Origin of the sequence: Micromonospora yangpuensis (genome assembly GCF_900091615.1) — a bacterium.
Taxonomy (GTDB): Bacteria; Actinomycetota; Actinomycetes; order Mycobacteriales; family Micromonosporaceae; genus Micromonospora; species Micromonospora yangpuensis.
Window position 1 is genome coordinate 3,083,789 of the sequence record NZ_FMIA01000002.1, and the last position, 57,671, is coordinate 3,141,459.

Genomic DNA, 57,671 nt, shown 5'->3' on the forward strand with positions numbered 1-57,671 from the left:
CCGATCATCGACGTCAACGATCCGCAACAGATGAACGGGTACGCGTACGCGAACAACAACCCGGTGTCGTACTCGGATCCGGACGGGTTGCGGGCGTGTGCGGACGACGCGTGTGGCCCGGGTGCGGACTACGAGGACATGTACGGCAACTACCACAAGGTCAAGGGGCACAACGACGGTTGTGGTGGGTGTTCGGGTGCGTACGATCCGGACGAGCCGAAGATCAATGTGCACAACAATCCGCGGGCGTCGGCGCAGGAGCGGGCGGTTGCGGCGCGGGCGGCGGCGGAGAAGGAGCGGCAGCGGCGGATCGCCGCGGCGAAGGCGAAGATGCTGAACGCCGCGAAGGCGTTGGCGAAGATCCTGATGGACGAGTTGGGCATCACCGACGCCCTGGACTGTTTCCTCAAGGGTGACATGGGTGGTTGCCTGGCGACGGCGGCGAACGTGGCGGGTGCCGCGATCGGTGGGGCGTTGGGCAAGTTGGCGGCCAGATACGGTGCGCCGTGGAAGTGGAAGAAGTTCGCGAACCTGACGAGCAGGGTGAAGGGTCTGCTCGGTGACCTGATCGGCGGGGTGAAGAGTTATCTCAAGTGTGCCAAGCACAGTTTTGCTCCGGGCACGCTGGTGCTGCTGGCGGATGGCTCGGTGCGTCCGATCGAGGCGGTGCGCACGGGAGACCGGGTCGTCGCCGAGGATCCCGAGACGGGTGCGGCCGGTGTCCGGGAGGTGGTGGCCACCCATGTCAACCTGGATGTGGAGCTTGCTGATCTGACCTTGTCGACGGTTGCCGGGCCGGTGCTGGTCGAGACGACGGTGGATCATCCGTTCTGGAGTCGGGACCGGTCGGCCTGGGTCGGGGCGGGTGGGCTGCGTGCCGGTGAGCGGATGCTCTCGGCCGACGGGGCGCCGGTGACCGTGTCGCAGGTCAGGTCCCACCTCGGCCAGCGGGTAATGTACGACCTCACCATCGACAACATCCACACGTACTATGTTCTCGCCGGCAACACTCCCGTGCTGGTGCACAACTGCGGTAGTCAGACGCTTTACCGGAGCGACACTCGGGATCCGAGCGAAATATTCGCCAATGGCTTCGAATCTCGTGGGGATAACATGGATGTTCTGGAACATGCCTCTGGGTGGTCGCGAGATTCTGGTTATGTTTCCACAACGACAAGCGAGCGCGTGGCGATAAACAGGGGTGGCAACGTCTATGAAGTGCGCGCGGATGGTGTGGATGTCAACAAGGAATTTCCAGGAAATCCCTTCTCGCATGAGCGTGAAGTAGCAGTTCCTAGAAGCATTGCACCGGAATGTATCGTCTCCTGTCGCTTGCCTGACGGTGCGCGGGTCGTGAATCCTAATTATGGCGGTGGGAGGTAACGTGGCAGCGATGTTTTACAAATTGTTGGCCACTGGATCCGACGGTGGGAACGCCCAGGTGGAGCTCACCTTGCTATCCGAGGATCCAGCGGCCCTTCAAGCTCGTTGGGGCCATGGGGAGCCTCGGAAATATTCGGGTGTTGACCTGTTTGAGTGTCTTATCTCAGTCCGCGCGGATCTTGAATCGCAAAGTCTGCTCCTGTGTTGCCAAGGGGCTAGGAGGAATGTAAGTCCATCCGGGATGACGCGTCAGATGAGCAATGGTCGGTTGGCGTACCTGCTTCCAGTTGGACGACCGGTGTCTGACGAGGACCTGGTTGACGTTTTTGCGCCGGCGGACTGTTCAGAGGTCGTATCAATTGCCGACCAGAAGGCGGAGATCGCTCGGATATTTCGGGGGCACTGAGCGGTTGCGTCGTTGCACGGTCAAGCGGGTCAGGCGGCGCCCTGACGGTCGTCGCCTGCCCTTGCCGTCACGGCTACGTTTCGTAGTCGGGGGTTGCCCGAGGGTGCGGTGGTCTTTCCGGGCTGTCGTCACGGTCGCCGTCAGTCCGGGACGCGTATCGGCATGCGTCGATTCCCGGGTCCAGGCGTCTGGATGCCGTGCCGCGTAGCGCCGCGGCGTCAATCGTCGGGGTCCTTGACGCCCGGGGGTCGGTGAACGGGTTCATTTTGACCCCGGGTCGTCGCCGTGGCGGTGGGTCGGTCCGGTATTGATGGGCGTGCGTGCCGGCCGTAGGCCTTGAGCGCGTGCGCGCGGCCCGGCTTCTGTCGGACCGCATCTCTTGATCCTGTAGAGCAGTTGTGACCCAGTCGGATCTTGGTCGAGGGCCTTGGTCCGGCTGGCTTACTGCTTCGGCGTGCGCTGGCAGCTGGTGCGGGAGCGCTTGCCGGGCGGCGTGGCACGCTCGTTGCTGCTGAGACGCCGCAGGTGTTCAGACTGCTGGGCGAAGTTGCCGCGGTCGGCCTGGTACTTGATTACGGCATCGATGAGGCCGTGGGTCTTGCTCTCACCGACGACTGACACCCGACCAGCCGCGCCCCGACCGGACCCTCATGCCGCTGACCGGTGGTGGGCTGCTGCAGCAGTTGACCAAGCGGTCCTGGAGTGGGCGTTGGACGGGGAGATCACCGATCACGCTCTTCTGCGGAACCGTTTTCCGGCGTATCGTTGAAGTTTGTTAACGAGAGGATTCGCAAGTCTGATGTCCATGGTGAGACAACAAGATCCAGACTTTCGTATATGCCACATCACCTTTGAGTCATTACTGGAAGTCCAGCGGGACGCGGAGAGTAGCGGCTTCGCCAGCAGGTGGACGTCACTCGATGCTCTTCGTGCTCAGGTAAAAGAGGACAGTGTTCTGGTGTCACCTTTAATGAGGGAGACGAGAGGTGGCCCGATCCGTGCCTACCGGTGCGCTGTCCTTTTTTCTGTGACGAGTGGGGGTGGTCGGGGTGGAGTTGCAACTATCGACATTTCTCCAGCGAGATTCGATTCGTTGACGCGTATAGATAGGGATCCAGACGTGAGGGAGGTTCTAGTAAATGTGTTCGCACTCGCATTGAGCGGAATTTCTACGGTGTCCAAGAATTAGTTTCTCAAGTGTCAACTTTCTTGCCCGGAAAATACCGTACTGAGTTTGCCAGGGTGAAGATTGTTGGCTGCGCTTCCCGGTGAACTTCATCGGCGATGTGCGTGGTTGTGGTTATTGGTGCGCCGGCCCGACGGGGATATCTGCCCGGTGGGCCGGCGCCGTCTTGGTGGCACATAGTCGGCCTCGGGATACGGTATGGACGTTTCTATGAATCGGCAAAGTGGCTCCAATTCGCGGACTATGTCCGGTCCGTAGGGCAAAGTGAGGGGTAGGCGCAGCGGCTTGGTGGCCATCTTGTGTTCTCCACAGGGCTGCGGCGGCGGTGCTGTGGCCAAGTTGGAAGCGTCGGACTAAGTCTGGCGCCTCTAACCGGGTCATACTGAAAGGAGTAGATCGGATGGCCTTGAGGTCAGGGTGAGGAGGGGCGCAGTAGTCTGCGATTGACCAGGCGGAAAGTGTGTTTGAAGAAGATGACGTGAATAGTTTAAATATGTCGAGAAGTGACTGATGGCCGACGGCTTCGTCAAGTGGGTAAGAAATGCCTCTACTGGCGATTCTTTTCAACGTCAGGTCACCCTGCTGAAGGGGTGGGGAGTTAATCTGGTTCATCCCGCGAAGGGCGTCGCAGTTCTACTCGATATCGACGGCAATGGCGTTGATGTCGCTCCGGAGCGCGTTGCCGAGTTGATCGGCCAACGAGTGGGTCGTGAAATTTCCGTGGAATGGTGGCTTTCTGCAGATATCGATGTTACGTGCAGTCATGTTTTCTATCCGCGCAACCAGGAAGTCCAGACCTATCATACTGATGGTCTCGAAAGTGCTGAGTGTGACGTCGTGGTTAGCGCAGTGCGGAACCTTTTTGACGCTGATCCGGAGAATTCCAAAGCTCTAGTGGTGGATGTTCGTGGCGATACTGTCGACTTCGAATGGGAGGAGTTTCTGCTATACGGGAAGGAGTGTGATGGTGGTGTGCTCGATACGACGGCGAAGACGATCCTTATCTCGGGTAACGCGGCCGGGCTTACTTCGCTCGCCCGTCACCTGCTCACCCTCGCGCAGCCCAGCGCACCGGCTGGATCGCACTTGGATTTCGACGACTACTGCGGCTGGTTCGAGGAAGGCTCTTTTGGGGTTCGGATCGAGCTGGAGTAGCGGCCTGCGTGTTCTCCGGCACCGCCACCGTCAGGCTATTGCATAGTCACGTGCCGGGTCGTTGGCCAGGGGTTTTGAGGCGTGTTTGGTGTTGGTGGAAGCGTAGGAAGCGGGTGAGGGCCTGTCGGTCAGGCCCAGGTCCCCGCACGCGCGTGTCAAGGTCACGAGCAGGCAAGCTGTTCCGCCCCGCCGCAATCACCGGGAGGGTGCGGTCAGCCCTTCAGGCCGGTGTGGGCCAGCCCCTCGACGAACTGCCGCTGGGCGAGCACGAAGATGACCAGGACCGGCACGGCGGTCATCGAGGCGGCCGAGAGCTGCACGTCCCACATCGGTCCGCCGTAGATGTCGACGAACTGGGTGAGCGCCTGGGGGAGGGTGAACTTCTCCGGTGAGGAGAGGAAGACGATCGGCTCCAGGAACAGGTTCCAGCTGTGCAGGAAGGTGAAGATCGCCACCGCGCCGAGGGCCGGCCGGGCCAGCGGCAACGCGATGCGCCAGAAGGTGCCGAGCCGGCCCAGCCCGTCGACCCGGGCGGCTTCCTCCAGCTCGCCGGGCAGGGTGATGAAGAACTGCCGCATGATGAAGGTGGCCAGCACGCTCGGCGCGCCGAAGATCGGCACCAGGATCAGCGGCCAGTGGGTGTCCACCAGGCCCCACGAGTTGAACATCCGGAACAGCGGCACGATGGTCACCTCGCTCGGGATGAGCAGCCCGACCAGCACCACCACGAAGAGCACGTGCTGGCCCCGGAAGCGGATCCGGGCGAAGGCGTACCCGGCGAGTGAGGAGACGGCCAGGGTGCCGATGGTGACCACGGCCGCGATGTAGGCGCTGTTGAAGTACTGCTGCGCGAAGGGTTGCAGCTCGAAGACCCGCCGGTACGCCGCGAGGCTGGCGTCGGTGGGGAAGAGCGACGGTGGGAAGGCGAAGATGTCGCTGACCGGCTTGACCGACGAGGTGACCATCCACCAGGTGGGGAAGACGAACGGGACGGCCAGCAGGCAGAGTGCGCCGTAGAGCGCGACCCTGACCCGGGCGGGGAGCCTACTGTTCATGGTGGACCCACCTTCTGCGCATCCGCCACTGCACGACGGTGAGCACCAGCACGATCAGGAAGAGCAGCACCGACAGGGTCGCGCCGTAGCCGAACTGGTGGAACTGGAACGCCTGCTGGTAGAGGTAGTAGACGAGCACCGTGGTCGAGGTGCCGGGCCCGCCCTGGGTGAGCACGGCGATCTGGGCGAACACCTGCAACGAGCCGACCACGGTGATGATCGAGGTGAGCAGGATGGTCGGGCTGATCAGCGGCACGGTGATCCGCCGGAACCGGGTCCAGGCGCCGGCGCCCTCGACCCGGGCGGCCTCGTACAGCTCCGCCGGCACGCCCTGCAGGGCGGCCAGGAACAGCACCATGTTCAGACCGACGTTCTTCACCACCTGCACCACGACCACCGACAGCAGGGCGGTGGTGTCGCCGCGCAGCCAGTTCGGGCCGTCCACGCCGACCGCGCCGAGCGCCCCGTTGACCCCGCCGTTGTCCTGCAGCAGGAAACCCCAGACGATCGTCCAGGCCACCAGCGAGACCACCACCGGGGAGAAGAACAGCGTCCGGAACACCACGGTGCCGCGTAGCCGCTGGTTGAGCAGCACCGCCAGGAGCAGGGCCAGGCTGAGGTTGAGCGCCACCAGGCCGACCGAGAACAGCCCGGTGGCCCGCAGCACCGACGGCAGGTTCGCGTCCTCGGCCAGGCTCCGGTAGTTGTCCGGGCCGACGAACTCGAAGGTGCCGGCGAGCACGTTCCACTCGTGCAGGCTGTACCAGAACACCAGGCCGAGGGGGACCAGCACGAACAGCACCGTGCCGACCAGCTGGGGGGCGACGAAGAGCAGGCCGGCGAGGTGGTCGCGGCGGCGGTTGGTCCACCAGCCGCGCCGGGGCGCCGCGGCGGGCCGGTCTCCGGCCCGCCGCGGGGTGTCCCTGGTCAGGACCGACATCCGGGTTCGCCTACTTCGCCAGCAGCGGGTTGATCGCCGCGCAGGTGCCCTGGAGTACGCCCCGCACGTCGGCGTCGGGACGCCACAGCGGGTCCAGCGCGGCCCGTACCGCCTGGCTCAGCTCGGCCTGGCCGGTGTGGCTGGGCTTCACCACGCCCTCGGCGATCCCGTCGAGCACCACGTCCTGCAGCTGCTTCGGGCTCAGCAGCGGGTTGGTCTTGGCGAGCGTCTCGGCGGTCAGCAGCGAGGTGCGCGGCGGCGGGAAGAACTGGGCCAGCTTCGCCGAGTTGGTGGGGTTGGTCAGGTACGCCAGGAAGTCGGCGGCGGCCTCGGCGTTGCGGCCCTGCTTGAGCACGCCCATGCCGCCCTGGCCGATGACCGCGTACTCGCCCTTCGGGCCGGCCGGCAGCGGCACCAGGTCCCAGTCGAACTTCTGGTCGGCCAGCAGGGAGGCCCGGGAGATCTGGGTGATGGTCATGGCGGCCTCACCGGCGAAGAAGTCGGCGGTGGTGCCCGGTCCGGGCAGTGCCTTGTCGACGAAGATGCCCCGGTGCAGGGCGGTCATCGCCTCGACCATCTCCGGGGAGTCGAAGCCGCAGGTCTTGCCGTCCTCGCTCCACGCCTGGGCGCCCCAGCCGGTCCACACGGTGGAGAGGAAGTCCCAGTTCTTGTAGTCGAAGTCGCGGACCACCAGGCCGGCCTTGCCGGTCTTCGCCTGCACCGTCGAGGCGGCGGACAGCGCGTTCGGCCAGGTCCACTGGCCGCCGGCGATCAGCTCCGCCGGCTTCTTCGCCCCGGCGGTGGTCAGCAGGTCGGTGTTGACGAAGACCCCGAACGGCGAGGTGGAGAAGGGGTACGCGTACAGCTTGCCGTCGGTCTGCCACAGCTTCGTCGCGGCCGGGGTCAGCTCGTCGAAGGCGTACCCGTCGGTGGCCTTGAGGGTGTCGTCCAGCGGGACCAGCGCGCCGGAGTTGACGAAGTCGGGGGCCGAGTTCTCCAGCACCCAGGCCAGGTCGGGTGGGTTGCCGCCGGCGATCTGGGTGGTCAGCGTGGTGGTGTAGGTCTCGAACGGCAGCGGGTCGAAGGTGATCCCGGCGACGTTCGGGTTGGCCGCGGTGTACTCGGCGGCGATCTCGTTGAACAGTTTCAGGTGGGCCTCGTTCGCCGACCAGGTGGTCATCCGCAGGGTGACCGGGCCGTCGGACTCGGCGGAGTCGCCGCCACAGGCGGTCAGGCCGAGCAGCGCGCTGAGCGCGACGACGGCCGTCAACCGGATCCTCATCTGGGTGTGTCCTTCCTCAGTAGCCGGTGATGTCGGGCCAGCGCAGCTCGACACCCGCGTCGGCGAGGCGGTGCTGGAAGTCGGCCAGCAGGCCGGGGGTGTAGCGCACCGCACGGGGGGTGACCCGCCGGGCCAGGCAGAAGTCGGCGAGCAGGCCGGCGACCTCGCCGATGTTCCACTCCACCGGGTGCAGGCGGTACGAGCCGTTGGTGATGTGGGTGGTGCCGATGTTCTTGCCGGCGGGCAGCAGGTTCTCCACCCGCCGGGGGATCAGCGCGCCGAGCGGGATCTCGAACGGGCAGGAGGCCACGTCTACGTAGTTGTCGCCGCCGGTGGAGGGGTGCAGGTCGATGCGGTACATGCCGACGCCCACCGAGTCGGCGTAGCTGACCGCGCCCTTGTCGCCCCGGACCGCCAGGGAGAGGTCCTGCTCGACCACTGTGTACTCGGCGCGGATGCGCCGGGACTCGCGCACGTAGGGGGCCTGGGACAGGCCGCTGTGGGTGAGGTCGCCACCGGTGGCGGCGGTGCCGTTGCCGGTGACGTCGCCGCGCAGCCGCAGGCTCGGGAAGCCGGTGCCGCCGTCGGTGCGGGGGGCCTCGGTCTGCAGCCAGTACAGCACCGACAGGGACAGCTCCCGGGCCGCCGCGATGACCGCGTCGGGGTCGGCCACGTCGATCAGCGGCTGCTCGAAGTAGTCGATCATCGGCCAGTTGACCAGGCAGATGTCGCTGTCGTACGCCCCGGGCAGGAAGTTGCGCCGGGCGGCGATGCGCCGGAACGTCCACAGGTTGCCGTCGCCGGGGTTGACCCGCTGGTCGGCCTGGACCAGCCAGGGGTCGTCGTCGGGGTTCGGGGTGAAGCTGCGCTCGGAGATCTCCAGCGTGCGCGGGTTGGGGGAGCGGAACGACAGCATCCGGTCGCCCCAGTACGGCGGTTGGTAGTCCCGCCAGAAGTCGTACGCCGCGGGTTTGTCGATGGTGTGGTCGCCGTCGACGTGGTCGACCGCGAAGCAGACCGACACGGCCTGCATGTTGGTCGGCTGGGCCTGCTCGGGCGCGCTCGGCTCGCCGGTGTCGGCCCGGGACTCGAAGCCGGTGACGTACTCGGTGCCGGTCAGCGGCAGCAACTCGCCGGTCTCGGTGGCGTCCAGCACGTACGGCGCGTTCAGGTGCAGCCGCTCGCCGGTGTCCCGGTGCTGCACGGTGACCCCGGTGACCCGGTCGCCGTCGGTGTCGGCGGCCACCGGCCGGTACGGCTGCAGCACCCGCAACCGCCCGGACCCGCGGTACGGCGCCAGCATGTTCTCCAGCACCGCCACCGCCACCCGGGGTTCGTGGCAGAGCCGGCTGACGTGGCCGGCGCCCGGGTTCAGCGCGGTGCTGCGTCGGGCCCGGTCGGTCAGCGGGTACCAGTTGCGGTAGTGCTCCCGGATGCCCTCGCGCAGCGCCCGGTAGCTGGCGGTGACGCCGAAGTGCTCCACCCAGGAGTGTTCGTCCGGGGGCACCGCCTGGCTGGTGAGCTGCCCGCCGAGCCAGGCGTACTCCTCGGTCAGCAGTACGGTGCGGCCGGCGCGCAGCGCGGCCAGGGCGGCGGCGACGCCGCCGAGTCCACCGCCGACGATCAGTACCTCGGCCTGCATCTCGGGCACGGTCCGTCCTTTCCGGGGGGTGGGGGTGGCCGCCCGCGTGAAGGTGGCGGCCGCAGGGGTGTGGTCAGGGGCGGGGTGGGGCCAGGGTGGTGCCGTCGACCGGTTGGCAGGGCAGCAGCCGTTGGGTCACCGTGTCGGGCAGCGCGGCGAGCAGCCCGGTGAGCACCTCGACGGCCTGCCAGCCCATCTCGCGGCGGGGGATCCGGAAGCCGGTGAACTCCCGGTCGCTGCTGGTCGGCCGGGTCGGGTCGCCCAGGGTCAGGATGGACAGGTCGGTGGGGACGGCCAGGCCCCGGTCGTGGGCGACGGCGGCGAGGGCGACGCCGTCGGCGTACTCCTCGACCACCACGGCGGTGACCCCGTCGGCCAGCAGCGGGTCGAGCAGGTCGGCCGGGTCGCGGTCGGTCGACAGGTGCCGGGCCGGCAGCCCGGCCGCGTCCAGGGTCTCGCGGTAGCCGGCGAACCGGTCGGCGGGGGACTCCGGGCCGGTGGCGCCCTGACCCAGGTACGCCAGCTCGCGGTGGCCGGCGTCGAGGGCCCGACGGACCACGGCGGCGGTGGCGGCGCGGTAGTCGGCACCGACGTAGGGCACCGGTCCGCCGGCGTCGTCGCGCCGGCCCACCGACACGAAGGGGTGTCCCTCGGCGACCAGCCGGGCCAGCTCCTCGGGGTCGAGGGAGCGGCCGAGCAGTATGCAGCCGTCGGCCAGCCGGAGCCGGTTGTCGTGGTGGAAGATGCGGCGTCGGCCGTCGGTGACCGGGGCGCTGGTGAGCAGCAGCAGGTCGCAGCCGAGCCGTTCGGCGGACTCCTCGATGCCGACCAGGAACGGGTGGTAGAAGTCGCCGGTGCCGGCCGGGAAGACCGGCTCGTAGGTGAACACGCCGAGGATCCGGTTGTGCCGGGCGGCGAGCCGGCGGGCCACCGGGTCGGCGACGTACCCGGTGGTGCGGATGGCGGTCAGCACCCGGTCGCGGGTGTCCGGGGCGATCCGGACGGTGCCGTCGTCGCGGCCGTTGAGCACCAGGGAGACGGTGGCCTGGCTGACGCCGGTCATCCGGGCGATGTCCTGCTGGGTCACCCGCCTACGCGATCCGGTCACGCTCGGTGTCCAATCGTTTCAGTGCTAATACGCATTAGCGACGTTGGTGTGAAATCCTGCGACCCGGTCCCCGCCGCCGTCAACCCTCGGCGACCGAAAACTTCTCGGCCGCAAGCGCGTGATAATCCGTATTAGCGCCTTGACGCTGGCCCGCGGACCGCCGCAGACTCATCGATCACGAGGCCCGCTCCCTCGTCGAGCGGGATCTCACACACGGTCACTGACGGTGGGGAGATCCGATGGAGAACGAACCCCTGCGCAGCCCGTCCGCGTCACCCGGTCCGGCCGCGGTGAGCCGCCGCGGCCTGCTGCGCGGCGCGGCCCTGCTCGGCACCGCGACCGCCGCCGGCACCGCGCTCGGTGGCACCCTCGCCGCCGGTTCCGCCCTCGGCGGACCGGCCGGTTTCCCCAGCTACCGGTACGTCCGCGACGCGTTCGCCCGACCGCTGGCCTACGACCCGACCGGCGAGACGATCTTTCCGTGCGTGCGTGGGGTCTACGACAAGATCTCCGGCGCCCGGGGGCGGTACTACCTCTACTACGCCCCGCACGACGCCCCCGGCGGCATCTGCCTGGCCTACGCCGACCGGCTGGAGGGCCCCTACACCGAGCACCCGGGCAACCCGATCGTGGACCGGCGGCTGCCCACCACCACGGTCAGCCACGTCTCCTCGCCGCACGTGGTGTGGAACGACTCCAGCCGGGAGTTCTTCCTCTACTTCCACGGCGAGAACACCACCACCCGGGTGGCCCGCTCCCGCGACGGCATCACCTTCACCGACGAGACGCCGATCCTGAGCACCCGCCTGGTGCCGAACACCACCGAGACCTCGTACGCCCGGGTCTTCGCGCACCGGGTGGCCGGGCGGAACAACACGTACGTCATGCTCTTCATGGGCGCGCACACCGTCGGCCCCGGCACCCGCAAGATCTTCTGGGGGTGGTCGCCGAACGGGTGGGACCAGTGGCAGTTCGCCCCCAATCCGCTGGTCTCGCCGGCCGGCGACGGGCTGACCGACATCTCCGGCCCGCACCTGCTGACCCGCAACGGCACCACGTACGTGGCGTACCACGGCAACGACGGGCGGATCCGGATCACCGAGGTCGGCAACAACTTCGACCGGGAGGTGCACCTCGGGGTCTTCCACGCCCCGGTTGCCTCGGACAACGGCCGGGTCGCCGCGCCCAGCTTCGGCACCGACGGCGGCGTGTCGTACATGCTCTACGAGGCCGGCCCCCGCCTGGACGCCCGGATCTGCGTCGCCCGCGCCGGCTGACCCCGCCGGGGCTCAGGCCAGCAGGATCTCCCGCATCCGCGCGCCCGGGTTGAACCGGCCGACCACCCGGGCGACGGCCGGATCCAGCACGTCCAGGGTGTTGTTGCGGCGCATCAGTTCCCGGACCGCCGGGGGCAGCCGGGGTGGATCGTCCATCGTGGCGAGCACCTGGGCGGCGGTCGAGATGAGCGAGTCGGCCAGGGTGGCGGCATCGGTGTCCAACCGCACCCGGCCGTACTCCCAGCCGGCGGTGGTGAGGTCGAGCACCTCGAACACCCGGGTCACCACCGGGACCGGGTCGGTGACCCGGTCCAGCCGGTCGGCGTTCGCACCGACGACCGCGACGGCGGCGGTCACCTGCGCGTACGGGTGGAGGCCGGACGGCAGGGCGAACAGCGGCCAGCGCAGCGCGTGGCCGGCCTCCTTCCACAGCGGCCGGTAGTTACGGCGGTGCACCAGCAGTCGGCGCCCGGTGCGCCGGTGCACCTCGTGGGCCTGGGCCTGCAGGTCCGCGTGGGCCTCGTCGGCGGCGTCACCGACGATCCGCGCCGCCACCACCAGGCCGTCGTCGTCACCGAGCAGCTGGGCGACCGCGCCTACCTGGTCGGCGAACCGGACCCGCGCATGGTCGCCGTAGCGGCCCCGGACCTCGCGGAGCAGTTCCTGCTGTCGTACCGGATCCAGCTGGACCTGCCTGCCACCCAGTAACTGCCGGAGCCACCGCATCTCGCCTCGTTTCAGCAGCCGTCGCGGACCGCGGCAATGCTAGTGCGTCGCGGCCGCCCGGTGCGGCGGTGGGGGGTGACCGAGCGTTGAAAAATCGACATCAGTCGTTTGACGTGTGATGTCTGGGCCGCTAGTCAGCGGCGCAGCCGCACCGGGTCCGCGGAGCCGCCCCGACGGACCAGCCAGGCCTCGGTGATGTGGGTGAACATCGCCTGCGCGGCACCCTCCGGGTCGTGCGCGGCGATCCGCTCGTAGATGAGCCGGTGCCCACGGTTGGACGCCGCGCAGAGCGCGGGTTCGGTCCGGCCCATGTAGCGGACGGTGTTGACGACCTGGCTCTCCAGCGCCCGGACGACGCCCCGGGCGATGCGGTTGCCGGAGGCCTGCATGACCGTGTCGTGGAAGGCCCGGTCGTGCTCGTGGTAGGTGACGTGGTCGTCGAGCAGCTCGTCCATCCGCTCCACCATGGTCCCCAGCCGGTCGACGGTCTCGGCGTCGGCGAGGCGGGCCGCGACGTTGGCCATGTCGGACTCCAGCAGTCGCCGGGTCACCACGAGGTCGTCGAGGATCGCCAGGCTGTCGTCCTTGGCGATGGTGGCGGCCAGGACGAGCTCGTCGAGCATGTCCCACATCGCCGACGGGGTGACCATGGTGCCCGCACCCTGGCGGACCTGGACCAGGCCCTTCTCCTGGAGGATCTTGACCGCCTCCCGCACGACGGTCCGGCTCACCGAGAAGGTCCGGCAGAGCGCCGGCTCCGGCGGCAGCGGTGTACCGGACGGGTGCACCCCCGCGACGATGCGCTCCACCAGCTCGGCGGTGACGGCCCTGGCGAGGTTGGTCGGCCGGCGCGACCAGGTCGGAGCGGGCAGGGCGGTCTCCTGCGGTGGCGACATGTTCTTCCTCCGGGTGGCCCGCCGTGGGCCCGGCGTCCGTGGGTCAGTCTACGGCGGAGGATGGACGTGATACGTCATACGATCTACCTTTCGGTCTGTGATGGATGATCGGGCCGTCGTCCTGCCGTCGTCGCGCCACGAGGTGTCACCCGCCGGCCGGCACCGAGCCGACGGTCCGGCCGGGACTGACGTCCCGGCCGGACCGTCACCGGTCACTAACCGGCGGTGGGCGGTCAGGCCGCGCCGAACCGCCACTGCTGGTTGGTACCCCCGTGGCAGGTCCACTGCACCAGCCGGGCCCCGTCGGTGGTGGCGCCGCCGTTGACGTCCAGGCAGAGCCCGCTCGGCACGCTGCGCACCGTGTACACCCCGGAGGTCCCGGTGGCGGTGGCGGTGAACTTCTGCTGGTTGCCGTTGGTGCAGGCGGCCTGCTGGAGGAAGGCGCCGGCGGCGGTGGAGCCGCCGGTCACCTCGGCGCACTTGCCGCTGTGCACCGCCTTGAGGTACACCGCGCCGCCACCGGCGTCAACGGCCTGCCACTTCTGGTTGTTGCCGCCGGTGGCCGCCCACTGGTTGATCTGGGCGCCGTCGGCGGTGGAGACCCCGCTGACGTCCATCACCTTGCCGCTGTGCTGGGCGGTCAGCGTCCAGGTCCGGCCGGCCACGCCGGTGGGGCCGGGCGTGCCGACACCCGAGCCGCCGAAGGTGTGCGAGTCCAGGTCGAACCAGTTGTTCGCGCTGCCCTTGAACACCAGGTACAGCTGGTGGGTGCCGGCCAGCGCGGTGACGTTGACCGGCGGGGTGGACTGGTAGTTGTTCCAGCCGCCGGTGCTGGGCACCGGGGTGGTGGCCAGCAGCGTGCCGGTCGGTGAGCCGGCGCGCAACTCGATCGTGCCGCCGCCCGAGGGCGAGGACAACCGGTAGCTGACGGTGCTGATGCCCGACAGGCTCATCGGGGTGAACGCCACCCAGTCGTTGTTGGAGATGTCCCCGACGCGTTTGCCGCTCTCCGCCGCGGCCTGGTCGATCACCCGGGTGCCGGACTGGCTGCTGTAGTACTCGGCCTGCTTGTGCTTGGGTTGCAGGATCACCTGCGCGTACCCGGTCAGCGGCGCCGCCCCGCCCGCGCCGCCGTTGTCGGTGTAGCGGGCGTTGAGCACGTAGAACAGGTTGGCGCCGTCGGGGTGCCCGCCGAGCAGGTCGGTGGAGATGGTGCCCGAACAGCCCGGGTACTCGGTGGTCTCGTGCGCGTGGTCGTCATGGCCGAGCGCCGGGTTGAGGATCACCTTGGCGCAGTCGACCGTGCCGCCGTCCGGATCGGTGACGCTGATCTGGTACGACACCCGGTCACCGAAGGTGAGCATGCCACCGTTGGCGGGGGTGGTGATGGTGACCACCGGCGCGGTGTTGCCCACGGTGATCGTGACGTTGGCGAAACCGGTCTTGCCGGTGTTGTCGGTGACCTTCAGCTGGGCCGTGTAGTTGCCGTTGGCGGTGTAGACGTGCGACGGATTGGCCGCCGTCGAGGTGGTGCCGTCGCCGAAGGTCCACTGGTAGCTCAGCGTGTTTCCGGGGTCGGGGTCGGCGGTGCCGGCGCTGCTGAACTGCACGGTCAACGGCGCGTTGCCGCTGGTCGGAGTGCCGGTCGCCTTGGCCACCGGTGACCGGCCGCCCTGGACGTAGTCGATGCGGTACAGCCCGGAGTCGCTGTTGCCGCCACCGAAGTTGGTGCCCCACTCCAGCAGGTAGAGCGAGCCGTCCCGGCCGAACTCCAGGTCCATCGGCTTGTTGAACCGCCCGTTGGGCAGGAAGGAGTTGGTCCGGGTCACCGCGGTGGCCGAGTCGAAGTGCACCTCCTTGAGGTAGCTGCGGGACCACTCGTAGAAGAAGTGCACGCCGTCGTAGTAGGGCGGGAACTTCGTAGGCGACGGGTTCGCCGGATCGTACCGGTAGACCGGGCCGCCCATCGGCCCGGAGCCGCCGGAGCCGAGTTCCGGGAAGTTCGGCGAGGTGCCGTAGCCGTACCACAGGTTGGGCGCGACGACCGGCCGCAGGCTGGTCAGGCCGGTGTTGTTCGGCGAGTTGTTGACCGGCGCGGAGCAGTTGAACTTCGCCCCGACCACGCCGGTGTCCGGGTTGTACGGGGCGTAGGGCTGGTTGTCGCCGTGGCAGAACGGCCAGCCGTAGTTGCCCGGGGCCTTGATCACGTTGAGTTCGACCAGCCCCTCGGGGCCCCGGTTGGTCGTCGGCGGGTTGCGGTCCGGCCCGTAGTCGGCCAGGTAGACCCAGCCGTTGGCGGGGTCGATGGAGAAGCGGAACGGGTTGCGGAAGCCCATCGCGTAGATCTCCGGCCGGGTCTGCGCGGTGCCCTGCGGGTAGAGGTTGCCCGCCGGGATGGTGTAACCGCCGCTGGCCTGGGGCCGGATCCGCAGCAGCTTGCCACGCAGGTCGTTGGTGTTGCCGGCGGTCCGGGCGGCGTCCAGGTTCGCCTTGCCGGAGCGCCAGTCCAGCGGGGCGTAGCCCTGCCAGTTGGGGTCGAGGTTCGGCGGCACGTCGTCACCGGTGCCGATGTAGAGGTTGCCGTCCGGCCCGAACTCGATGTAACCGCCGGTGTGTCCGGGCTCGGGGAAGGTCCGGTCCCGGGTGGCCGGGATGTCGATGACGGTCACCCCGCTGGAGGTGTTCAGGGTGTCGCCGGTGAGGGTGTAGCGGGAGACCCGGTTGACGTCCGTGGCGCTGCCGGCGGGGGAGTGGTACAGGTACACGTAGCCGTTGGTGGCGAAGTTGGGGTCCAGGGCCAACCCGGTGAGTCCGTCCTCGCCACCGGTGTAGACGCTGAGCGTGCCGGCGGTGACGGTGCTGTTCGTACCGGGTTTGAATATCTTCACCTGCCCGCCGCGCTGGACGTAGAGCACCCGGCCGTCCGGTGCCACGGCCAGCGCCATCGGGTCGACGGTGTTGTCGTCCAGGGCGCGTTTCTCGAAGTTGCCCCAGACCGTGCCGCCGCAGTCGCCGGGCTCGTTGCCGGCGGCCCACTTGACCCCGCCCAGGATGTGGTTGCGGAAGTGGGTCTCACTGTAGGACTCGATGGCGTGTCCCATGCCGGTGCTCCACACCCGGCCGCCGGAGACGTTGCGGCACCAGGAGATCGGATGGTCGGGCCCCATCGCCCGGGCACCCGGGTTGTACGTCCGCTCGTCCGCGGTGACCAGGACGTGTACGTCGCCCCGGGGATTGCGGTCGAAGTTGTACCACTCCTCACTGCGGTTCCAGCGGTCCGGCAGGCCGGCCGTCGACGGGTGTTTCCTGTCGGCGACGATGGCGGTGCCGGGCAGCACACCGGGGGAGTGCTCGGTCATGTGCGCGCCGGCGTTGACCGTCTGGTCCCACCACGGGTACTCGCCCTCGATGCCCATGTCGGTGGCGTTGTGTACCGCGACGATGCCCTTGCCGCTGGCGAGGTAGCCCTCCACCGCCTGGCGTTGGGCCGCCGAGGTCCACACCATGCCCGAGGTCTGGAACATGATGAGCACGTCGAAGGTGGCGAGGTTGGCGGGGGTGAAGACGCTGGAGTCCTCGCTGTGCACCAGCTCGAAGTTGTTCGCCGCCGCCTGTTGCTGGAACATCGAGATCCCGGCGGGGATTGAGTCGTGACGGTAACCGACTGTCTTGGTGAACAGCAGGGCGCGGAAGGCGGGAGCCGCCGTTGCCGGATTGACCAGGGCGAACGCGAGCACCAGGCCCGTGATCACCCCGGTGATGAGGGTGTTGCGACGCATGCCGTCTCCTAGGTCGGGCGGAGCAACGGGGTGGTGACCACGGGCCACCCGCATCCCCACGGCGCGCCGGGTCGCAGCGCGCGTGAGGTGCGGGTGTCCGGTCGGTCGTCGTACCGTCCGCCGCGACGGCAGTCAGCGCCGCGATATGTCACGCAGCGTCATTCTTGACCGGGCTGGAGCCCGTGGTGGCGCAGAGTCAGGATGGGATCGACATCAATGACTGTCAATGTTTTTGCTAACATTTCTTCCCCTGACTGCTCCCCTTTGATCTGTCGATCTCGGTCGGGCTGGTGTCGTGTCCGGTCGATGGGTGACGGGAAAGTCTTGGCCCGCCGAGGATTGCGAACTCATACCCGAACATCTATCTTCATACGTGTGACGTTTCGGTCATGTCAAGAAGAAGTTGCGCACGAGGGCATCGCGGCTGTCCGCAGGGCATGGCGCCCAAATGTTGAGCCCCGTCAATGATTACTGAACGTAAGGGATCTGGATGTCGGATGCGCAGCCGTTGCTCGCCCTGCGCGGGGTCGGCAAGTCCTTCCTCGGGGTACGCGTACTCGACGCGGTCGACCTCGACGTCACCCCCGGTGAGGTGCACGCCGTCGTCGGCGAGAACGGTGCCGGCAAGTCCACCCTGATGAAGATCGTCTCGGGCGGGCACGCGCCGGACGGCGGCACCGTCGAGTTCGCCGGCCGGCCACGTTCCTTCCGTGGCCCGCGCGATGCGCAGCACGCCGGCATCGGCATCATCCACCAGGAGTTCAACCTGCTGCCCGAGCGCACCGTCGCGGAGAACGTCCACCTGGGACACGAGCCGGTCCGCCGGGGTCTGGTCGACCGGCGGGCGATGCTCACCCGTACCCGCGAGCTGCTCGACTCGATCGGGCAGCAGGCGGTGCCGGCGGACGTCCCGGTGCGCCGGCTCGGCGTCGCCCGGCAGCAGGTCGTCGAGATCGCCAAGGCACTCGCCCTGGACGCCCGGCTGCTCATCATGGACGAGCCGACCGCGGCGCTTGCCGACCACGAGGTCGAGCTGCTCTACGCGCTGGTACGACGGCTGCAGGAGCGCGGCATCGGCCTGCTCTACGTCTCCCACCGGCTCGCCGAGGTCTTCGACCTGGCCGACCGGATCACGGTGCTCAAGGACGGTCGCCGGGTGACCACCGTGCGCACCGCCGACACCACCGCCGACGAGTTGGTCCGTCACATGGTCGGCCGGGAGCTGTCCCACTACTACCCGGACCGGGCCCGCCCCGACGACCGTGGCCCGGTCCGGCTCACCGTGCGCCACGGGACCAACCGGCGGCTGCGCGGCGTCGACCTGGAGCTGCGCGCCGGGGAGGTGCTCGGCCTCGGCGGCCTGCAGGGTTCCGGCCGCTCGGCGGTGGCCCGGGCGATCTTCGGTGTCGAGCCGTTCACCGCCGGCGAGCTGACCCTGGACGACACCCCGGTCCGGCTGCGTTCACCACGCGCCGCGATGCGCGCCGGCATCGCCTACGTCACCGAGGACCGCAAGGGCGAGGGCATCGTCGCCCGGCAGTCGGTACTGGACAACGCCCTGCTGGCCAGCCGGGCGGTCGGCACCGGGCGCGCCCGCCGGGGCGTACGGGTGCGGGAGCTGCTCACCGCCGTCCAGGTCAGGGCGGCCGGTGTCGACCAGGAGATCCGATTCCTCTCCGGCGGCAACCAGCAGAAGGTGGTGCTGGCCCGGTGGCTCGCCCTCGACCCACGGATCCTGCTCTTCGACGAACCCACCCGGGGCATCGACGTGGGCGCCAAGTCGACAATCCACGACCTGGTCCGTCGCCTCGCCCGCGACGGCGCGGCGGTCCTGATGATCTCCTCGGACCTGCCGGAGCTGCTGGGCATGAGTGACCGGATCGTGGTCATGCGCGACGGCGCGGTCGCCGGTGAGCTGCCCGCCGGTGCGACCGAGGAGGAGGTCGTCGCCCTGGCCGTCGGCACCGCCCGATGAGTGCGCTGTCGCTGGCTGCCGTGCCCCGGCGGGTACCGGGGGTGTTCCTGGCCCTGGCCCTCACCCTCGCCGTCGGCTGGCTGGTCGTCGCGGTCAACGGTGGTCAGCTGTTCAACCAGGCGACCACGGTGAGCCTGCTGCACGTCGCCGCCGGGCTGGGCCTGGTCGCCGTCGGCCAGACCCTGGTCGTCCTCGGCGGGTCGCTCGACCTGTCGGTGGCGTACGTGATCAGCCTGAGCACCCTCGTCGCGGCCGAGACGATGAACGGCAGCGACGGCGCGGTGCTGCCGGCGGTCGGTCTGACCCTGGCCGTCTGCGCCGGCGTGGGGCTGCTCAACGGGGTGCTCGTCACCCGGCTGCGGGTGAACGCCTTCATCGCCACCCTCGGCGTCGGGCTGCTGCTCAAGGGCTACCTCGACAGCGGCTACGACGGTCCGGCCGGCAGCACCGCCCCCGCGCTCGTGCAGACGCTGGGCTATCAGCGGATCGGGCCGGTGCCACTGTCCTTCCTGCTGCTGGTCGCGGTGGCCGGCGTGGCCTGGTTCGCGCTCGCGCGCACCCGCTTCGGCCACCACCTGGTCGCCGTCGGCGGGGACCCCGAGGTCGCCCGACTCTCCGGGGTACGCACCACCCGGGTCCTGCTCACCGCCCACGTGCTCTGCTCGCTCTGCGCCGGGCTCGCCGGGATCTACCTGGCCAGCCGGCTCGGCTCCGGCGCGCCCCGGGTGGGCACCGAGGGCCTCTACGACCTGGAGTCGATCGCCGCGGTGGTGATCGGCGGGACCGCCCTGGCCGGCGGGCGCGGCGGTGTCCTCGGCACCGTCGCCGGGGTGCTGCTGCTGGCCAGCATCGACGCCACCTTCAACCAGCTGGAGGTGGACGCCTTCTTCAAGCAGGTGGTCCGGGGCGTCGTCATCATCGCCGCGGTCGCCGTCTACGCCCGCCGGAACCTGCGAAAGGCGGCGTGGCGACCGTGATGTCGACCCTGCGCTCCCGTCCCCTGCCGTTGCGGGTCCGGCCCGGTGGCCTGCTGCCCATCCTGGCCATGCTCGCGGTGCTGCTGCTCCTGGTCGCCGTCCGGCAGCCCGACTTCCTCGCCCCGCCGTCGCTGATGTCGTTCCTCGGCCGGTCGGCGCCGATCATCCTGCTCGCCGCCGGCCAGTACTTCGTGATCGTCTCCGGGGAGTTCGACCTCTCGGTGGGTTCCCTGGTCACCGCCCAGGTGGTCGTCGCCGCCCGGCTGATCGACAGCGATCCGGGTAGGACCTGGCCGGTGGTGGCGGTGCTGCTCGTCGGGGGCGCGCTGGTCGGCCTGGTCAACGGCCTGATCACCACCCGCCTGCGGGTGCCGTCGTTCGTCACCACCCTCGGCATGTACCTGATCCTCGTCGGCGCGGTGTACCTGTGGTCAAACGGCGCGCCCCGGGGCGGGCTGTCCGAGCCGTTCCGGCAGTTCGGCCGGCGCGGGTTCGAGGACGTACCGGTGCTCGGTCGGGTGCCGTACGCCCTGATCGTGTTGCTGGTCGTGGCGGCGGTGGCGATGCTGCTGATGCGCTCGGACTTCGGCCGGACCCTGGTCGCCGTGGGCGACAACCCGCGCACCGCCGAGCTGAGCGGGGTGCGCGTCTGGCGTACCCGGACGATCGCCTTCGTGCTCAGCGGCCTCGCGGCGACCGTGGCGGCGATCCTGCTCGGCGGCTACAGCGGCGTGTCGTTCCAGGCCGGCGCCGGCCTGGAGTTCGGCGCGATCACCGCGGTCGTGCTCGGTGGCGTCGCCCTGGGCGGCGGTCGCGGCGCGGTGCTCGGCGCGATGCTCGGGGCGCTGACCCTGGAGCTGCTCTTCGCCCTGATGAACTTCTACGGCGTCCCCGGCGCCCTCAGGTCGACCGTCCAGGGCGCGATCATCCTGCTCGCCGTGGCGGTCTCGGCAACGCGATCCGTTCCGAGATAAGGGGAAACCATAGTGCGACGTGGCCTGGCGGCGTTGACCGCCGTCACCCTGCTGGCCCTGACCGGCTGCGCCACCGACGAGCCGACGACCGGCCCGTCCGGCAGCGCCGCCGCCGGCCCGGGCACCGGGGAACAGTCGAAGTTCTTCGTCCGCGCCGACTACGACGCCGAGTTGGCGCTGCTCGACGCCGCCCCGACCGGGCCGGCGGACAAGCCGTGGGAGCAGGCGCTCAACCCGACGATGAAGGACACGGCCACGTTCAAGAAGGCCGGCCCGCACAAGCTGTGCTTCTCCAACGCCGCGCTGAACAACCCGTGGCGACAGGTCGGCTTCAAGACCATGCAGGCCGAGGTCGCGGCGCAGGGCAGCCGGATCAGCGAGTTCGTGCACGTCGACGCCGAGGGCAAGGACCAGAAGCAGATCGCCGACATCAACGACCTGCTCGGCAGGGACTGCGACGCGCTCATCGTCTCGCCGAACACCACCGCCACGCTGACCCCGGCCGTCGAGGCGGCCTGCCGGGCGGGTCTGCCGGTCGTCGTCTTCGACCGCGGCGTGGACACCACCTGCCCGGTGACGTTCATCAACCCGATCGGCGGCTACGGCTTCGGCCACGTCGGCGCCCAGTTCGTCAGCCAGCGGATGAAGCCCGGCGGCAAGGTGCTCGCCCTGCGTATCCTGCCCGGCGTCGACGTGCTGGAGACCCGCTGGTCGGCGGCGAAGGTGGCCTTCGACAAGGCCAAGGTCGACGTGGTCGGGGTCGAGTTCACCGACGGCGACCCGGCCAAGACCAAGAAGATCGTCGACGACTACCTCCAGCGCCACGGCACCATCGACGGCGTCTGGATGGACGCCGGCGCGGTCGCGGTCGCCGCCGTCGAGGCCTTCCAGGACGCCGGCAAACCCGTCCCGCCGATCAACGGCGAGGACCAGCTCGACTTCCTCAAGGTCTGGAAGGACGCCGGGCTCACCGCCATCGCCCCGACCTACCCCACCTACCAGTGGCGTACGCCGATCATCGCCGCGCTGCGGATCCTCGACGGCCAGCAGGTCGCCAGCCCGTGGAAGCTGCCCCAGCCGACGATCACCCAGGACAACCTGGACAGCTACCTCGACGCGGACATGCCGCCGCTGCACTACGCGATGTGCGGCTGCACCGACCTGCCCGGCTACCCACAGCGCTGGAAGTAGGGCAGCCGGTGTACGCCATCGGCGTCAACCCCTGGGTGTGGGCCTCACCGGTCGACGACGCGGCCCTGGCCGAGTTGGTGCCCCGCATCGCCGGGATGGGCTTCGACGCCGTCGAGCTGCCGATCGAGCAACCCGGCGACTGGGATCCGGGGCGTACCCGGGATCTGCTGGACGCGCACGGGCTGGTCGCGGCCGGGGTCTGCGCGGTCACCCCGCCGGGGCGGGACCTGGTGGCCGCCGCCCCGGCGGTGGTCGAGGCCAGCGCGGCGTACCTGCGGGGTTGCGTGGACAGCGCGGCGGCGCTCGGCGCGCCGTGTGTCGGCGGACCGGTGTACGCCTCGGTGGGCCGGACCTGGCGGATGTCGGCGGCCGAGCGCGCGGCCTGCTACGCCGACTTCCGTCGGGCGCTCGCCCCGGTCGCCGAGTACGCCGGCGAGCGGGGCGTGGGCCTGGGCGTGGAGGCGCTCAACCGGTACGAGACAAGCGTGGTCAACACCGTCGCGCAGACCGTCGAGCTGATCGACGGGCTGCCATCGAACGTTGGCATCATGATCGACACGTACCACCTGAACATCGAGGAGGCCGACCCGTACGCGGCGCTCGCCGCCGCCGGGCCGTACCTCACCCACGTCCAGGTCAGCGGCACCGACCGGGGCGCGGTCGGCGCCGACCACCTGGACTGGCCCCGGTTCTTCGCCACCCTGGCCACCACCGGCTACCGGGGCGCGGTCTGCGTCGAGTCGTTCACCGCCGACAACGACACCATCGCCACCGCCGCGTCGATCTGGCGACCGCTGGCCGCCAGCCAGGACCAGCTCGCCACGGACAGCCTGACCTACCTGCGCCAGCTGCTCCGCTGACACCCGATCGGCACCACCACCACCGGCACCGCCATCCGAGTAAGGAGATCCCGCCGTGTCCGTACCGTCCCCGGGGCCACCCGCAGGCGGGTGCTGGCCGCGGCCGCGACCGTCGTGGTCACCGCCGTGGCCACCGTGACCGTCGTCGCCGCCTCGACCGCACCCGCCCTCGCCGCCACCACCACCCTCTACGCCGCGCCGTCGGGCAGCGGTACCGACTGCACCGCCGCCGCGCCGTGCTCGCTGACCGGCGCGCAGACCGCGGTCCGCGCCCGCACCGGCGCGATGTCCGGTGACATCGTCGTCGAGCTCGCCGACGGGGTGTACCGGCTCACCTCCCCGCTGCGGATGACCGCCGCCGACTCCGGGACCAACGGGTACCGGGTGGTGTGGCAGGCCGCCGCGTCGGCCCGTCCGGTGCTCAGCGGCGCGCGGGCGACGCAGGTGCCGGTGACTCAGAACACAATGGACGGTGCAGCGCGCAGCGCCATAGCATCCGCGCCATGTTCCCCCGCTTACCCGTCCGTGGTGCGCTCAGTGCGTTTCTCGCCGTGGTGCTGGCCCTGTCCGCCACGGCCGTTGCGGCCCGTGCCGCCGACGACTCCCGTGTGACCTTCGGGGTCGGGTACTCGGCCTGGCAGGAGTCGTACATCGAGACCGCCCTCAACCAGACCTATCCGGCCCGCTACTACGACCGCGACGACGATATGCCGCTCGACCCGGGTGAACTGCGGAAACGGGACGAGGTGTGTGTGGGCGACATCCGCGACATGTCCGCGGAGCAGTTGGCCCGCTGCGCGGTACGGAAGAAGTACGACGTGCCCTCGGGCGACGCCCTGCCGGGGGCGGTCCTCATCCGGGTCGATCCGGCCGCGGACGATGTCGTCTTCGAGGTGCCGGGCCCGGCGTCGGAGGAGAACGAGAAGGAATGGACGGCGTTCGTGATCTCGACCATGGGCAGTGTCGGCAAACCGATCGTGCAGGGGCTCTGCATGGCCTGGCGTGCCCAACGCGGTGCCAACGTGGCCGACCCGCCGCAGGTCGCGGGCTGCGCGGGGGTCTCCGAGCTGGTGGCCAACTTCGTCTCCCGCGGCGCGGAGAACCTGCGGGACGGCGAGTTCAGGGATCCGCACGCCTGGGGCGCTGATCTGCTGGCCGCGGTCGTCGCCGGCGGACTCGCCTGGCTGTGGGAGTACAAACTCGTCGGCGTGGTCCAGAACGACGGCAGGGCGTTCTTCCAGGCGGTCATCGCGGCCCCCATCCAGCAGATGGCCCAGGGCGTCGGCCGCGCCTGTCCAGGCTGCAAGAAGTACTTCGGCTCCGTGTACCACGTCTTCTACGACGCGATCTTCCAGCAGCTTCCGCTGACCGGTTCGCCGACCGGTTCGCCGACCCCCACCCCCCGTGGCCTGTCGGCGTTGCGCGTGATGCCTCTCGGTGACTCGATCACCTACGGCGTCGGCGTGCAGGACCCGGAGGGCACGGGATACCGTGCCCGGCTCTGGAACGGCCTGGCGGACGAGGCGGTGCTGGACTTCGTCGGCTCGCAGAGCAGCGGAACGCTGCCGGACAAGAACCACGAGGGCCACCCGTACTGGCGGATCGATCAGATCGGCCAGCTTGTCGAGTGTGCGATTCCGAGACACCGGCCCAACGTGGTGCTGCTGCACATCGGCACCAACGACATGTCGTACAACGTCGACGTGGCGGGTGCTCCGGCGCGCCTGGACGCGTTGATCTCCAAGATCGTCAGGTTGGCGCCGGAGACCACGGTCCTGGTGGCGCAGCTGGTCCCGGCGTACAACCAGGGCACCAACAACCAGGTGCAGGCGTACAACGCCGCGATTCCCGGCATCGTCGCCCGGCACCGGGCGGCGGGCGAGCGCGTCCGGGTCGTCGACATGAGCGCGGTGACCAGGGCCGACCTGACCGACTCGGTCCACCCCAACGCCGAGGGGTACCGCAAGATGGCCGACGCGTTCCTCGGTGCCGTCAAGGCGGCCCGTACCGAGGGCATCATCGTCGACCCGGTCGCCGGTGACGCCGGGGCGTGCACGCCGACCACCGGCAAGGCGCCCGACTCCCTCTCGGACGACAGCACCGCCTCCGGTACGGGCTGGCGCTGGCAGGGACTCGTCGCCCCGGGGGTCGGCGCGACCCGCGACCGCGTCCACTTCGCCGACGTCGACGGTGACGGACTCGACGACTACCTGGTCCTCGACGACCAGGCAAAGGTCAAGGCGTGGACCAACGCGCACACGCTCGGTGACGGGTACGGCTGGCGCTACCGCGGCGTCGTCGCGACCGGCGTGGGGGCCGTCCCGGAGAACGTGCGGTTCGCCGACGTCGACGGTGACACCCTGGACGACTACCTCGTGCTGGACGGCACGGGCCGGGTGTCGGCCTGGATCAACGAGTACACCCCGGCCGGCAACTTCGGCTGGTCGTACGCCGGGGTGATCGCCACCGGTGTCGGGGCGACCCGGGAGCAGGTCCGCTTCGCGGACCTGAGCGGTGACGGCAAGGACGACTACCTGGTCGTCGACGACCAGGGCCGGGTCACCGCCTACGCCAACGAGTACCACGGTGGCGGCACGTACGGATGGTCGTGGATGGGTCAGGTGGCCAGCGGGGTCGGGGCGACCCGGGACCGGGTCCGGTTCGCCGATGTCAACGGCGACGCCCGCGACGACTATCTCGTGGTGCACGACGAGGCGCACGTGAACGTCTGGCTGAACACGGTTCCCCGGGTCGTCGTGCAGGCGCCCGGCGGCAGGCCACCGACGATCGAGTGGCAGAACCACGGCCGTACCCTGACGGCGAGGGGGGCGAACCGGGACCAGGTCCGGTTCGCGGACGTCAACGGTGACGGCAAGGAGGACTACCTGCTGGTCGACTCCGCCGGTCGGGCCGCCGCCGCGCTCAACGACCAGTACGGCCGCCCGCAGGCGTGGGACTGGCAGGGCGTCGTCGGCCAGAACCCGGACACCTCCACCAGCAACGGCATGGTCGACCTGACCGGTGACGGCAGGGCGGACTGGATCGCGGTCCGGTCGGACGGGACCGTCGCGGCGTGGATCAACCGGCAGAGCCAGGGCGGCGGCTACGGCTGGGACTACGCCGGACGGATCACCACCGGCGTGACTCCGGGCCGGGAGCGGGTCCGCTTCGCCGATGTCGACGGCGACGGCAAGGACGACTACCTCGTGCTCGACGACAACGGCGCGACCAGGGCCTGGATCAACAAGTACGCCCCGTCCAGCGGCTTCGGCTGGGACTACGCGGGGGTGATCGCCCCGGGGGCCGGAGCACCGAAGGAACAGGTGCGGTTCGCCGATCTCGACGGCGACCGCAAGGACGACTACGTGGTGCTCGACGGCGACGGTGCGCTCAAGGTGTGGCTGAACCGGCGGACGACCGGGTACGGCTGGGACTACGCCGGGCGGATCGGACCCGGCCTGCACACCGCGCGCGACGAGATCCACCTCGCCGACCTCAACGGTGACTTCCGCGCCGACTATCTGCTGGTGGACTCCGCCGGCCGGGTCTGGGCCTGGCTCAACCACTACCGGGACGGCCGTTTCGGGTGGTGGTTCGACGGTCTGGTCGCCTCCGGGGTCGGCGCGAGCGGCTCGCAGGTCCGGTTCGCCGACCTCAACGGTGACCGTCGGGCCGACTACCTGGTGGAAAGCCCGAACGGCCAGATCAGGGCCTGGACCTTCCACGGGTACGTGGTCGCCCAGGACGCGCCGATGCCCGAGGCGCCGACGACCCCGGACGTCGATGTCGACCTGGATCCCTGCGCACTGGTGGTGGCGAACCGGTTGCCCTGCTGAGCCGGGCAACCAGCGCGGGCGTCACCTTCTCCCCGGTGGCGCCCGCGGCCGTTCGGCGACCCGAGCGACCGGCGGCGGGGGCGCTAGCGCGGCGGTGCGGAGTTTGACGGGCTCGGCGTCGGCGCCGGGGTGGCGACCGGCCGGTCGGCGGTGGCGAGCAGGAAGAGCACCGCGCCCAGGGCGACCACGGCCATCGCCGCGAGCGTGGCGATCCGGGACCGCCGCAGCGCCTGCCGGACCTGCCAGACGTGCACGAACTCCAGCAGCCGTCGCTGCAACTGCCGGGCGAGGCGTTCGTTGGCCTGGGCGTCCCGCAGGGCCTGGTCGAGCACCGTCCGGGTCGTCGGATCCCGCTCCTGGCTGAGCAGGATGGCGAGCTGAGCCGCCGCGGCGGCGTGGGTGGTGACGCCGGCCCGCAGGTCGGTCACGCTGTCGCCGAATGGTCCATAGAAGGCACCGGGATCGGTGCCGATCCGGGCCCGCAGCCCGGCCAGGGCCGGGGTGTCCAGGGTGGCCAGCGTGGTGACCGGCGGGGTCAGCGCCTCGGCGGCGAACCAGATGCCGACGCCGACCCCGGCCAGCGCGACGACCAGCCCGACGAAGGCCCACAGGGCGTCACCGGCGGTGCCGACCCGGCCGACCGCCGTCAGCGGCCCGACGCCGAGCAGGAGCGAGCCGACCGCGGCCGCGGCGGCGACCAGCCACTTCGCGGTCGCCCGCATGTCCGGCACCGCGTCCAACGGCGACGGCCCCGACGGTACGTCCGGGGGCTCGCCGTCGCCGGTCGCGGCGCTCACGACGGGCTGTCGTCGGGTTGGTCCGGTGCCGCCCCGTCGTCCGGGTCGGCCTGGCCCGGTGTCGCCCCGTCGTCGGGCTCGGCGCGCACCAACGGGCCGGGGTCGGCCTCGACCAACCGGCGGTAGGGCACCCAGCGCTGGCCGTCGTAGGTCTGCACCACGCCGTTCTGTACCCGGATCTCACCCCGCTCGGGTGGGCTGGCTGTCATGGTCGTCCTCTCGCGTCCACGGTAGACCCTAGCCTTCCGCGTGGTCGGGGGAGCAGGTGCGGGCAGCGTCGTTGATCCGACTGCTGCGGTGCCGGGGTCGGATCGACGGTGAGATCACCTATTCAGGGGCGGCGTCAACAGACGTTCCGTCCTTGACGGGCGTGCGAAACTGGCCGCGTGCAGGAGAACCCGACCATCACGGCGGCGGAGATCGCCCGGCTCGCCGGGGTCGGTCGGGCCGCGGTCAGCAACTGGCGCAAACGGCACCCCGATTTCCCCGCTCCGGTGGGCGGCACCGTGGCCAGCCCCGAGTTCGACCTGGTCGAGGTCGAGCAGTGGTTGCGGGTGCAGGGCAAGCTTCCCGAACTGGCCACCGCCGACCGGCTCTGGCGGCACCTCGCCGCCGTCAGCGGCTCCCCGACGGCCGGCCTCGCCGCCGTGGGCGCGCGGCTGCTCGACCGGCACCGTGGTGTGCCGACCGGCCCGGTCGACGCGCAACTGGCCCCGCTGCTGCCCGACCTCGACGCCCTCGCCGACGAGTGGGGTCCGCAGGGCGCCTTCGACCAGCTCTGGCACCGGTTCGGCGCACCGGGGCCGGGGCGGTCCCTCGCCACCCCGGACGACCTGGCGGACCTGATGGTCGGGCTGGCCGACGTGGCGGGTGGCGTCGTGCTCGACCCGACCGCCGGCTCCGGTGCCCTCCTGCGGGCCGCCGTGCGCGCCGGCTGCACCCACGCCTACGGGCAGGAGCTGGATCCGGACCTGGCCGCGGTCGCCGGGCTGTGGTTGGCCCTGCGGGACGTGCCGGGGGAGGTGGTCGCCGGGGATTCGCTGCGCGCCGACGCCTTCGCCGGCCGGGCCGTCGACGCCGTCGTCTGCCATCCGCCATTCGGGGCCACCAACTGGGGTGACGACGAGTTGGGCCACGATCCACGCTGGATCGTCGGCACCACCCCCCGGACCGAGCCGGAGTTGGCCTGGGTCCAGCACACCCTGGCCCATCTGCGGGTCGGCGGACACGCCGTGCTGTTGATGCCGCCCACGGTGGCCAGCCGACGAGCCGGCAAACGGATCCGGGGTGAGCTGCTGCGTCGTGGCCACCTGCGGGCCGTCGTCGCCCTCCCGGCCGGGGCGGCCGCGCCGCACGCCGTACCCCTGCACCTGTGGGTGTTGCGACGGGCCGCGCCCGACGCGCCGCCGCCGCCCCGGGTGCTCCTGGTCGACGCCGCCGCCGGTGGCTCGGTCGGGACCGCCGCCGCCGGTGGCTCGGTCGGGACCGCCGCCGGTGGCGGCCTGGCCGGGACCGCCGCACGGGTGCGGGCCGTCTGGCGGGCCTTCGCCGCCGGGGACGCCGAGGTCGACCGGGACGGCTTCGCCCGCGCCGTTCCGGTCATCGAGCTGCTCGACGAGGATGTCGATCTGACCCCCGCGCGCCGACAGCCCACCATCGGGCGCGGTGCCACCGCGGAGCACCTGGTCCGCACCAGGGCGCGACTGACCGACGCCGTCGCCCGGCTCTCGGCGCTGATGCCGCAGGTAACAGCCGCCGCGTCGGGTGCGCCGGCACCGGAGACCCTGTCGGTGGCCGAGCTGGTCCGCACCGGCGCCCTGCACCTGATCGGCCCGGTCCGCGCCGCACCGGGCGCGGCGCCCGGTGGCCCGGGGGGCGCGGGCCCGGGCGACGGTGACGTGACGCCGGCCCGGGTGCTCACCGGGCGGGACGTCGTGGCCGGCACGGATCCCTCCGGGTACGACGACGGCACCCTGTCCGAACGGGTCGAGCTGCTGGTCGGGGACGTCGTGGTGCCGGTGGCGGCCCCGCAGATCGTCCCCCGGGTGGTCAGCACGCCGGGGGCCCTGCTGGGCGGGCAGCTCTACCTGCTGCGCCCCCACCCGGGCGCGCTGGACCCGTGGTTCCTGGCCGGACAGCTGCGCAGCTCCGGCAACGACCGGCAGAGCGCGAGCCTCTCCGGTACCCGGATCGACGTGCGGCGGGCGCAGATCCGCCGGCTCTCCCTCGACGAGCAGCGCGGGCACGGGCAGGCGTACCAGCGGTTGGTGGCCTGGGAGGCGACCTTGGCGGAAGTCGGCGTGCTCGGTGCCGAGTTGGCCCGCCTCACCGGCGACGGTCTCGCCGACGGCGCCCTGCTGCCCGAGGGGCAGCCCGACTGAAGCCCTGGTCGTCGGGGCGGTGACCTGAGTCTTTGCTCAAAGTTCTGACCCGGTCGGGTGAACCGGACCACTCTTCGGCCCGTCATGCGGGTGGCGGCGGCGGCCGCCCGAGCGGAACGAGGAGTGTGAGATGAGACTGAGACTCGGTGGGCGCGTGACGGGGCCCGGCCCGACCGGCAACGCGTCGGAAGCATCGGCCCGACCGCTGGTCCGCCGGGGTGTCGCGGTCGCCACCGCGGTGCTGTTGGCCGGTGGCTCCGTCCTCGCCGGGGTGGTCGCCATGGGTGACGAGCCGGCGGCGGCGCACGGCTCGATGCAGTCCCCGGCGAGCCGGATCTACCTCTGTTACCAGGAGGGGCCGGAGACGCCGCGCTCGCCGGCCTGTCAGGCCCTGCGCGAGGCCGGCGGCAGTCAGCCCGTCTACGACTGGAACGGTGTCCTGGTGTCCGACGTGGCCGGGCGGCACCGGCAGGTCATTCCGGACGGCAAGCTGTGCAGCGCGGGCAACGAGGCGTTCCGGGGCCTGGACCTGCCCCGGGCGGACTGGCCGGCGACCAGCCTGCCCTCCGGCGGTGACCACCGGTTCCTCTGGCACGGCACCGCGCCCCACGTGGGCACCTTCGAGTTCTACGTCACCCGGGACGGCTACCAGCCCGACAAGCCGTTGACCTGGGCCGACCTGGAGTCCGAGCCGTTCCTGCGGGCCGACCGTCCGCAGTTGCGCGACGGGGTGTTCCGGATCGACGGGAAGCTGCCGGCCAAGCGGGGCCGGCACCTGATCTACACGATCTACCAGCGCACGGACAGCCCGGAGGCGTTCTACGCCTGCTCCGACGTGACGTTCGGCGGCGGTGACGCACCGGCCCCGCCGCAGCAGCCGGAGGTCCAGCCGCCCGGCGGTGTCTTCCTCGAGCGTGAGTCGCCCGCCCCGGAGCAGCCCGCGCACACCGAGCACGAGCACGCCCCCGAGCAGCACGACGAGCACGACGAGCACGACGAGCGACCCGGACAGCCCGGCGGGGGCGAGCCGGAACGGGCGCCGCACACCCCGGAAACTCCTCCGTCGGGCGAGGTCGCCGGGTGGGCGGCCGGCACCGCCTATCCCGCCGGAGCACAGGTGACGTACCAGGAGCGGACCTACGTGGCGGTGCAGGCGCACACGGCACAGCCCGGCTGGGACCCGCCGCTGGTGCCGGCCCTCTGGCACGCGGTCGCGCCGACCGAGGCCGCCGGCGGGGTCGCGGCCTGGCAACCGCAGACGCCCTACGAGACCGGCTCGCACGTGACGTTCGAGGGAGTGGTCTACATGTGTCGCCAGGGCCACATCGCACTGCCCGGTTGGGAGCCGACCCGGACGCCGGCGCTGTGGGAGCCGATGGGGTGACCGCCGGCACCGCCCCGCCCCGCCCCGTCTGTCGGGACCGGGGCGGTGCGGTGCTGCCCCGACGGTGAGCGCGGTGCCGAGTCCGTGCCGTTTCCGCCGCCGGGGGTGCGACCGGCGGTGCCAAACTTTCGCGAAACATGGCGGACACATCTTGACGTCCGCAGCGCCATCGACGAGAGTCCATGTAGACGCGATGGCTGGCCGCCGGGGGCCGGGTGCGTCGGGTTCTCCCACGCACACATCGGTGTCAGGGCGCCAGGGCAGCGCTTGTTAACGCTAACACGGACGGCTGGTCGCCGACCCCCACGTGGGCCGGCCGACCCCTGCCGGACGCGCCGCCTTCCCGCATCACGTCCTGCGCAAGGAGAGCATCGTGACCCGAACCTTCCCGCGACGTGCCGTCGCCCTGCTCGCGAGCGTGCTCTGCGTGGTCATGCTCGGTCCGGCGGCGGTACGGGCGGACAACCCCATCGTCCAGACCATCTACACCGCCGATCCGGCGGCGCTGGTGCACGACGGCCGGGTGTACCTCTACACCGGACACGACGAGGACGGCTCCACGTACTTCACCATGAAGGAGTGGCGGGTCTACTCGTCGGCGGACATGGTGAACTGGACCGACCACGGCGTACCGATGAACCTGGCCACCTTCAGCTGGGCCAGCGCCGACGCGTGGGCCGGCCAGACCATCTACCGCAACGGGCGCTTCTACTGGTACGTGCCGGTCAAGAACCGGGCGACCGGGCGGATGGCCATCGGCGTCGGGGTGTCCGACAGCCCCACCGGCCCGTTCCGCGACGCCATCGGCCGGCCCCTGGTGGAGAACGGGGAGATCGACCCGCACGCGTTCATCGACGACACCGGACAGGCCTATCTGTACTGGGGCAACCCGAACCTGTGGTACGTGCGGCTGAACGCCGACATGATCTCGTTCTCCGGCAGCCCGACGCAGATCCCGCTGACCGCGGCCGGCTTCGGCGCCCGCAGCGGCAACCCCAGCCGGCCCACCCTGTACGAGGAGGGGCCCTGGGTCTACAAGCGCAACGGCACCTACTACAACGTCTTCGCCGCCGAGTGCTGCTCGGAGTTCATCGCCTACTCCACCGCCCCCGGCCCGACCGGCCCGTGGACCTACCGCGGCACGATCATGCCCCGGCAGGGTGGCTCGTTCACCAACCACGCCGCCGTCATCGACTTCAACGGCGGCTCGTACTTCTTCTACCACAACGGGGCGCTGCCCGGCGGCGGCGGCTTCACCCGATCGGTGGCGGTGGAGAAGTTCAGCTACCGGGCCGACGGCACCATCCCGACGATCAACATGACCACCACCGGCGCACCCCAGGTCGGCACCCTCAACCCGTACGTGCGCCAGGAGGCCGAGACGATCGCCTGGGCGTCCGGGGTGGAGACCGAGCCGGCCAGCGAGGGCGGGATGAACGTCGGTTGGATCGAGAACGGCGACTACGTCAAGGTCAAGGGGGTCGCCTTCGGTGCCGGCGCCACCTCGTTCACCGCCCGGGTGGCCTCGGCAGGCAGTGGCGGCCGGATAGAGGTGCGCCTGGGCAGCGTCAACGGCACCACCGTGGGCACCTGCACCGTCGGCGGTACCGGCGGCTGGCAGACCTGGACCACCATCACCTGCCCGGTCAGCGGCGCCACCGGCACCCAGGACGTCTTCCTGCGCTTCGCCGGCGGCAGCGGCAACCTGTTCAACGTCAACTGGTGGCAGTTCAACCAGGGGTCGGGCCCGCCGCCGACCACCCCACCGACCACCCCGCCGCCCACCACCGCACCGCCCACCACCGCACCCCCGACCACCCCGCCGCCGGGCGGCAGCGGCTGCACCGCCACCTACCGCACCGTCAACAGTTGGGGCGGCGGGTTCCAGGGTGAGGTCACCGTCACCGCCGGTACCGCGGCGATCACCGGCTGGCAGACGCGCTGGAGTCTGGCCAACGGCCAGAGCATCAGCCAGGTCTGGAACGGCACGCTGAGCACCAGCGGCTCGACCGTCTCGGTCGCCAACGCCAGCCACAACGGCGCCCTCGCCGCCGCCGGTTCCACCACGTTCGGCTTCATCGGCGGCGGCACGCCGTCCACCCCGACCGTCACCTGCACCGCGAACTGAGGACACCGTGATGACAACACCGCACAGATCCCACCTGGCCGCCGTGGCGTTGGCCATCCTGATGGTGCTCGGCGTGGGGGCCGTGACGCTCCCCGCAAGCTTCGGCGGGACCGCCCGCGCCGCGGACGTCACGCCGATGGCGGCGACGGCCGGCTGCGGAAAGGCACCGACGCTGGCCAGCGGAACGCACACCATCCAGAGCAACGGTAAGAACCGTACGTTCATCCTGCGGGTCCCCGACGGCTACGACGTCAACCGGCAGTACCGGCTGGTCTTCGGGTTCCACTGGCGTGGCGGGACCGCCACCGACGTCGCCACCGGGCAGACCGTGCAGCGCGACGTCTGGTCGTACTACGGGCTGCAGCGGCTGGCGAACAACAGCACCATCTTCGTGGCCCCGCAGGGCCTCAACAACGGCTGGGGCAACGCCGGGGGAGAGGACATCACCTTCGTCGACGACATGATCCGCCGGATCGACGCGGGCCTCTGCGTCGACACCACCCAGCGTTTCGCCCTCGGGTTCAGCTACGGCGGGGCGATGAGCTACGCGGTCGCCTGCGCCCGGGCCACCGTCTTCCGGGCGGTCGCGGTCTACGCCGGTGGCCAGCTCAGCGGGTGCAGCGGCGGTACGCAGCCGATCGCGTACTTCGGCGCGCACGGCATCCGCGACGGCGTGCTGAACATCTCCGGTGGCCGTACGCTGCGGGACCGGTTCGTCCGCAACAACGGCTGTGCCGCGCAGAACCCGCCCGAGCCGAGTCAGGGCAGCCTGACCCACCGCAGCACCACCTACTCGGGCTGCCGGGCCGGGTACCCGGTGGTGTGGGCGGCGTTCGACGAGGGACACATCGCCGCCCCCCAGGACGGCGCGACCGGTGACAGCGGCTCCCGGACCTGGCTGCCGGCCGAGACCTGGCGGTTCTTCACCCAGTTCGAGGGCACCAGCCCGACGACGCCGCCGACCACGCCGCCGACCACGCCCCCGACCACGCCGCCGCCGGGCACCGGCGCCTGCCGGGTCACCGCGACCGTCAACGCCTGGAACAACGGCCTGACCGAGGACCTGACCATCACCAACACCGGCAGCACCGCGGTCAACGGGTGGTCGCTGGTGTTCAACCTGCCCGGCGGACAGAGCATCACCTCCGGCTGGAACGCCACCTTCGCCCCGGCCAGCGGGCAGGTCACCGCCCGCAACGTCGCGTACAACGCCAGCATCGCGCCGGGAGCCTCGGTCGGCATCGGCTTCCAGGCGACCCACACCGGCAACACCGCCAGACCGACCTCGTTCACCCTCAACGGCGCCACCTGCACCACCGGCTGATCCGCCGGCCCGTCGCGGGCGGACCCGAGCCGGTCCGCCCGCGACCACCACCGGCACCACCGGCACCGCCGTCCACCGGGACACCCCCGCCCGGTGCACCCGTCGACAGGAGTGACGTCTGATGACAAGGCGTAGTACCAGCACCGGAGCCCTGGCGGTCGCCGTGGCGCTCGTCGTGGCCCTGGCCGGCATCGTGTTCACCGGCACCCCCGGTCCGGTGTCCGCCGCCGGCGCCCTGGCCGCCCCCGCCGACGTCGGCGCCCAGGCGGCGACCGCAGGCTGCGGCCGGGCCCCCACTTTGGCCAACGGCACCTACACCATCCAGAGCGGGGGCAAGAACCGCAGTTTCATCCTGCGGCTGCCCGACGGTTACGACCGCAACCGCCCGTACCGGTTGGTCTTCGGCTTCCACTGGTGGGGCGGCACCGCCGTCGACGTGGCCACCGGCCAGACCGTGCAGCGCGACGTCTGGGCGTACTACGGGCTGCTGCGGTTGTCCGGCGACAGCACGATCTTCGTGGCCCCGCAGGGCATCAGCAACGGCTGGGCCAACGCCGGCGGCGAGGACGTCACCTTCGTCGACGACATGCTCCGCCGGATCGAGGGCGACCTCTGCGTGGACACCACCCAACGGTTCTCCGTCGGGTTCAGCTACGGCGGCGGGATGAGCTACGCGCTGGCCTGTGCCCGGCCGAACGTCTTCCGCGCGGTCGCGGTGCAGTCCTCGCCCGGCACCCTCAGCGGATGCAGCGGCGGTACCCAGCCGGTGGCGTACCTCGGGGTGCACGGTATCGGCGACAACATCGCCAGCGGACGGTCGCTGCGGGACCGCTTCGTCCGCAACAACGGCTGCACGGCCGCGAACCCGCCGGAGCCCCGGGCGGGCAGCCTGACCCACACCGTCTACAGCTACTCGGGCTGCCGGGCCGGTTACCCGGTGGTCTGGGCGGCGTTCGACGGTGGGCACATCGCCGCGCCGCAGGACGGCGCCGGTGGCGACAGCGGCTCGCGGACCTGGGTCCCCGGCGAGGTGTGGCGCTTCTTCACCCAGTTCGCCGGCACCACCCCGACGAACCCACCCACCACGCCGCCGACCACGCCGCCCACCACGCCGCCGACCAATCCGCCGGCCGGTGGCTGCACCGCCACCTACGCGACCGTCGGGCAGTGGCAGGGCGGCTTCCAGGCCGAGGTCACGGTGACCGCCGGCAGCACCGCCCTGACCGGATGGCGGGTCAGCTGGACACTGGCCAGCGGGCAGAGCATCACCCAGATCTGGGGTGGCCGTAACGCCCCCAGCGGCAGCACCCAGCACGTCTCCAACGAGACCTGGAACGGCAACCTGGCCGCTGGCGCGTCCACCACCTTCGGCTTCGTCGGCGGCGGCCCGGCCACGACACCGTCGCTCACCTGCGTCCGCGCCTGACCGGAGCGGCTGGGAGAAACCGATGACGGACATGACCCGCAGGAACGTGCTCAAGGCCTCCGCGGCAGGCGCCGGGGCCGCGCTGGTGCCGACCGCCTGGACCGCCGTCGCCCGCGCCGGCTCCCAGGCACCGCCGCAGGCGCTGGCCGCCGGTGACCTGGCCCTGTGGTACGACGAGGCGGCCGGCACCGACTGGCTGCGGGCGCTGCCGATCGGCAACGGCCGCCTCGGTGCGATGGTGTTCGGCAACGTCGACACCGAACGGCTGCAGCTCAACGAGGACACCATCTGGGCCGGCGGCCCGTACGACTCGGCCAACAGCCGGGGGGCGGCCAACCTGGCCGAGATCCGGCGGCGGGTCTTCGCCGACCAGTGGAGCCAGGCGCAGGACCTGATCAACCAGACCATGATGGGCACCCCGGGCGGTCAGCTGGCCTACCAGCCGGTGGGCAACCTGAGGCTCGCCCTCGGCGCGGCCAGTGGCGTGTCGCAGTACACCCGGACCCTCGACCTGACCACCGCCACTGTCACCACGACCTACCTGCAGAACGGCGTCCGGTACACCCGGGAGGTCTTCGCCAGCGCGCCCGACCAGGTGATCGTGCTGCGGTTGACCGCCGACCGGGCCAATTCGATCACCTTCAACGCCACCTTCGACAGCCCGCAGCGCACCACCGGGTCGAGCCCGGACGCCGCCACCATCGCCCTCGACGGCATCTCCGGCAACATGGAGGGCGTCACCGGCTCGGTACGCTTCCTGGCCCTGGCCCACGCGGTGACCACCGGTGGCACGGTCAGCAGCTCCGGCGGCACCCTGCGGGTCTCCGGGGCCACCAGCGTGACCGTTCTGGTCTCGATCGGCTCCAGCTACGTCAACTACCGCACGGTCAACGGCGACTACCAGGGTGCCGCCCGTACCCGGCTCAACGCCGCCCGGACCGTCGGCATCGACCAGCTGCGCAGCCGGCACCTGGCCGACTACCAGGCGCTGTTCGACCGGGTACGCATCAACCTGGGGCGCACCGCCGCAGCCGACCAACCCACCGACGTACGGATCGCCCAACACGCGTCCGCCAACGACCCGCAGTTCTCCGCCCTGCTGTTCCAGTACGGGCGGTACCTGCTGATCTCCTCGTCCCGGCCGGGCACCCAGCCGGCGAACCTGCAGGGCATCTGGAACGACTCGATGACCCCGCCCTGGGACTCGAAGTACACGATCAACGCCAACCTGCCGATGAACTACTGGCCGGCCGACACGACGAACCTGTCGGAGTGCTTCCGGCCGGTCTTCGACATGGTCCGGGACCTGTCGGTGACCGGTGCCCGGGTAGCCCAGGCGCAGTACGGCGCCGGCGGTTGGGTCACCCACCACAACACCGACGGTTGGCGGGGCGCGTCGGTGGTCGACGGGCCGCTGTGGGGCATGTGGCAGACCGGCGGGGCCTGGCTGGCCAGCCTGATCTGGGAGCACTACCTGTTCACCGGCGACGTGGAGTTCCTGCGTACCAACTACCCGGCCCTCAAGGGGGCCGCCCAGTTCTTCCTGGACACCCTGGTCACCCATCCGACCCTCGGCTACCTGGTCACCAACCCGTCGAACTCGCCGGAGCTGGCCCACCACACCGACGTCAGCGTCTGTGCCGGGCCCACCATGGACAACCAGATCCTGCGGGACCTGCTCGACGCGGCGGCCCGCGCCAGCGAGGTAGTCGGTGTCGACGCCACCTTCCGCGCCCAGGCCCGTGCCACCCGGGACCGGCTGCCCCCGATGCGGGTCGGCTCCCGGGGAAACATCCAGGAGTGGCTGGCCGACTGGATCGAGCCGGAGCGGACCCACCGGCACGTCTCCCACCTGTACGGCCTGCACCCCAGCAACCAGATCACCCGGCGCGGCACCCCGCAGTTGTACGAGGCCGCGCGCCGGACGCTGGAGTTGCGCGGTGACGACGGCACCGGCTGGTCGCTGGCCTGGAAAATCAACTTCTGGGCCCGGTTGGAGGACGCCGCCCGCGCCCACAAGCTCGTTCGTGACCTGGTGCGCACCGACCGGTTGGCACCGAACATGTTCGACCTGCACCCGCCGTTCCAGATCGACGGCAACTTCGGGGCCACCTCGGGCATCGCCGAGATGCTGCTGCAGAGCCACAACGGTGAGCTGCACCTGTTGCCGGCGCTGCCGACCGCGTGGCCCACCGGGCAGGTGAGCGGGCTGCGCGGGCGGGGCGGGTACACCGTCGGGGTGGCCTGGAGCAGCGGCCAGGCCGACGAGATCGTGGTCCGGGCCGACCGGGACGGCACCCTGCGGCTGCGGGCCCGGCTGTTCACCGGCGCCTTCACCGTCACCGACGTCAGCGACGGCAGCACGCCGGCCACCACCCGTCCGGAGACCGACGTCGTGCAGCTCACCGTCCGGTCCGGCCGCACCTACCGGGCGGCCCGGCCCGGGGTGACGCCCACCCCGACGGTCACCCCCACCACTCCCGCGCCGCCGACGACACCCCCGACGACGCCGCCCACCACGCCGCCGACCACCAGCCCACCCGCGCCGTCGGGTGCCCGGGCCACGTACCGGGTGACGAACTCGTGGTCCGGTGGCTTCCAGGGTGAGGTCACGGTCACCGCCGGTACGACGGCGATCCGGGGTTGGACGGTCACCTGGACCTTCGCCAACGGGCAGGTCGTCAACCAGGTCTGGAGCGGGGTGCACAGCCAGAGCGGGGCGAACGTGACGGTGCGCAACGCCGACTACAACGGGGCGCTGCCCGCCGGTGGTGCCACCACCTTCGGGTTCATCGCCACGGTCAACGGCAGCACCAACAACCCGCCGACCAACCTGACCTGTACGACTACCTGACCGGCGGGGCGTGCCCCGGCTCGAGGAGGCAAGATCATGAGACACCGTGCTCGCCGGATGGTGACCGCGTTGACGGTCGGACTGCTGGTCGTGGTGGGAGCCACGACGGTGCTCCGTACGTCGCAGGCGCTGGCCCTGAACAACGGCGTCGCCCGTACTCCACCGATGGGCTGGAACAGCTGGAACACCTTCGGCTGCAACATCAACGAGACCCTCATCCGACAGATGACCGACGCCATGGTCAGCTCCGGCCTACGTGACGCCGGTTACCAGTACGTCGTCGTCGACGACTGCTGGATGAACCCGAACCGCGACTCGGCCGGGAACCTGCAGGGCGATCCGAGTCGTTTCCCCTCGGGGATGAAGGCGCTGGGCGACTACATCCACGCCCGGGGGCTCAAGTTCGGCATCTACCAGGCACCACTTGACCGGACCTGCGCGCAGTTCTTCGGGTCGTACCCCGGGGCCACCGGCTCCCAGGGGCGTGAGGCCCAGGACGCCCGCCAGTTCGCGGCCTGGGGTGTCGACTACCTCAAGTACGACTGGTGTTCGCCCAGCGGGACGATCGACGACCAGGTCCGCACCTTCGCCAGGATGCGCGACGCGCTGGCCGCGACCGGTCGGCCCATCGTGCTGAGCATCAACTCGAACAGCATCCACACCAAGACCGGGCCGCAACGTGACTGGGGTGACGTGTCCAACATGTGGCGCACCACCGAGGACATCACCAACGCCTGGAACACCGGCCAGACCAACGGTTATCCGATGGGCATCCAGAACATCGTCGACGTCACCGTGCCACTGGCCGCGCGGGCCCGACCCGGTGCGTTCAACGACATGGACATGATGGAGGTCGGGCGCGGAGGAATGTCCGACACCGAGATGCGCAGCCACTTCGCGCTCTGGTCGATCCTGGCCTCACCGCTGATCGCCGGCAACGACCTGCGCAACATGAACGCGGCCACCCGGACGATCCTGACGAACACCAATCTGATCGGCATCAGCCAGGATCCACTGGGCCTGCAGGCCACTCAGGTCTCCTTCGACGGCACCCGGCGGGTGCTGGCCAAGCGGCTGTCGAACGGGGACGTCGCGGTGGCCCTGTTCAACCAGGGCACGGCGACGACCACGATCAGCACGACCGCGTCGGCGATTGGACTCTCCGGTGGCTCCTTCACGCTGCGTGAGGCATGGACCAACGCGACCAGCACCACCTCCGGCGCCATCTCGGCGAGCGTGCCCGGCCACGGCACGGTCGTCTACCGGGTCAGCGGTGGGCCCGGCACCCCGACCAGCACCCCCACCGGTACGCCGACCGCGGTGCCGACCACCGTCACGCCGCCACCGTCGGCCGGCAACTGCCAGGTGACGTACGCGATCACCGGCCAGTGGCCGGCCGGGTTCCAGGGCGACGTGACGGTCCGCAACACCGGTACCACGCCCATCGACGGGTGGAGCCTGCGGTGGTCCTTCGCCAACGGCCAGCAGGTGAACCAGGCATGGGGGGCCACCTACACCCAGAGCGGCGCCCAGGTCACCGCCACGAACGTCGCCTACAACGCCTCGATCAGCCCCGGCGGTACCGCGACCTTCGGCTTCATCTCCAGCTGGTCGGGCAGCAACACCCGACCGAACGCGTTCACCCTCAACGGTCAGGCGTGCGGCGTCGCCTGATCGCGATCGGCCATCAGGCCGGACAAGGCGTCACCCCGCCGGGGACGGCGAGGCCCCGGCGGGGTGACCAACACGACGGCCCGGTGCGGGAGTAGCCGGGATTCTCAGGCCGATCCGGCCGGAACGGGATCCTCGTCGTCGCGGCCGGGCCCGGTCGGCACCACCACGTCGGGCAGGTGACCCAGGGCCCGCAGCGCGGTGACGGTGGCGTAGCCCTGCGCCAGCCAGGCCAGGTCCGTGCCGGGGACGTGCCGGGAACCCTGCTCCTGCACGGCGGTCCGGACGAAACCCTGACCGCTCTCGGCGACCGTCATCTGCACCTGGCCGAACGGGGCGAGGCTGGCCTGGCGCAACCCGGGGACCTCGGCGGCCGGCAGGTCCGGCACGTTGAGGTTGAGCACCGTCCCCGGCGCCGCGTCCAGCAACCACGGCAGCAGCGGTCCCGCCAGGTCGGCGGCGGTCGACCAGTGGCGGCGTTCGTCGTCGACGGCGTCCAGCACCGCGAACGCCGCCCCGCCGCTGCCCGCGCTCGCCGCCGCCGGGGAGAGCACGTCCAACGAGACGGCCAGCGCCCGGGTGCCGTTGTTGCCGGCGGTCAACGCCGCGCCGACCGTGCCCGAGTGCAGGACCGCGTGCCCGGCGTTCGCCCCCCGGTTGATGCCGGACAGCACCAGCGCCGGTGGCGGGCCGAAGACCCCGAGCCCGGCCAACACGGTGATGTAGGCGGGGGAGGCGGCCACCCCGTACGCCGGCACGTCGGGCAGCCCGGCCAGCTCCGTCTTGGTGAACACCACCCGCCCGTCGTCGGTGACCGCCGACAGGGCCGCGCTCATCCCGCTCGCCTCGGCCTGCGGGGCGGCGACCACCACGTCGAAGCCCTGCTCGTGGGCGGCCCGGGCCAACCACCGGATACCCGGGGCGTGCACACCGTCGTCGTTGGTCACCACCACCCGGGCCGGCCGGTCACCGGTCACTCCTTCTCCCCCTCGGCCTCGTCGTCCTTCTCGTCCTCGTCGACCGGGGTCAACCGGACCCGCTCGGCGAGCTCCCGGACCGCCTCGGCCCGACCGGTGCCCAGCCCGTGCCGGGTCACGTTGAGCGCGCCGGCCGCGGCACCGATGCGTACCGCCTCCTGGAGGTCGCCACCGCGGGCCAGCACCGAGGCGACCCCGGCGGTCATCGAGTCGCCGGCTCCCCGGTGCTCGGCCAGCTCCAACGGCGGGGCGTGCACCAGCAGCTCCTTGCCGCCGTCCAGCAGCGCCAGGGCGGGCTCACCGGCCCGACTGATCAGCACCGACGCGGCACCCTGCTGTTGCAGGCGGCGGCCGGCGGCCAGCAGCGCCTCGACGCTGTCGTCCTCGGCGAGACCGTCGTCGAGCAGCTCCTCGTGGCTGACCTTGAGCACCGCGACCCCGCCCTCGACGACCGCGCTGAGGTAGGCGCCGGAGAGGTCGGCCACCACGGTGCCGCCGTTGGCGCTCAGGTCGGTGGCGAGCCGCCGGTAGATGTCCGGATCGACCACGTCGGGGGCGGCGGGTCCGCTGAGGATGCTGACCGGGGCGCGCAGCCCCTCGGTCAACGTGACGGTGTACAGCTCGTCGATCTCGTGGCGGACCATCGGCGTACCCGGGTCGTCGGCGATCTCCGACCGGGAGCCGTCGCGTCGGTCGTGGACGTACCAGCCGGAGCCGGCCTGCCGCTCGACGGCGCGGACCGTGACGTCCTCGTCGGCGAGCAGCTTGCGCAGGGTGCCGCCGACCTCGCCGCCGAGCGCGACGCAGAGCGTCACCGGTGTGCCCAACGCGGTGATCATGCGGGCCTGCCAGACGCCCTGGCCCCCCGGGTGCAGGTGCAACTCGACGGCATCGGCCTGCTGCTCCAGGGTCACCGTCAACAGCGGTGCCGGAGCGAACACCATCACACGCTCATCCATGACCGCGTATTGCCCCGAACCCGGCCGGTCGAACCGCCGACCGGGCGTGTCGTCACCCCGGGGTTTCGCGCCCCCCGCCTGCCGCTACCCGCGGGTCACGGTTTGCGGCCGACCGCGCAGTACTGGTCGATCTGCTCGGCGGGAACCTCGCCGTCGGGCCGCCAGCTGACCACCGACACCACCCCCGGCGCGACCAGCTCCAGGCCGTCGAAGAGGCCGGCGATCCGCTGCGGACTGCGCAGGTGGTACCGGGGGTTGGCGGAGAGGTTCCAGATCCGCACCGCCTCGGTGACCGCCTCGCTGGTGTCGCTGCCGTCGTACATCGCCAGGTAACTGCCGGCGGGCAGCCGGTCCATCAGCCGCCCGATGATCGACGCGGCCTCGTCGTCGGACTCGACGTGGCCGAGGATGCCCATCAGCATCAACGCCACCGGCTGGTCCAGGTCCAGCGTGCGGGCGGCGGCCCGCAGGATGGTGTCGGGGTCGCGCAGGTCCGCGTCGACGTAGTCGGTGGCACCCTCGGGCGTGCCGACGAGCAGGGCGCGGGCGTGGGCCAGGACCAGCGGGTCGTTGTCGACGTAGACGATCCGGGCGTCCGGGGCCACCGACTGGGCCACCTCGTGGGTGTTGTCGGCGGTGGGCAGGCCGGTGCCGATGTCGAGGAACTGCCGGACCCCGGCCTCGGCGGCCAGGTAGCGCACCGCCCGGGCGAGGTAGGCCCGGGAGAGCCGGGCGTTCTGCGCCAGCTGCGGCAGGCTCGAGATGATCTGGTCGCCGACGGCCCGGTCGACCGCGAAGTTGTCCTTGCCGCCGAGCAGGTAGTTCCAGATCCGCGCCGTCTGGGGCACGTCAGCGTCGATCTTGGGCCGCTGCTGCCCGTCGTTCACGGCGGTACCGTCCATCATGGTCACACCTCGTGTCTACGGTGGACCAGGATCGGTCCACCCGCGCCAGCGTAGACCGTCTGCCTTCGGCGGTGCCGCCGTGGCGGCGGGTCAGCGTAGCGCGCTGCCCCGCAACCGGCGGGTGTCCCCTGCCGGGCGGTGGGCCACCGGGGTGACCCACCGCCCGGGTCCGGACCGCCGCCGGTCCGGTCGGGCTCAGCACCGGAGCGTGCTCAGAACTCGTCGTCGAAGGTGACGTTGCCGGTCACCCCTACCTGGTACGCCGACACCCGGCGCTCGAAGAAGTTCGACAGCTCCTGGACGTCCTGCAGCTCCATGAAGGCGAACGGGTTCGTCGAACCGTAGTACGGCGCGATGCCGAGCTGGGCCAGCCGCCGGTCGGCGACGTGCTGCAGGTACTGCCGCATGTCGGCCAGGCTGAGCCCGGAGACGCCCTGCTCCAGCAGGTCCTCGGCGAACTGCACCTCACACTCGACGGCCTCGGCCAGCATCTGGCGTACCTGCTCGACCAGGTCGTCGTCGAACAGGTCGGGCTCCTCGCGGCGGACCGTCTGCACCACCTCGAAGGCGAACTCCATGTGCATGGACTCGTCGCGGAACACCCAGTTGGTGCCGGAGGCGAGTCCGTTGAGCAGGCCCCGGGAGCGCAGGAAGTACACGTAGGCGAAGGCGCCGTAGAAGAACAGCCCCTCGATGCAGGCGGCGAAGCAGATCAGGTTGAGCAGGAAGGCCCGCCGGTCGGCCTTGGTCCGCAACTCGCGCAGCTCGAAGACGGAGTCGATCCAGCGAAAGCAGAACTCCGCCTTGCGTTTGATCGACGGGATGTTCTCGATCGCGGCGAAGGCCGCGAACCGCTCCTTCTCGTCGGGCACGTAGGTGTCGAGCAGGTTCAGGTAGAACTGGACGTGCACGGCCTCCTCGAACAGCTGCCGGGACAGGTACAGCCGGCCCTCGGGGGAGTTGACGTGCTGGTAGAGGTTGAGCACCAGGTTGTTGGCGACGATGGTGTCACCGGTGGCGAAGAAGGCGACCAGCCGGGACACCAGGTGCTGTTCGGCGGGGGAGAGCCGGGCCAGGTCGGCCAGGTCGGAGTGCAGGTCGACCTCTTCGACGGTCCAGGTGTTCTTGATGGCGTCCTTGAACCGGTCGAAGAAGTGCGGGTAGCGCATCGGCCGCAGGGTCAGGTCCATGCCCGGGTCGAGCAGCAGTTGACCGGTACGGGGGGTGACGTCGGTGTTCACTGGCAGGCCTCACAGCTCTCGGGGTTCTCCAGGGCACAGGCCAACGCCTCGTCGGCGTCGCCCACGGCGACGAGCGGCGTCGCGGCGTCGCCCACGGCGACGAGTGGCGTCGCGGTGGCGACCGGCGGCTGACTGTCGGCAGCCGTGACGGTGACGGTGGCCTGCTGGATGCGCGTCGCGGGCCGCGAGCGCAGGTAGTACGTGGTCTTCAGCCCGGCCTTCCAGGCGTACAGGTACATCGAGGAGAGCTTGCCGATGGTCGGCGCGCTCAGGAACAGGTTCAGCGACTGCGACTGGTCGATGTAGGGCGCCCGGGCGGCGGCCAGGTCGATCAACGCCCGCTGCGGCAACTCCCACGCCGTGCGGAACACCTCCCGCACGTCGGCCGGCAGCTCCCCGATGCCCTGCACCGACCCCTCGGCCCGCTTGATCCGGTCGCGGATCTCCGGCGTCCACAGTCCGCGGGCCTTCAACTCACCCACCAGGTACGCGTTGACCTGGAGGAACTCGCCGGACATCGTCTCGCGCTTGAACAGGTTGGACACCTGCGGCTCGATGCACTCGTAACAGCCGGCGATCGAGGCGATGGTGGCGGTCGGGGCGATCGCCACCAGCAGCGAGTTGCGCAGGCCGTGCCGGCCGATCGTCTCGCGCAGCGCCGCCCACCGGGAGGTCTGCGTGACCTCCGCACCCCAGAGGTCCGGGTGCAGCTCGCCCCGGGCGGCGCGGGTCTCGGCGTACGCGGGATGCGGGCCGAAGCGTTCGGCGAGCCCGGCGGAGGTCTCCAGGGCGGTCAGCAGGATCTCCTCCTGCACCCGGGTGGACAGCTGCCGCGCCTCGTCCGAGTCGAACGGCAGCCGCAGGGTGAAGAAGGCGTCCTGCAGGCCCATCAGCCCGAGCCCGACCGGCCGCCAACGCGGGTTCGACGCCGCCGCCTGCGCGGCCGGGTAGTAGTTGATGTCGATCACCCGGTCCAGGAACACCACCGCGGTACGCACCGTGGCGCGCAGCCGCTCCCAGTCGACGCCGTCGGGGCCGACATGCGCGCCCAGGTTGACCGAGCCCAGGTTGCACACCGCCGTCTCGGCGTCGTTGTTGACCTCCAGGATCTCGGTGCACAGGTTGGACAGGTGGATCGAGTTGCCGGCCACGCCGGTCTGGTTGGACAGCTGGTTCGAGCGGTCCTTGAACGTCATCCACCCGTTGCCGGTCTGCGCCAGGGTGCGCATCATCCGCCCGTACAGGTCCCGGGCCTTGACCGTGCGGACCGCCTTCTTCTCCGCGATCCGGTACGCGGCGTCGAACTGCTCGCCGTAGAGGTCGGGCAGCTCCGGGGCGTCGCTGGGGTCGATCAGCGACCAGTCGCCGTCGGCCTCGACCCGGCGCATGAACTCGTCCGGGATCCAGTTGGCCAGGTTCAGGTTGTGGGTCCGCCGGGCCTCCTCGCCGGTGTTGTCCCGCAGCTCCAGGAACTCCTCGATGTCGGGGTGCCACGGCTCCAGGTAGACGCAGGCCGCGCCCTTGCGCCGGCCGCCCTGGTTGACCGCCGCCACCCCGGCGTCGAGGGTCTTGAGGAACGGCACGATCCCGTTGGACCTGCCGTTGGTGCCCCGGATCAGGGCCCCCCGGCCACGTACCCGGGACCAGGCGATGCCGATGCCGCCGGAGAACTTCGACAGCTTCGCCACCTGGTGGTAGCGCTCGTAGATCGAGTCCAGCTCGTCGCGCGGCGAGTCGACCAGGAAGCACGAGGACATCTGGGTGTGCCGGGTGCCCGAGTTGAACAGCGTCGGGGAGCTGGGCAGGTAGGCGAGCGACGACATCAGCCGGTAGAACCCGATCGCCTCCACCGGGGTCTGGGACAGCCCGCAGGCCACCCGCAGCAGCCAGTACTGCGGCGTCTCGACCACCTGCCGGGTCTCCGGGTGGCGCAGCAGGTACCGGTCGGCGACGGTCCGCAGGCCGAAGTACTCGAAGCGCAGATCCCCGGCCGGGTCCACGGCGTCGTCCAGCTTGCGCGCGTTGGCGGCCACGAAGGCGGCCGTCTCGTCGCCGATCAGGCCCAGCCCGTGGGCGTACCGGATGGACTGGCTGAAACTGGCCACCTGCTGGCCCCGGACCTCCTTGTCCACGTACGCGCCGAGCAGCCGGGCGGCCAGCCTGGAGTACTGCGGCTCCTCGCCGATCAGCTCCGCCGCCGTCTGGATCGACAGCTTGTCCAGCTCGGCGGTGGTCGCCCCGTCGTAGAGACCACTGATGGTCTTGGTGGCCACCCGCAGCGGGTCCACCTCGTCCAGGCCGGCGACCCACCGCTCGACCGCCTTGACGATCTTGTTGACGTCCACCGGCTCGGTCTCACCGTTGCGCTTGCTGACCCGCATCACCTGCCGGCGCTGCTCCGGTGCGTCCGCACCGGGTGCGGGCCTGTCCTGCACGACCGTCATGGTCTCTCCCTCGCGCTGTCTCCGCTGGTCTCCGGAGGCGCGGGCGGACGCCACCGGACCGCGAACTCGCGCGAGGTCCGTTCCTGGCGTCGGTCGTCCCACGCGACCGTCGACCGCCGTCCGCGAGCCGCGGACGGCGTGCTGGCAGGTCTTCGGACTCGTGGGCGTCTCACGCGTGCCTACTGGCCGTCGCTTCCCAGGCCGGGTGGCCCAGTGCTCGTTGACGGCGGTCGTTCCCACTCACCGCTGCGGGGCAGTTCCGGTCTCGCACCGGATTCCCTCTTGCCTCGGCCGCCCTGGATGGGCAGCCGAACCAGCTCCGCGGGACACCATATATGGGCGCCGTCCCGAACTTCCACACCACATGCTGTGTCGGCGTGTCGTGTGCGGTGGGTGACCGGCGCGACGCGGAGTACTCGGGCGGCTCCGCGCCCCCCATTCCTTCCGACCGGACGGTAGCATTGTGGGGCTGCACCGCGGATGGGAGATCACCAATGGCCCGAGCGACGTCCACCCGGCCGGAGTCGAACCGGCGCCGACAGCGCTGGCCGGACGGCTACGACCCGGAGAACACCCGCAAGTCGCTGATCGCCAGCGCGCTGGAGCTCTTCGAACAGCGTGGCTTCGACCGTACCTCCGTGCAGGAGATCGCCGACCAGGCCCGGCTCACCAAGGGCGCGTTCTACCACCACTTCGCCAGCAAGGACGACCTGCTGCGGCACATCCAGGAGGAGTACCTCCAGGCGCAGCTCACCGCGATCCAGCAGATCGAGGCCGACAGCGACGACCCCAAGGTACGGGTGGCCCAGCTGATCCGGTTCAGCCTGACCAGCGTCGCCGAGTACCGCGCGCACGTGACGATCTTCTACCAGGAGCGGCGCTACCTCACCGGTGACCTCTTCGCCGAGGTGACCCGCAAGCGCGGGCTGGTGGAGTCCGCCTTCGCCGGGATGATCGCCGACGGCGTCGACCGGGGCGTGTTCCGGGCCGACGTCGATCCCCGGATCGCCACCTTCGGGCTGGTCGGCATGTGCGCCTGGGCGTACCAGTGGCTCAACGTCGGCGGCCCACTCAGCATCGACGAGGTGGCCCGCCAGTTCAGCGCGATGGTCCTGGAGGGCCTGTACGCCTGAGCGAGAGGGCGCTCGATCTTGAATCGGGTTGACCGGCGTCGGTTAACTCCGTCGCCATGTCGTGCCGGTCCCGGTGACAATGCTCGTCGGACGGCGGGGTGTCGGTGGGTCTGATGACGCTTGGCACGATCCGGCTTCACGGTCGAGTCATGTCTTGTAGGTGAGCGCTTTCTGTAGGTGGAAGTCCGCTACGTCGAGCATCCACTTCCGGTTCGGGAAGTCGCCCTCGGCGATGCGCAGCGGGCCGCCGACCAGGTCCAGATGCATGACGTACTGGTAGTACTTGATCCGCTGCGGGTCGAGGTCCGGGTTGTCGAGCGCCGCGTAGTGCGGGCCGAAGCGCATCCGCATCCAGCAGTGCTCTACTTCGATGTCGGTGTACATCAGGCCTTCGATGTCGATGATGACGGGCTCCCCGTCCGGTCCGACGAGTGTGTGTTCTGCGCAGAGTTCGCCGTGGACCACGCCGTATTCCGCCCGTGGGTCGAGTGCGGCGTGCAGAGTGCGGAGTTTCTCCTCCAGTATCGCCTCGGCTTCGGCCGCGCGGGCATCGCGGGGCACGGCGGTGGCGATGTTCACCAGCGCGCGTTCCAGGTAGGCCTGCTCGCAGGTCGTGTCCGGCGGTGCGCCTCCGCTGTCGATCCATGCGACGCGCCCGAACGCCGGTGCCTGGTAGGTGTGCATGCCTCGAAGCATGTCCGAGAGTTGCGCGAGTGTTTGCCGGCCGGCGTCCGGGTCTCGTTCCAGCAGCGATTCCAGCGTTCCGCCGCGCACGTCCTCAGTGACGGCGACGTCGGCCGGGTACCGGTCCTTGCTGCGGTCGGCGAGCAACAGCTGCGGCGAACGGGCTCCGACCGCTTCCAGTCGACGGGTGGCAGCCTCGAAGTAGTCGATGCCGGAGGCGTGGGCGAACGGGTTCGACGGGTCGTCGTGGCCGTCCGGGAGCAGCCCGTCCCAGTAGTCCTCGCCGGCGTTCCATACGTAGGCGATCGCGCTTGTGGCATCGTCGAGCGTGATGCGGTAGACGCCCTTCTTGGTGCCGTTGACCAGGCGGTCGACGGCGGTGATGAGACGGTCCGTGCCGAAGACCTCCCGTATCACCGGGGTCAGAGTCTCGGCGTCGGCGAATTTTCGTTCAGCGGCCATTCCCGGTTCCTGTCTGGAGCGCCTGCGTCGATCATCCGGTCAGAGGACCATCCGTTGCCGAGTCACCCGCCGGTCAGGGCCATGAGGGCCGTGCCAGAATCCCGCCCATGCCCGAGATCGTCACCGCAGCACTGGTTCGTACGCACGGCGTTTATGGAAGCGATGCGGGGCGCCCGCGCCTGAGCCTCGACGCACTGTCATCGGCATGACAGCGACTGCCGCAGTCACCCAAGCTTTGGCGGGTTCCCTTGACGAAGGTAGGTTGCGGCCCGTTGATCGAGCTGCTTGGCGAAGGCGGGGAGGCGGGGGCCAAAGTTGCTCAGGCGGGTTCGGATGTTCTTCACGGCGGCCGAGGCACGGCCGGACTTCACACCCTCCATCGTGTCCATCGCGTGGTTCCAGTTCTCGGCGGCCTCACGTAGGCGTCCTCGGCTGCACTGGACGTCGGCGAGGTTGGCCAGAGTCAAGGTGTGGATACGCCGGTACGCCCCGGTGTTGCGGGTGACGATCGATCGGCGGAGTTGCGATTCGGCCCCCGGAAGGTCGCCGAGATCACGGAGCGCCTGGCCAGCTTGGCTGGCGAGGGATGCTTCGGTGAATCCGCTGGTCCGAATCCAGGTCGGCTCGTCGTCGGCGGAAGCGTCCGCAAGTTGAGCCTCGGCCGCGAGAAGCGCAGCCGATGTACGGGTCGGGTCACTCGTCGCGGCATGGCCCCGAGCGGTGAGAACGGTGAAGAGCGCGGTCGCGGCCGGGGTCGCACGCCCCCTCGACCATTCCAGCGCCGACCTGGCGAGTTTCAGGGCTTCCTGTCCATGACCAAGGTCCACGGCCTGATGTGCCATCGCCCGCAGGGTGAAGCCGCCGAGCGGTCGGTCGTCGGCTTCGTTGGCCAGCCGCAGCGCCTGGACGTAGTAGCGCTGCGCCAACCCATGTAGGGATGAGTCGAAGGCTTTCCAGCCGGCAAGATAGGTCATTTCGGCTGCGACGCTGAACATGTCCCTGCGGTCGTTGAGCGAGGAGAAGCGTCCTTGCAGGTAGCCAGCCACGTCCGAGGTGAGGTACTGGACGACAGCGAGGCGGGCATGTCCTCCTCCGAACCGCTCGTCGGCCTTGCTGAACACATCCAGCATCTCCCGTACGGCGTCGATCTCACTGCGCCCGACGGCGGCACCTCCTCCGTGTACTCGGCGCCCTCGGTCCGCGATCTCCTGCCAGGAGTCGAGCGGGACAGCGAGCGCTGCCAACGAGTACAGGGCGTTGAATCCGAACTCCCGTCGCTCCAAGTCGGCCCTCCCGACTGTCAAGAGATCGATGGCCGGAGCATGCTCCCACCAGTTCAGGCCACGAAGGTCAGGCTCCAGACTATCGCCTTCGAGGAGTCCGAGATCGACCGGATTCATCGTCCAACCGAGCCGGCGGGAGATTGCTTCGGCCAGGTATCGGGACGTTCTGCCACTGGGCTTGACACCACCGACCCAGTGCCCGACATGTGACCGGTCACAGGATGGCAGAGCGTCGAGATTCTCGCGAGCGATCGCGCGGACCGCTGCGGCGCAGGCATCGTACGACCATCGGCACTCTTTGATGGCTGCCAGTAACTTTTCGTTGCGCTGCCTCGGCGTCCGCGCCATCCGCTGACCTTCCTGGGAGATGCGTTCAACGCGTTCAACGTGCTCGCCGGGTCGGCTGGCTACCCGTCACCACAGCGACCCTGTTCACTTTAGGTGAAGCCTGTGATACAGGGGGTGAAGGGGTTCGTGGTGTCCGTGGCCGTGTCCGTCGTGTTCGGTGGGTTGGTGCCGGGGTTCCTGCTCGGGCTGCTCGCGTTCCGGGTGAAGGCGCGGTGGTGTCCCCGCTGCGGGGAGTACACCCAGGTTGTGCCGACACCGCAGGAGCGGGATCGGTGACCGTGTTGGGCCTACGGGGCGGGGACGCTCAGGCTTCCTGGTGGATCAGCAGGGACGGGCAGGGCAGTCTTTATTCACTGTCATCCACCAGTAGGTGCGGACGCTTTTCGGCGATCCACCGTTCCACGTCTGCCTTCAGCCAGACGCTGCCCATCTTGAGGGTGGCGATGGGGGCAGGGAAGTCTCTCCTGTTGATCAGGATGTAGGTCCGCTGCCGAGAGATCCCGAGGCGCTCCTGGATCTCGGCCGCACCCATCAGCTCGAACACCACCCGGTCCACGCTACGGTCAGTTTGGGTTGACATGTCCTATCTATCAGATGACTACACACAGAGGGGATGTCGGGTATGGTTGTCGTCATGTCAACCCCTACGGTGCCGGTCGTGTGCGACATACCCGCCCTCGGGGAGCGGAACCGGTGACCCGGCCGGGCCTGTCCGACGCCTGTGACCTGCCGATCGGGCGGCAGCTGGCCCGCTGGCGGGTGCGTCGCGGGCTGACCCAGCAGATGCTGGCCGATCGTCTCGGCAAGTCCAAGAGCTGGGTCGACAAGGTCGAACGTGGTGTCCGCGCCCTCGACCGGTACTCCGTCATCCAGGAGATCGCCGAGGTCCTCCACCTCGACCCGGCGGTCCTCCTCGGCAACCGACGGCCGCCACCGACGACCGCACCGGGCCCCGACGGGGTCGACGGGGTCCGCGCCGCCCTGGTCCGCCACCACCACCAACCCCACAGCACCGTCCCACCGGAGCAGGTACGCCGGCACATCGGGCACGCCTGGCTGACCTACCAGCACGCCCACTACGCCCCACTCCTGCGCGCCCTGCCCGACCTGCTCGACGCCGCCCACGGCACCCCGAACCTGCTCGTACCCACCTACCGGATCACCGCCCACCTGCTGATCAAACTCGGCGAGGCCGACCTCGCCTGGCTCGCCGCCGACCGGGCCGCCGCCACCGCGACCGACCCCACCCTCACCGGCACCGCCACCGTCACCGTCGTCCAGGCCCTACGCGCCCTCGGCCGCGACCGCCTCGCCCTCACCGCCGCCCTCACCGCCGCCGACACCACCACCAACCCGCCGGTACGCGCAGCCCTCCTACTCCAGGCCGCCCTCGCCGCCGCCCGCACCGGCGACAACCACACCACCCACGACCTACTCGACCACGCCACCCACCTCGCCAACCAGCACCCCACCGACCACGACCCGCACCACACCACCGTCAACCCCATCGCCGTACGACTGGCCCGCTCCCTCGCCGCCCACCACCTCGGCCAGCCCACCCACGCCGTACACCTGCACCAGCAAGCCCTACGCCACGACGACTGGCCCCGGCTCCCCGCCGAACACCGCGCCGCCCACCTCCTCGACGCCGCCCACGCCTACCACCACACCGGCGACCACACCACCGCCGCACGAACCCTCACCGACGCCGACACCATCGCCCCCGCCGAGATCCGCCTCCGCCCCCACGCCCGCACCCTCATCACCGAAATCACCCGCAACGGCCCACCAACAGCCGCCGTGACCCGCCTCGCCACCCTCATCGGACTCACCCGATAACCCGCGCCCCCAGCGAACGCCGGACACCCCAACCCGAGAGGAACAGACCGCGACGTGGCCACCGACCTGGGCTCCAGCGTGCCCCGACGACACCTCGGAAACATCCTGCGGGAGCTACGCACCGAAGCCCGGATGACCCTCGACGGCGTCAGCCAGGCGATCGGCTGCAGCCGGCAGAAGATCTGGCAGCTCGAAGCCGGCCTCCGCCCCGTCCGCCCCCTCGACGTCCGCACCCTCACCACGCTGTACGCCGCCAACCCCGACCTGGCCACCAACCTGACCACCCTCGCCACCGAAACCACAGCCCGCGGCTGGTGGCACGCCTACGACAACCCCGTCCCCGCCACCTTCACCCCGTACCCCAGCCTGGAAGCCACCGCCGCCCGAATCCGCACCTACCACGAATCCCTCATCCCCGGGCTGCTCCAGACCGCGGCCTACACCCGGGCCGCCCACCCCCACCGGCCCGACGACCCCGACGTACGCCGCCAACGCACCGACCTGCTGACCCGACGGCTACCCCCACCACCACGACTGCACGCAGTGCTCTCCGAAGCGGTCCTGCTACGCCCTGCCGGCGGACCGGACGTCATGGCAGCACAGCTGGCCCACCTGCTCACCCTGGCCGAGACGCCCACCGTCACCATCCAGGTCCTACCCCTGACCGCCGGGGCAACCGCCGCCACCCTCGCCGGGCCGTTCACGATCCTCGACTTCGCCCCCGGCAACCGCACCACACCAGACCCCCCGGTGATCCACCGCGAACTCCTAACCGGTGCCCTCTACCTCGACCGCCCCGAGGAGATCGCCGCCTATGAGCGCGTGTGGACGAAACTCACCACACGCGCCCTCGACCCGGAAGCCTCGACACACCTCATCGACAAGCACCGCCACCATCTCGACGACGGTCGATAGTCGGCGCGCGACTCCTCAGACGAGTCCGCGACCATCTGCTGCCTCCACCAGATCCCCAACCTGGACTACGCGAAAGGGAACCAACACGCTTATCCACCTGCAAGAGGCGCCGTAACCTAGCAAGAACATCTACATGTATGGCTACTCGAAGCGGGTTCTGGTGGTGTCGGTGAACCGGCCCACCAGGCGTGCGGCGAGGAGAACGATCACCGTTGCTGTCGCCATGCCTATGGTTACGGGTAGTAGTAGGCCGAGCCAGGGTACGGGTGCCGGTTGGGTGCTGGAGGTGGCCAGCACGGTTCCGGAGACGCCGCCGGCGACCGCTGCCAGGAGTGACAGTGCGACCAGGGGGACCATCGCCTCCAGGAGGATCGCTCCGCGCAGGGACGTGACGGCAGCGCCGGTGGCTCGGAGGAGGGACAGGGGGAGTCTCCGCTCGATGAGACCCGTGACCATGGCGATCACCATGCCCAGGGACGAGATCACGAAAACGATCGTGGTGCCGACGGCCAGCAACCAGTAGAACCGTCGTACTCCTTCGTTGTAGCCGTCGAAGGAGTTCTGGCGGATGGTGACGGTGCTGGCTGGAACGGCCTGGTTGATGATCGTGCGAGCCTGCTCCAGTGCGGTCGGGTCCTGGTAGGAGAAGAGCAGTTTCGAGGGTCGGAGCTGGGAGGTCAGCGCCGTCAGGGTGCGGCTGTCGAGAAGGACTTGGGGCATGTCGACCCCGGCCTCGGCGGGCATCGACGCTGTGGTCGTCACGGACACTTTCTGCGCGGTGACGTCCTGAGGGTCGATGATGGCCTCTCTCGGTCTGACCTGCCGGGGGCTGAGGTTGTACAGGTCGAGGGTGCCTTCGGTGAGCACCGTCGTGGTGACGTTGTCCGCCAGCACTGCCGGTGCGTCGGCGCAGGAGACGGTCAGACGCGCCGCCGACTGCATCTCGCCGCAGTCACCGATCCACACGTTCGCCGGTTCGCCGATGGCAGACGAGGCCAGGCCTGTGTAGACCAGCGTCGCGGCCTCGATTCCCTCGATGCGGCGGACGTCGTCGAGCACGGTCCGGCTTCTGTCTGTGGAGGCGGAGGTGACGAGTGCCTGTGCGGTGTCGTCGCGTTGGCCGATCGTGGTGGTGCTCTGGAGGCTTGCGACCGCGGCGGGGGTCGAGGCCACGAACAAGGTGCAGACCAGCACGGCAAGGATGACGCCGCCGAGTGCCCGGAAGCCGGAGCGCGGATCCGCCGCGAGCCGGCGACCGGCCAGCAGGGCGACGGGGCCGCCACGGCGGGACAGGGTGACGCCGATCTGTTGAGTGATCCACGGGCCTGCCAGGATCAGACTGGCGAGCAGGACGGCGAACGAGAGCATGGCCCATCGCGTGCCGGTCGCGTCGGTTTCCCGCAGCGTCCAGAGCAGGGTGGGCGTGGCCAGTAGCAGTGGGACGATCCGCCACGGGTGGACGGGCCGCCCGACGGCGCGGGCGCTGGAAGCCAGCGGTGAGCGGGAGACCGCTCGTAGCGTGAGCTGTGATGCCAGCGCGGCCACGATCGGCACGGCGACGACCACCGTGAGGACACCCCACACACCCGGCCACAGGTCGTCGGTGAACCAGCGTTGGCCGTCGTAGTCCAGTCGCGCTACGACAGGGCGGAGGGCCGCGAAGAAGATCAGCCCGAGGACGACGCCCCCTACGCCGGGGATCAGGGACTCGATGCCGGCCATCCGACGGATCGTTCGCGGGCCCGCACCCGCCAGCCGTAGGCGCGCCAACCGCTCGTCGCGGCTGGCCGAGGTGAGTCGGGTCGCCATGGCGACGAACAGGGCGATGGGTGCCAACACCGCGACGCCCGCCAGTAGCAACAACGTTCGAAGAACACCGTCGAGTTCCGCCGCGGCGGTGTGCCTGGGGAAGCTGGTGACCGTCGTTCCGGTCACCGCCGCTGCCTGTGGGCTCACCCCCCTGACCACCAGGAGATGGTCTGGCCCCGCCAGTGCCTCCGCCCCGATGGTTCCCACCGAATTGCCGTATCGCCCCGTCAACGGCGGCTGCGCGGAGACCAGACGGTGCAGAGCCGGTGAGAAGTACGCCTCACCCTCGCGGGGAAGGCGCGGGATCCCGGGTGGAACCGGTGAGCCCGTTGATGTTCCGGCGACGATCACCACGTCGATGGCCGAGGTGCGGTAGTAGTCGGTGCTGGTGCCGACCGTCGTCGCCGCGTCCTGACCGAACGGCACCGAGCCGACAACGAGGTCGGACGACATCCAGCTCGTGCGATCGGAGCGCACCTGCGTCGCCGGCGCGACGGACAGGGCGAACAACAGAAGGGCGCTACCCGCACCGACGGCGAAGGTCGTGATCGTGTGGACCGCGTAGGCCGCCCGCCCGGAAAGCCCCAGCTTGAACGCAAGGCGGAACATGCTCACCTCGACGGCTCCACAGCCGTCGGGGTAGCCACGACACCATCGCGCACGACGATGGTACGAGTGGCATACGCGGCGACGCGCGACTCATGGGTGACCAGCACAATCGCCACGCCGTGGGACTGCGCCACCGAGGTGAAGCTGTCGAGGACCAGCAGGCCCGCCGCCGAGTCCAGGGAGCCGGTGGGCTCGTCAGCGAAGATCACCTTCGGTGAGGTGGCCATCGCGCGCGCAATCGCCGTGCGTTGCGCCTGACCGCCGGACACCTCGTGCGGCCGACGACGACCCAGTTCGATCAGCCCGAACGTCTCCAGCCACTGTCCTGCCCGCGCCATGGCCTCACCCCGCTTCACGCCGTTGAGCAACAACGGCAAGGCGACGTTCTCCAGCACGGTGAGTTCGCCGAGCAGCTGCCCGAACTGGAAGACGAAACCGAAGTCCGTACGGCGCAGCGCGCTCCGTTGCTCCTCGTCGAGGCGATCGACGCGGCGACCGTCATACACCACCGCGCCCTCGTCAGGCACGAGGATGCCCGCCAAGCAGTGCAGCAGGGTCGACTTTCCCGATCCACTCGGCCCCATCACCGCCACGATCTCACCGGCATGGATCTGGACGTCGGCCTGCTTCAGTGCCCGGGTCTTCCCGAAGGCCTTGCGGACACCGGACGCCTGCAACAACGGTGCCCCCGCGTCCTCGATGACGCCCTCCAGAGCCCTCGAATCGATCATGACGTTCTTCCTTCGTCGGTGCCAGGGTCAGGCCGGCGACGAGCAGTGCTCTTCGGATTCGGTGATGCCTTCGACCAGTTCCTCGCCCTGTGAGGCCACCACCTCCAGCCATCGCAGGTCGGCCTCCAAGTGCTGCAAGGCGTACTCGGCCAGCACACACGTCGCCCTGTCCCGACTACGACGAAGACCCGTCAGCTCGCGCATCCGCGCCAGATGCGCCTCCCGCTGCGCATCGATAAGCGGCTCAACGCTCCGACCCGTCAAGACCGTCACCACAACCTTGGTGTACAGCAGGGTCTGCAGATGAGGCGCCGGCTCAACCGGAGTGGTCAACCACCGGACCACCTCGTCGCGCCCCACCGACGTCAGCTCGTACATCCGGCGAGCCGGACCACTGTCCTGATCGACACCCGCCTGACGCACCAGACCATCCCGCTCCAACCTGGCCAACGTCGCGTAGATCTGCGCCGGAGCCACCGCCGCATCCGGGTCTACCAACGTGTCGTACCGGTGCTTCAACCGATAACCGTGCGAAGGCTGTCCATGGAGCAACCCCAGCAGTGCGAGTCGAACGCTCAACCCGCCTCCTCTAGAAACTCAGCTAGTAACCGAGATACTAGCCCCAGTCCTTCACGAGGGTCACGCCGGACGGCCGGTGACCGTCAGTTCGGTAGGACACCCTCGTAGCCGGGGTCGTACCAGTCGGCGTCGTGGTGCAA

43 protein-coding genes, 1 pseudogene and 1 riboswitch (2 of these 45 running past the window's edge) are annotated in these 57,671 nt (G+C 70.2%); of the genes and pseudogenes, 21 read left to right on the top strand and 23 right to left on the bottom strand.

Going from position 1 to position 57,671, the window contains the following annotated elements:
- Positions 1–1,383 (top strand): annotated as a pseudogene (locus GA0070617_RS14095) (polymorphic toxin-type HINT domain-containing protein); its annotated part reaches 87 nt to the left of the window's first position; the annotation flags it as partial.
- 847 nt (positions 1,384–2,230) lie between these two features.
- Here GA0070617_RS14095 and GA0070617_RS30560 read toward each other — a convergent pair.
- Complete coding sequence (locus GA0070617_RS30560; RefSeq protein WP_175440528.1) at positions 2,231–2,410, bottom strand: hypothetical protein; 180 nt, start codon at positions 2,408–2,410, stop codon at positions 2,231–2,233.
- Between the two features lie 1,075 nt (positions 2,411–3,485).
- Here GA0070617_RS30560 and GA0070617_RS29910 point away from each other — a divergent pair.
- Positions 3,486–4,130 (top strand): Imm32 family immunity protein, encoded by a 645-nt coding sequence (locus tag GA0070617_RS29910; RefSeq protein WP_139135661.1) that lies wholly within the window; start codon positions 3,486–3,488, stop codon positions 4,128–4,130.
- 212 nt (positions 4,131–4,342) lie between these two features.
- On the opposite strand, the gene GA0070617_RS14115 is transcribed toward GA0070617_RS29910, so the two are convergent.
- The 5 genes from GA0070617_RS14115 to GA0070617_RS14135 all read right to left on the bottom strand — a co-directional run bounded on the left by GA0070617_RS14115 (position 4,343) and on the right by GA0070617_RS14135 (position 10,136).
- A complete protein-coding gene (locus tag GA0070617_RS14115; RefSeq protein WP_091437416.1) occupies positions 4,343–5,185 on the bottom strand; it encodes a carbohydrate ABC transporter permease in 843 nt (280 codons plus the stop codon).
- The gene (locus GA0070617_RS14120; protein WP_091437420.1) at positions 5,175–6,125 is read right to left on the bottom strand and encodes a carbohydrate ABC transporter permease; all 951 of its coding nucleotides are present in this window, start codon (positions 6,123–6,125) and stop codon (positions 5,175–5,177) included. The genes GA0070617_RS14115 and GA0070617_RS14120 overlap by 11 nt, the downstream gene beginning before the upstream one ends.
- Before the next feature lie 10 nt (positions 6,126–6,135).
- Positions 6,136–7,407, bottom strand: a complete 1,272-nt coding sequence (locus GA0070617_RS14125; protein WP_091437423.1) for an ABC transporter substrate-binding protein — start codon at positions 7,405–7,407, stop codon at positions 6,136–6,138.
- Between the two features lie 16 nt (positions 7,408–7,423).
- Positions 7,424–9,049 (bottom strand): FAD-dependent oxidoreductase, encoded by a 1,626-nt coding sequence (locus GA0070617_RS14130; protein WP_091446385.1) that lies wholly within the window; start codon positions 9,047–9,049, stop codon positions 7,424–7,426.
- Positions 9,050–9,122: 73 nt separating this feature from the next.
- Positions 9,123–10,136: a LacI family DNA-binding transcriptional regulator gene (locus GA0070617_RS14135; protein WP_229688626.1), complete on the bottom strand. Its 1,014-nt coding sequence runs from the start codon at positions 10,134–10,136 to the stop codon at positions 9,123–9,125.
- 260 nt (positions 10,137–10,396) lie between these two features.
- Here GA0070617_RS14135 and GA0070617_RS14140 point away from each other — a divergent pair, with 260 nt between their 5' ends.
- Positions 10,397–11,434 (top strand): glycoside hydrolase family protein, encoded by a 1,038-nt coding sequence (locus GA0070617_RS14140; protein ID WP_091437431.1) that lies wholly within the window; start codon positions 10,397–10,399, stop codon positions 11,432–11,434.
- 12 nt (positions 11,435–11,446) lie between these two features.
- On the opposite strand, the gene GA0070617_RS14145 is transcribed toward GA0070617_RS14140, so the two are convergent.
- From GA0070617_RS14145 to GA0070617_RS14155, 3 genes are all read right to left on the bottom strand, one after another.
- Positions 11,447–12,160 carry a hypothetical protein gene (locus GA0070617_RS14145; protein ID WP_091437434.1) on the bottom strand — a complete coding sequence of 238 codons (714 nt, stop codon included), beginning with the start codon at positions 12,158–12,160 and terminating at the stop codon, positions 11,447–11,449.
- Between the two features lie 134 nt (positions 12,161–12,294).
- Entirely contained in the window at positions 12,295–13,056 is a 762-nt protein-coding gene (locus GA0070617_RS14150; RefSeq protein WP_091437437.1) for a FadR/GntR family transcriptional regulator, read from the bottom strand.
- 233 nt (positions 13,057–13,289) lie between these two features.
- Positions 13,290–16,835: a ThuA domain-containing protein gene (locus GA0070617_RS14155; protein ID WP_091437441.1), complete on the bottom strand. Its 3,546-nt coding sequence runs from the start codon at positions 16,833–16,835 to the stop codon at positions 13,290–13,292.
- A 490-nt stretch (positions 16,836–17,325) separates the two neighbouring features.
- On the opposite strand from GA0070617_RS14155, the gene GA0070617_RS14160 reads away from it, so the two are divergent.
- The 7 genes from GA0070617_RS14160 to GA0070617_RS14190 all read left to right on the top strand — a co-directional run bounded on the left by GA0070617_RS14160 (position 17,326) and on the right by GA0070617_RS14190 (position 26,648).
- A complete protein-coding gene (locus GA0070617_RS14160; RefSeq protein WP_091437445.1) occupies positions 17,326–18,810 on the top strand; it encodes a sugar ABC transporter ATP-binding protein in 1,485 nt (494 codons plus the stop codon).
- Positions 18,807–19,787, top strand: coding sequence for an ABC transporter permease (locus GA0070617_RS14165; RefSeq protein ID WP_091437448.1), 981 nt, complete (start codon positions 18,807–18,809; stop codon positions 19,785–19,787). The genes GA0070617_RS14160 and GA0070617_RS14165 overlap by 4 nt, the downstream gene beginning before the upstream one ends.
- On the top strand, positions 19,775–20,761 hold the full coding sequence (locus GA0070617_RS14170; RefSeq protein ID WP_229688627.1) for an ABC transporter permease: 987 nt from the start codon (positions 19,775–19,777) through the stop codon (positions 20,759–20,761). The genes GA0070617_RS14165 and GA0070617_RS14170 overlap by 13 nt, the downstream gene beginning before the upstream one ends.
- Positions 20,762–20,773: 12 nt before the next feature.
- Positions 20,774–21,952, top strand: a complete 1,179-nt coding sequence (locus GA0070617_RS14175) for a substrate-binding domain-containing protein (protein WP_229688628.1) — start codon at positions 20,774–20,776, stop codon at positions 21,950–21,952.
- Between the two features lie 8 nt (positions 21,953–21,960).
- Complete coding sequence (locus tag GA0070617_RS14180; RefSeq protein ID WP_091437451.1) at positions 21,961–22,812, top strand: sugar phosphate isomerase/epimerase family protein; 852 nt, start codon at positions 21,961–21,963, stop codon at positions 22,810–22,812.
- Between the two features lie 90 nt (positions 22,813–22,902).
- The gene (locus GA0070617_RS14185; RefSeq protein WP_229688629.1) at positions 22,903–23,424 is read left to right on the top strand and encodes a hypothetical protein; all 522 of its coding nucleotides are present in this window, start codon (positions 22,903–22,905) and stop codon (positions 23,422–23,424) included.
- On the top strand, positions 23,421–26,648 hold the full coding sequence (locus GA0070617_RS14190) for an FG-GAP-like repeat-containing protein (protein ID WP_175440529.1): 3,228 nt from the start codon (positions 23,421–23,423) through the stop codon (positions 26,646–26,648). The genes GA0070617_RS14185 and GA0070617_RS14190 overlap by 4 nt, the downstream gene beginning before the upstream one ends.
- 83 nt (positions 26,649–26,731) lie before the next feature.
- Here GA0070617_RS14190 and GA0070617_RS14195 read toward each other — a convergent pair whose 3' ends face one another.
- Complete coding sequence (locus GA0070617_RS14195; protein WP_091437458.1) at positions 26,732–27,445, bottom strand: hypothetical protein; 714 nt, start codon at positions 27,443–27,445, stop codon at positions 26,732–26,734.
- Positions 27,442–27,654: a hypothetical protein gene (locus GA0070617_RS14200; protein WP_091437461.1), complete on the bottom strand. Its 213-nt coding sequence runs from the start codon at positions 27,652–27,654 to the stop codon at positions 27,442–27,444. Before GA0070617_RS14200 ends, GA0070617_RS14195 begins: the two co-directional genes overlap by 4 nt.
- Positions 27,655–27,831: 177 nt before the next feature.
- Between GA0070617_RS14200 and GA0070617_RS14205 the strand changes: the two genes are divergently transcribed.
- From GA0070617_RS14205 to GA0070617_RS14235, 7 genes are all read left to right on the top strand, one after another.
- Positions 27,832–29,826, top strand: coding sequence for an N-6 DNA methylase (locus tag GA0070617_RS14205; protein ID WP_175440530.1), 1,995 nt, complete (start codon positions 27,832–27,834; stop codon positions 29,824–29,826).
- Positions 29,827–29,956: 130 nt separating this feature from the next.
- The gene (locus GA0070617_RS14210; protein ID WP_217628810.1) at positions 29,957–31,210 is read left to right on the top strand and encodes a lytic polysaccharide monooxygenase; all 1,254 of its coding nucleotides are present in this window, start codon (positions 29,957–29,959) and stop codon (positions 31,208–31,210) included.
- Between the two features lie 433 nt (positions 31,211–31,643).
- Complete coding sequence (locus tag GA0070617_RS14215) at positions 31,644–33,338, top strand: family 43 glycosylhydrolase (RefSeq protein WP_229688633.1); 1,695 nt, start codon at positions 31,644–31,646, stop codon at positions 33,336–33,338.
- Positions 33,339–33,348: 10 nt separating this feature from the next.
- Entirely contained in the window at positions 33,349–34,662 is a 1,314-nt protein-coding gene (locus GA0070617_RS14220; RefSeq protein WP_091437464.1) for a CE1 family esterase, read from the top strand.
- Between the two features lie 121 nt (positions 34,663–34,783).
- Positions 34,784–36,088: a CE1 family esterase gene (locus GA0070617_RS14225; RefSeq protein ID WP_091437467.1), complete on the top strand. Its 1,305-nt coding sequence runs from the start codon at positions 34,784–34,786 to the stop codon at positions 36,086–36,088.
- A gap of 22 nt (positions 36,089–36,110) precedes the next feature.
- Positions 36,111–38,942: a glycosyl hydrolase family 95 catalytic domain-containing protein gene (locus GA0070617_RS14230; RefSeq protein ID WP_091437471.1), complete on the top strand. Its 2,832-nt coding sequence runs from the start codon at positions 36,111–36,113 to the stop codon at positions 38,940–38,942.
- Between the two features lie 36 nt (positions 38,943–38,978).
- Entirely contained in the window at positions 38,979–40,616 is a 1,638-nt protein-coding gene (locus GA0070617_RS14235; protein WP_091437474.1) for a cellulose binding domain-containing protein, read from the top strand.
- 104 nt (positions 40,617–40,720) lie between these two features.
- Here the strand turns inward: GA0070617_RS14235 and surE are convergent, their stop codons facing one another.
- The 5 genes from surE to GA0070617_RS14260 all read right to left on the bottom strand — a co-directional run bounded on the left by surE (position 40,721) and on the right by GA0070617_RS14260 (position 47,139).
- Entirely contained in the window at positions 40,721–41,590 is an 870-nt protein-coding gene (surE, locus tag GA0070617_RS14240) for a 5'/3'-nucleotidase SurE (protein WP_091437479.1), read from the bottom strand.
- Positions 41,587–42,549, bottom strand: a complete 963-nt coding sequence (locus GA0070617_RS14245; RefSeq protein WP_229688630.1) for a 1-phosphofructokinase family hexose kinase — start codon at positions 42,547–42,549, stop codon at positions 41,587–41,589. Before GA0070617_RS14245 ends, surE begins: the two co-directional genes overlap by 4 nt.
- Before the next feature lie 95 nt (positions 42,550–42,644).
- Positions 42,645–43,454: an SAM-dependent methyltransferase gene (locus tag GA0070617_RS14250; RefSeq protein WP_091446401.1), complete on the bottom strand. Its 810-nt coding sequence runs from the start codon at positions 43,452–43,454 to the stop codon at positions 42,645–42,647.
- A gap of 212 nt (positions 43,455–43,666) precedes the next feature.
- Positions 43,667–44,644, bottom strand: coding sequence for a ribonucleotide-diphosphate reductase subunit beta (locus GA0070617_RS14255; RefSeq protein WP_229688635.1), 978 nt, complete (start codon positions 44,642–44,644; stop codon positions 43,667–43,669).
- Positions 44,645–44,691: 47 nt separating this feature from the next.
- Positions 44,692–47,139: a ribonucleoside-diphosphate reductase subunit alpha gene (locus GA0070617_RS14260; RefSeq protein WP_091437486.1), complete on the bottom strand. Its 2,448-nt coding sequence runs from the start codon at positions 47,137–47,139 to the stop codon at positions 44,692–44,694.
- A gap of 126 nt (positions 47,140–47,265) precedes the next feature.
- Positions 47,266–47,472, bottom strand: a riboswitch (cobalamin riboswitch).
- A 161-nt stretch (positions 47,473–47,633) separates the two neighbouring features.
- Here GA0070617_RS14260 and GA0070617_RS14265 point away from each other — a divergent pair.
- Positions 47,634–48,272 (top strand): TetR/AcrR family transcriptional regulator, encoded by a 639-nt coding sequence (locus tag GA0070617_RS14265; RefSeq protein ID WP_175440531.1) that lies wholly within the window; start codon positions 47,634–47,636, stop codon positions 48,270–48,272.
- 147 nt (positions 48,273–48,419) lie between these two features.
- Here GA0070617_RS14265 and GA0070617_RS14270 read toward each other — a convergent pair whose 3' ends face one another.
- Positions 48,420–49,418: a phosphotransferase gene (locus GA0070617_RS14270; protein WP_091437492.1), complete on the bottom strand. Its 999-nt coding sequence runs from the start codon at positions 49,416–49,418 to the stop codon at positions 48,420–48,422.
- Positions 49,419–49,642: 224 nt separating this feature from the next.
- Positions 49,643–51,049, bottom strand: a complete 1,407-nt coding sequence (locus tag GA0070617_RS14275) for an NsdA family TPR-like regulatory protein (protein WP_139135662.1) — start codon at positions 51,047–51,049, stop codon at positions 49,643–49,645.
- 141 nt (positions 51,050–51,190) lie between these two features.
- Between GA0070617_RS14275 and GA0070617_RS32025 the strand changes: the two genes are divergently transcribed.
- Positions 51,191–51,325 carry a hypothetical protein gene (locus GA0070617_RS32025; protein WP_268239763.1) on the top strand — a complete coding sequence of 45 codons (135 nt, stop codon included), beginning with the start codon at positions 51,191–51,193 and terminating at the stop codon, positions 51,323–51,325.
- A gap of 70 nt (positions 51,326–51,395) precedes the next feature.
- Here GA0070617_RS32025 and GA0070617_RS14285 read toward each other — a convergent pair whose 3' ends face one another.
- Entirely contained in the window at positions 51,396–51,596 is a 201-nt protein-coding gene (locus GA0070617_RS14285) for a helix-turn-helix transcriptional regulator (protein ID WP_373868428.1), read from the bottom strand.
- A gap of 146 nt (positions 51,597–51,742) precedes the next feature.
- On the opposite strand from GA0070617_RS14285, the gene GA0070617_RS14290 reads away from it, so the two are divergent.
- Positions 51,743–52,888 carry a helix-turn-helix domain-containing protein gene (locus GA0070617_RS14290; RefSeq protein WP_229688631.1) on the top strand — a complete coding sequence of 382 codons (1,146 nt, stop codon included), beginning with the start codon at positions 51,743–51,745 and terminating at the stop codon, positions 52,886–52,888.
- A gap of 54 nt (positions 52,889–52,942) precedes the next feature.
- Positions 52,943–53,803, top strand: coding sequence for a helix-turn-helix domain-containing protein (locus GA0070617_RS14295; protein ID WP_091437505.1), 861 nt, complete (start codon positions 52,943–52,945; stop codon positions 53,801–53,803).
- Positions 53,804–53,944: 141 nt separating this feature from the next.
- Here GA0070617_RS14295 and GA0070617_RS14300 read toward each other — a convergent pair whose 3' ends face one another.
- The 4 genes from GA0070617_RS14300 to GA0070617_RS14315 all read right to left on the bottom strand — a co-directional run.
- On the bottom strand, positions 53,945–56,221 hold the full coding sequence (locus GA0070617_RS14300) for an ABC transporter permease (RefSeq protein ID WP_308472692.1): 2,277 nt from the start codon (positions 56,219–56,221) through the stop codon (positions 53,945–53,947).
- A gap of 2 nt (positions 56,222–56,223) precedes the next feature.
- Complete coding sequence (locus tag GA0070617_RS14305; protein ID WP_091437512.1) at positions 56,224–56,952, bottom strand: ABC transporter ATP-binding protein; 729 nt, start codon at positions 56,950–56,952, stop codon at positions 56,224–56,226.
- 27 nt (positions 56,953–56,979) lie between these two features.
- Positions 56,980–57,531, bottom strand: coding sequence for a PadR family transcriptional regulator (locus GA0070617_RS14310; protein WP_091437516.1), 552 nt, complete (start codon positions 57,529–57,531; stop codon positions 56,980–56,982).
- Between the two features lie 83 nt (positions 57,532–57,614).
- A protein-coding gene (locus GA0070617_RS14315) for a SitI3 family protein (RefSeq protein ID WP_091437587.1) crosses the window boundary here: on the bottom strand, positions 57,615–57,671 show its final stretch. 393 nt of this gene lie beyond the right edge of the window; 57 of the gene's 450 nt are visible here — the last part of the coding sequence; its start codon lies off the right edge, out of view; its stop codon occupies positions 57,615–57,617.

Coding starts and splice junctions, on each gene's coding strand:
- GA0070617_RS14115 (WP_091437416.1), bottom strand. CDS start 5,185: ATGAACAGTAGGCTCCCCGCCCGGGTCAGGGTCGCGCTCTACGGCGCA.
- GA0070617_RS14120 (WP_091437420.1), bottom strand. CDS start 6,125: ATGTCGGTCCTGACCAGGGACACCCCGCGGCGGGCCGGAGACCGGCCC.
- GA0070617_RS14305 (WP_091437512.1), bottom strand. CDS start 56,952: ATGATCGATTCGAGGGCTCTGGAGGGCGTCATCGAGGACGCGGGGGCA.
- GA0070617_RS14270 (WP_091437492.1), bottom strand. CDS start 49,418: ATGGCCGCTGAACGAAAATTCGCCGACGCCGAGACTCTGACCCCGGTG.
- GA0070617_RS14220 (WP_091437464.1), top strand. CDS start 33,349: ATGACAACACCGCACAGATCCCACCTGGCCGCCGTGGCGTTGGCCATC.
- GA0070617_RS14155 (WP_091437441.1), bottom strand. CDS start 16,835: ATGCGTCGCAACACCCTCATCACCGGGGTGATCACGGGCCTGGTGCTC.
- GA0070617_RS29910 (WP_139135661.1), top strand. CDS start 3,486: ATGGCCGACGGCTTCGTCAAGTGGGTAAGAAATGCCTCTACTGGCGAT.
- GA0070617_RS14125 (WP_091437423.1), bottom strand. CDS start 7,407: ATGAGGATCCGGTTGACGGCCGTCGTCGCGCTCAGCGCGCTGCTCGGC.
- GA0070617_RS14260 (WP_091437486.1), bottom strand. CDS start 47,139: ATGACGGTCGTGCAGGACAGGCCCGCACCCGGTGCGGACGCACCGGAG.
- GA0070617_RS14265 (WP_175440531.1), top strand. CDS start 47,634: ATGGCCCGAGCGACGTCCACCCGGCCGGAGTCGAACCGGCGCCGACAG.
- GA0070617_RS14245 (WP_229688630.1), bottom strand. CDS start 42,549: ATGGATGAGCGTGTGATGGTGTTCGCTCCGGCACCGCTGTTGACGGTG.
- GA0070617_RS14140 (WP_091437431.1), top strand. CDS start 10,397: ATGGAGAACGAACCCCTGCGCAGCCCGTCCGCGTCACCCGGTCCGGCC.
- GA0070617_RS14150 (WP_091437437.1), bottom strand. CDS start 13,056: ATGTCGCCACCGCAGGAGACCGCCCTGCCCGCTCCGACCTGGTCGCGC.
- GA0070617_RS14165 (WP_091437448.1), top strand. CDS start 18,807: ATGAGTGCGCTGTCGCTGGCTGCCGTGCCCCGGCGGGTACCGGGGGTG.
- GA0070617_RS14300 (WP_308472692.1), bottom strand. CDS start 56,221: ATGTTCCGCCTTGCGTTCAAGCTGGGGCTTTCCGGGCGGGCGGCCTAC.
- GA0070617_RS14215 (WP_229688633.1), top strand. CDS start 31,644: ATGCTCGGTCCGGCGGCGGTACGGGCGGACAACCCCATCGTCCAGACC.
- GA0070617_RS14145 (WP_091437434.1), bottom strand. CDS start 12,160: ATGCGGTGGCTCCGGCAGTTACTGGGTGGCAGGCAGGTCCAGCTGGAT.
- GA0070617_RS14230 (WP_091437471.1), top strand. CDS start 36,111: ATGACGGACATGACCCGCAGGAACGTGCTCAAGGCCTCCGCGGCAGGC.
- GA0070617_RS14225 (WP_091437467.1), top strand. CDS start 34,784: ATGACAAGGCGTAGTACCAGCACCGGAGCCCTGGCGGTCGCCGTGGCG.
- GA0070617_RS14250 (WP_091446401.1), bottom strand. CDS start 43,454: ATGATGGACGGTACCGCCGTGAACGACGGGCAGCAGCGGCCCAAGATC.
- GA0070617_RS14130 (WP_091446385.1), bottom strand. CDS start 9,049: ATGCAGGCCGAGGTACTGATCGTCGGCGGTGGACTCGGCGGCGTCGCC.
- GA0070617_RS14210 (WP_217628810.1), top strand. CDS start 29,957: ATGAGACTGAGACTCGGTGGGCGCGTGACGGGGCCCGGCCCGACCGGC.
- GA0070617_RS14255 (WP_229688635.1), bottom strand. CDS start 44,644: ATGGACCTGACCCTGCGGCCGATGCGCTACCCGCACTTCTTCGACCGG.
- GA0070617_RS14160 (WP_091437445.1), top strand. CDS start 17,326: ATGTCGGATGCGCAGCCGTTGCTCGCCCTGCGCGGGGTCGGCAAGTCC.
- GA0070617_RS14235 (WP_091437474.1), top strand. CDS start 38,979: ATGAGACACCGTGCTCGCCGGATGGTGACCGCGTTGACGGTCGGACTG.
- GA0070617_RS14200 (WP_091437461.1), bottom strand. CDS start 27,654: ATGACAGCCAGCCCACCCGAGCGGGGTGAGATCCGGGTACAGAACGGC.
- GA0070617_RS14275 (WP_139135662.1), bottom strand. CDS start 51,049: ATGGCGCGGACGCCGAGGCAGCGCAACGAAAAGTTACTGGCAGCCATC.